The 57,671-nt window shown below is 29.8% G+C and carries 57 protein-coding genes and 1 tRNA gene (1 of these 58 running past the window's edge); 37 read left to right on the forward strand and 21 right to left on the reverse strand.

Annotated features, from left to right (window positions below):
• The first annotated feature begins 7 nt into the window (after positions 1–7).
• Positions 8–2,038: an NAD-dependent DNA ligase LigA gene (ligA, locus tag ACTT9R_RS00005; RefSeq protein WP_440926312.1), complete on the forward strand. Its 2,031-nt coding sequence runs from the start codon at positions 8–10 to the stop codon at positions 2,036–2,038.
• Here the strand turns inward: ligA and ACTT9R_RS00010 are convergent.
• Together ACTT9R_RS00010 and ACTT9R_RS00015 are read right to left on the reverse strand one after the other, a co-directional pair.
• On the reverse strand, positions 2,021–3,715 hold the full coding sequence (locus ACTT9R_RS00010; protein WP_440926036.1) for a M24 family metallopeptidase: 1,695 nt from the start codon (positions 3,713–3,715) through the stop codon (positions 2,021–2,023). The genes ligA and ACTT9R_RS00010 overlap by 18 nt on opposite strands.
• A complete protein-coding gene (locus ACTT9R_RS00015; protein ID WP_440926037.1) occupies positions 3,712–5,748 on the reverse strand; it encodes an ATP-dependent helicase in 2,037 nt (678 codons plus the stop codon). Before ACTT9R_RS00015 ends, ACTT9R_RS00010 begins: the two co-directional genes overlap by 4 nt.
• 34 nt (positions 5,749–5,782) lie before the next feature.
• Between ACTT9R_RS00015 and ACTT9R_RS00020 the strand changes: the two genes are divergently transcribed.
• The gene (locus ACTT9R_RS00020; RefSeq protein ID WP_440926038.1) at positions 5,783–7,273 is read left to right on the forward strand and encodes a hypothetical protein; all 1,491 of its coding nucleotides are present in this window, start codon (positions 5,783–5,785) and stop codon (positions 7,271–7,273) included.
• Here ACTT9R_RS00020 and fumC read toward each other — a convergent pair.
• Positions 7,261–8,649, reverse strand: a complete 1,389-nt coding sequence (fumC, locus tag ACTT9R_RS00025; RefSeq protein WP_440926039.1) for a class II fumarate hydratase — start codon at positions 8,647–8,649, stop codon at positions 7,261–7,263. The genes ACTT9R_RS00020 and fumC overlap by 13 nt on opposite strands.
• A gap of 66 nt (positions 8,650–8,715) precedes the next feature.
• Between fumC and ACTT9R_RS00030 the strand changes: the two genes are divergently transcribed.
• The gene (locus ACTT9R_RS00030; protein WP_440926040.1) at positions 8,716–9,087 is read left to right on the forward strand and encodes a phosphoribosyl-ATP diphosphatase; all 372 of its coding nucleotides are present in this window, start codon (positions 8,716–8,718) and stop codon (positions 9,085–9,087) included.
• On the opposite strand, the gene nadC is transcribed toward ACTT9R_RS00030, so the two are convergent.
• Together nadC and nadA are read right to left on the reverse strand one after the other, a co-directional pair.
• On the reverse strand, positions 9,084–9,917 hold the full coding sequence (gene nadC, locus ACTT9R_RS00035; protein WP_440926041.1) for a carboxylating nicotinate-nucleotide diphosphorylase: 834 nt from the start codon (positions 9,915–9,917) through the stop codon (positions 9,084–9,086). The two genes, ACTT9R_RS00030 and nadC, sit on opposite strands and share 4 nt — an antisense overlap.
• A 4-nt stretch (positions 9,918–9,921) precedes the next feature.
• Positions 9,922–10,911, reverse strand: a complete 990-nt coding sequence (gene nadA, locus ACTT9R_RS00040; RefSeq protein ID WP_440926042.1) for a quinolinate synthase NadA — start codon at positions 10,909–10,911, stop codon at positions 9,922–9,924.
• A 55-nt stretch (positions 10,912–10,966) separates the two neighbouring features.
• Here nadA and ACTT9R_RS00045 point away from each other — a divergent pair.
• Positions 10,967–11,052: transfer RNA gene (locus tag ACTT9R_RS00045), tRNA-Leu, on the forward strand.
• A gap of 193 nt (positions 11,053–11,245) precedes the next feature.
• Here the strand turns inward: ACTT9R_RS00045 and ygfZ are convergent.
• The gene (gene ygfZ / locus ACTT9R_RS00050) at positions 11,246–12,136 is read right to left on the reverse strand and encodes a CAF17-like 4Fe-4S cluster assembly/insertion protein YgfZ (RefSeq protein WP_440926043.1); all 891 of its coding nucleotides are present in this window, start codon (positions 12,134–12,136) and stop codon (positions 11,246–11,248) included.
• A gap of 43 nt (positions 12,137–12,179) precedes the next feature.
• Here ygfZ and ACTT9R_RS00055 point away from each other — a divergent pair, with 43 nt between their 5' ends.
• Positions 12,180–13,487: a dihydroorotase gene (locus ACTT9R_RS00055; protein ID WP_440926044.1), complete on the forward strand. Its 1,308-nt coding sequence runs from the start codon at positions 12,180–12,182 to the stop codon at positions 13,485–13,487.
• On the opposite strand, the gene ACTT9R_RS00060 is transcribed toward ACTT9R_RS00055, so the two are convergent.
• Both ACTT9R_RS00060 and ACTT9R_RS00065 read right to left on the reverse strand, forming a co-directional pair.
• A complete protein-coding gene (locus ACTT9R_RS00060; RefSeq protein ID WP_440926045.1) occupies positions 13,480–13,812 on the reverse strand; it encodes a DMT family transporter in 333 nt (110 codons plus the stop codon). The genes ACTT9R_RS00055 and ACTT9R_RS00060 overlap by 8 nt on opposite strands.
• Positions 13,805–15,706, reverse strand: a complete 1,902-nt coding sequence (locus ACTT9R_RS00065) for a propionyl-CoA synthetase (RefSeq protein ID WP_440926046.1) — start codon at positions 15,704–15,706, stop codon at positions 13,805–13,807. Before ACTT9R_RS00065 ends, ACTT9R_RS00060 begins: the two co-directional genes overlap by 8 nt.
• A 245-nt stretch (positions 15,707–15,951) precedes the next feature.
• Between ACTT9R_RS00065 and ACTT9R_RS00070 the strand changes: the two genes are divergently transcribed.
• From ACTT9R_RS00070 to ACTT9R_RS00090, 5 genes are all read left to right on the forward strand, one after another.
• Complete coding sequence (locus tag ACTT9R_RS00070; protein ID WP_440908626.1) at positions 15,952–16,692, forward strand: bacteriorhodopsin-like; 741 nt, start codon at positions 15,952–15,954, stop codon at positions 16,690–16,692.
• A 70-nt stretch (positions 16,693–16,762) separates the two neighbouring features.
• Entirely contained in the window at positions 16,763–17,794 is a 1,032-nt protein-coding gene (locus ACTT9R_RS00075) for a fatty acid desaturase (protein WP_440926047.1), read from the forward strand.
• A gap of 61 nt (positions 17,795–17,855) precedes the next feature.
• Complete coding sequence (locus tag ACTT9R_RS00080; protein WP_440926048.1) at positions 17,856–18,176, forward strand: 2Fe-2S iron-sulfur cluster-binding protein; 321 nt, start codon at positions 17,856–17,858, stop codon at positions 18,174–18,176.
• Complete coding sequence (locus ACTT9R_RS00085) at positions 18,177–19,193, forward strand: NAD(P)/FAD-dependent oxidoreductase (RefSeq protein ID WP_440926049.1); 1,017 nt, start codon at positions 18,177–18,179, stop codon at positions 19,191–19,193. It begins immediately after the preceding gene.
• Positions 19,190–19,816, forward strand: coding sequence for a glutathione S-transferase family protein (locus ACTT9R_RS00090; RefSeq protein WP_440926050.1), 627 nt, complete (start codon positions 19,190–19,192; stop codon positions 19,814–19,816). The genes ACTT9R_RS00085 and ACTT9R_RS00090 overlap by 4 nt, the downstream gene beginning before the upstream one ends.
• Positions 19,817–20,030: 214 nt before the next feature.
• On the opposite strand, the gene ACTT9R_RS00095 is transcribed toward ACTT9R_RS00090, so the two are convergent.
• Positions 20,031–20,546: a TraR/DksA family transcriptional regulator gene (locus ACTT9R_RS00095; protein WP_440926051.1), complete on the reverse strand. Its 516-nt coding sequence runs from the start codon at positions 20,544–20,546 to the stop codon at positions 20,031–20,033.
• A gap of 78 nt (positions 20,547–20,624) precedes the next feature.
• Between ACTT9R_RS00095 and ACTT9R_RS00100 the strand changes: the two genes are divergently transcribed.
• From ACTT9R_RS00100 to ACTT9R_RS00115, 4 genes are read left to right on the forward strand one after another with little or no spacing between them, the layout of a single operon-like run.
• Complete coding sequence (locus ACTT9R_RS00100; RefSeq protein WP_440926052.1) at positions 20,625–21,947, forward strand: glycosyltransferase family 39 protein; 1,323 nt, start codon at positions 20,625–20,627, stop codon at positions 21,945–21,947.
• Positions 21,948–22,817: a glycosyltransferase gene (locus ACTT9R_RS00105; protein ID WP_440926053.1), complete on the forward strand. Its 870-nt coding sequence runs from the start codon at positions 21,948–21,950 to the stop codon at positions 22,815–22,817. It abuts the gene before it with no gap.
• Positions 22,818–22,820: 3 nt separating this feature from the next.
• Positions 22,821–24,254, forward strand: a complete 1,434-nt coding sequence (locus ACTT9R_RS00110; RefSeq protein ID WP_440926054.1) for a DUF1800 family protein — start codon at positions 22,821–22,823, stop codon at positions 24,252–24,254.
• Positions 24,251–25,402 (forward strand): DUF1501 domain-containing protein, encoded by a 1,152-nt coding sequence (locus ACTT9R_RS00115; RefSeq protein WP_440926055.1) that lies wholly within the window; start codon positions 24,251–24,253, stop codon positions 25,400–25,402. The genes ACTT9R_RS00110 and ACTT9R_RS00115 overlap by 4 nt, the downstream gene beginning before the upstream one ends.
• On the opposite strand, the gene ACTT9R_RS00120 is transcribed toward ACTT9R_RS00115, so the two are convergent.
• On the reverse strand, positions 25,399–25,620 hold the full coding sequence (locus tag ACTT9R_RS00120) for a hypothetical protein (RefSeq protein WP_440926056.1): 222 nt from the start codon (positions 25,618–25,620) through the stop codon (positions 25,399–25,401). The two genes, ACTT9R_RS00115 and ACTT9R_RS00120, sit on opposite strands and share 4 nt — an antisense overlap.
• An 86-nt stretch (positions 25,621–25,706) precedes the next feature.
• Here ACTT9R_RS00120 and ACTT9R_RS00125 point away from each other — a divergent pair, with 86 nt between their 5' ends.
• Genes ACTT9R_RS00125 through ureG form a run of 7 tightly spaced genes read left to right on the forward strand, consistent with a single transcriptional unit; the run spans position 25,707 to position 30,539 of the window.
• On the forward strand, positions 25,707–26,516 hold the full coding sequence (locus ACTT9R_RS00125) for an urease accessory protein UreD (protein ID WP_440926057.1): 810 nt from the start codon (positions 25,707–25,709) through the stop codon (positions 26,514–26,516).
• Complete coding sequence (locus tag ACTT9R_RS00130; RefSeq protein ID WP_440908215.1) at positions 26,517–26,819, forward strand: urease subunit gamma; 303 nt, start codon at positions 26,517–26,519, stop codon at positions 26,817–26,819.
• Positions 26,820–26,826: 7 nt separating this feature from the next.
• Positions 26,827–27,132, forward strand: a complete 306-nt coding sequence (locus ACTT9R_RS00135) for an urease subunit beta (protein ID WP_440926058.1) — start codon at positions 26,827–26,829, stop codon at positions 27,130–27,132.
• Complete coding sequence (gene ureC, locus ACTT9R_RS00140; RefSeq protein ID WP_440926313.1) at positions 27,129–28,838, forward strand: urease subunit alpha; 1,710 nt, start codon at positions 27,129–27,131, stop codon at positions 28,836–28,838. Before ACTT9R_RS00135 ends, ureC begins: the two co-directional genes overlap by 4 nt.
• A gap of 3 nt (positions 28,839–28,841) precedes the next feature.
• On the forward strand, positions 28,842–29,285 hold the full coding sequence (locus tag ACTT9R_RS00145) for an urease accessory protein UreE (protein ID WP_440926059.1): 444 nt from the start codon (positions 28,842–28,844) through the stop codon (positions 29,283–29,285).
• Entirely contained in the window at positions 29,251–29,931 is a 681-nt protein-coding gene (locus ACTT9R_RS00150; protein WP_440926060.1) for an urease accessory protein UreF, read from the forward strand. Before ACTT9R_RS00145 ends, ACTT9R_RS00150 begins: the two co-directional genes overlap by 35 nt.
• A complete protein-coding gene (ureG, locus tag ACTT9R_RS00155) occupies positions 29,928–30,539 on the forward strand; it encodes an urease accessory protein UreG (RefSeq protein ID WP_440926061.1) in 612 nt (203 codons plus the stop codon). Before ACTT9R_RS00150 ends, ureG begins: the two co-directional genes overlap by 4 nt.
• 9 nt (positions 30,540–30,548) lie before the next feature.
• On the opposite strand, the gene ACTT9R_RS00160 is transcribed toward ureG, so the two are convergent.
• Both ACTT9R_RS00160 and ACTT9R_RS00165 read right to left on the reverse strand, forming a co-directional pair.
• On the reverse strand, positions 30,549–31,826 hold the full coding sequence (locus ACTT9R_RS00160) for a Y-family DNA polymerase (RefSeq protein ID WP_440926062.1): 1,278 nt from the start codon (positions 31,824–31,826) through the stop codon (positions 30,549–30,551).
• Entirely contained in the window at positions 31,804–32,199 is a 396-nt protein-coding gene (locus ACTT9R_RS00165) for a LexA family protein (protein ID WP_034390305.1), read from the reverse strand. The genes ACTT9R_RS00160 and ACTT9R_RS00165 overlap by 23 nt, the downstream gene beginning before the upstream one ends.
• 187 nt (positions 32,200–32,386) lie before the next feature.
• Between ACTT9R_RS00165 and ACTT9R_RS00170 the strand changes: the two genes are divergently transcribed.
• The 6 genes from ACTT9R_RS00170 to alaS all read left to right on the forward strand — a co-directional run bounded on the left by ACTT9R_RS00170 (position 32,387) and on the right by alaS (position 39,397).
• On the forward strand, positions 32,387–32,770 hold the full coding sequence (locus ACTT9R_RS00170) for a VOC family protein (RefSeq protein ID WP_440926063.1): 384 nt from the start codon (positions 32,387–32,389) through the stop codon (positions 32,768–32,770).
• Positions 32,771–32,782: 12 nt separating this feature from the next.
• On the forward strand, positions 32,783–33,148 hold the full coding sequence (locus tag ACTT9R_RS00175; protein WP_440926064.1) for a GFA family protein: 366 nt from the start codon (positions 32,783–32,785) through the stop codon (positions 33,146–33,148).
• Positions 33,114–34,085: a uridine kinase gene (locus tag ACTT9R_RS00180; RefSeq protein WP_440926065.1), complete on the forward strand. Its 972-nt coding sequence runs from the start codon at positions 33,114–33,116 to the stop codon at positions 34,083–34,085. The genes ACTT9R_RS00175 and ACTT9R_RS00180 overlap by 35 nt, the downstream gene beginning before the upstream one ends.
• Entirely contained in the window at positions 34,082–35,374 is a 1,293-nt protein-coding gene (locus tag ACTT9R_RS00185) for a TolC family outer membrane protein (RefSeq protein WP_440926066.1), read from the forward strand. The genes ACTT9R_RS00180 and ACTT9R_RS00185 overlap by 4 nt, the downstream gene beginning before the upstream one ends.
• A gap of 107 nt (positions 35,375–35,481) precedes the next feature.
• Positions 35,482–36,636, forward strand: coding sequence for a recombinase RecA (gene recA, locus ACTT9R_RS00190; protein ID WP_440926067.1), 1,155 nt, complete (start codon positions 35,482–35,484; stop codon positions 36,634–36,636).
• Between the two features lie 94 nt (positions 36,637–36,730).
• Positions 36,731–39,397 carry an alanine--tRNA ligase gene (alaS, locus tag ACTT9R_RS00195; RefSeq protein WP_440926068.1) on the forward strand — a complete coding sequence of 889 codons (2,667 nt, stop codon included), beginning with the start codon at positions 36,731–36,733 and terminating at the stop codon, positions 39,395–39,397.
• Here alaS and ACTT9R_RS00200 read toward each other — a convergent pair.
• Positions 39,389–40,603: an NADP-dependent isocitrate dehydrogenase gene (locus ACTT9R_RS00200; RefSeq protein WP_440926069.1), complete on the reverse strand. Its 1,215-nt coding sequence runs from the start codon at positions 40,601–40,603 to the stop codon at positions 39,389–39,391. The genes alaS and ACTT9R_RS00200 overlap by 9 nt on opposite strands.
• Before the next feature lie 76 nt (positions 40,604–40,679).
• Between ACTT9R_RS00200 and ACTT9R_RS00205 the strand changes: the two genes are divergently transcribed.
• Genes ACTT9R_RS00205 through panB form a run of 9 tightly spaced genes read left to right on the forward strand, consistent with a single transcriptional unit; the run spans position 40,680 to position 47,986 of the window.
• The gene (locus tag ACTT9R_RS00205) at positions 40,680–41,327 is read left to right on the forward strand and encodes a phosphatidylserine decarboxylase (RefSeq protein ID WP_440926070.1); all 648 of its coding nucleotides are present in this window, start codon (positions 40,680–40,682) and stop codon (positions 41,325–41,327) included.
• Positions 41,328–41,330: 3 nt separating this feature from the next.
• Entirely contained in the window at positions 41,331–42,134 is an 804-nt protein-coding gene (gene pssA, locus ACTT9R_RS00210; protein WP_440926071.1) for a CDP-diacylglycerol--serine O-phosphatidyltransferase, read from the forward strand.
• Positions 42,134–43,045 (forward strand): glycosyltransferase, encoded by a 912-nt coding sequence (locus ACTT9R_RS00215; RefSeq protein WP_440926072.1) that lies wholly within the window; start codon positions 42,134–42,136, stop codon positions 43,043–43,045. Before pssA ends, ACTT9R_RS00215 begins: the two co-directional genes overlap by 1 nt.
• Positions 43,046–43,657 (forward strand): RlmE family RNA methyltransferase, encoded by a 612-nt coding sequence (locus ACTT9R_RS00220; protein WP_440926073.1) that lies wholly within the window; start codon positions 43,046–43,048, stop codon positions 43,655–43,657.
• Positions 43,658–43,694: 37 nt separating this feature from the next.
• Positions 43,695–44,771, forward strand: a complete 1,077-nt coding sequence (gene guaB, locus ACTT9R_RS00225; RefSeq protein WP_440926074.1) for an IMP dehydrogenase — start codon at positions 43,695–43,697, stop codon at positions 44,769–44,771.
• Entirely contained in the window at positions 44,771–45,211 is a 441-nt protein-coding gene (locus ACTT9R_RS00230) for a tetratricopeptide repeat protein (RefSeq protein ID WP_440926075.1), read from the forward strand. Before guaB ends, ACTT9R_RS00230 begins: the two co-directional genes overlap by 1 nt.
• A complete protein-coding gene (guaA, locus tag ACTT9R_RS00235; protein ID WP_440926076.1) occupies positions 45,201–46,763 on the forward strand; it encodes a glutamine-hydrolyzing GMP synthase in 1,563 nt (520 codons plus the stop codon). The genes ACTT9R_RS00230 and guaA overlap by 11 nt, the downstream gene beginning before the upstream one ends.
• 21 nt (positions 46,764–46,784) lie before the next feature.
• On the forward strand, positions 46,785–47,204 hold the full coding sequence (locus ACTT9R_RS00240; protein WP_440926077.1) for a VOC family protein: 420 nt from the start codon (positions 46,785–46,787) through the stop codon (positions 47,202–47,204).
• Between the two features lie 11 nt (positions 47,205–47,215).
• Positions 47,216–47,986 (forward strand): 3-methyl-2-oxobutanoate hydroxymethyltransferase, encoded by a 771-nt coding sequence (gene panB / locus ACTT9R_RS00245; RefSeq protein WP_440926078.1) that lies wholly within the window; start codon positions 47,216–47,218, stop codon positions 47,984–47,986.
• 11 nt (positions 47,987–47,997) lie between these two features.
• Here the strand turns inward: panB and ACTT9R_RS00250 are convergent, their stop codons facing one another.
• The 8 genes from ACTT9R_RS00250 to ACTT9R_RS00285 form a co-directional block, all read right to left on the reverse strand.
• On the reverse strand, positions 47,998–49,479 hold the full coding sequence (locus tag ACTT9R_RS00250; RefSeq protein ID WP_440926079.1) for an aldehyde dehydrogenase: 1,482 nt from the start codon (positions 49,477–49,479) through the stop codon (positions 47,998–48,000).
• On the reverse strand, positions 49,472–50,254 hold the full coding sequence (locus ACTT9R_RS00255; protein WP_440926080.1) for an alpha/beta fold hydrolase: 783 nt from the start codon (positions 50,252–50,254) through the stop codon (positions 49,472–49,474). The genes ACTT9R_RS00250 and ACTT9R_RS00255 overlap by 8 nt, the downstream gene beginning before the upstream one ends.
• 6 nt (positions 50,255–50,260) lie before the next feature.
• On the reverse strand, positions 50,261–50,848 hold the full coding sequence (locus ACTT9R_RS00260) for an amino acid synthesis family protein (RefSeq protein ID WP_440926081.1): 588 nt from the start codon (positions 50,846–50,848) through the stop codon (positions 50,261–50,263).
• Positions 50,845–52,548: a thiamine pyrophosphate-binding protein gene (locus ACTT9R_RS00265; RefSeq protein WP_440926082.1), complete on the reverse strand. Its 1,704-nt coding sequence runs from the start codon at positions 52,546–52,548 to the stop codon at positions 50,845–50,847. The genes ACTT9R_RS00260 and ACTT9R_RS00265 overlap by 4 nt, the downstream gene beginning before the upstream one ends.
• Complete coding sequence (locus tag ACTT9R_RS00270) at positions 52,545–53,714, reverse strand: LLM class flavin-dependent oxidoreductase (protein WP_440926083.1); 1,170 nt, start codon at positions 53,712–53,714, stop codon at positions 52,545–52,547. The genes ACTT9R_RS00265 and ACTT9R_RS00270 overlap by 4 nt, the downstream gene beginning before the upstream one ends.
• A 105-nt stretch (positions 53,715–53,819) precedes the next feature.
• Positions 53,820–54,788: a 2OG-Fe(II) oxygenase family protein gene (locus tag ACTT9R_RS00275; protein WP_440926084.1), complete on the reverse strand. Its 969-nt coding sequence runs from the start codon at positions 54,786–54,788 to the stop codon at positions 53,820–53,822.
• Complete coding sequence (locus ACTT9R_RS00280; protein WP_440926085.1) at positions 54,785–55,738, reverse strand: DMT family transporter; 954 nt, start codon at positions 55,736–55,738, stop codon at positions 54,785–54,787. Before ACTT9R_RS00280 ends, ACTT9R_RS00275 begins: the two co-directional genes overlap by 4 nt.
• Positions 55,739–56,689 carry a DMT family transporter gene (locus ACTT9R_RS00285; protein ID WP_440926086.1) on the reverse strand — a complete coding sequence of 317 codons (951 nt, stop codon included), beginning with the start codon at positions 56,687–56,689 and terminating at the stop codon, positions 55,739–55,741.
• A gap of 63 nt (positions 56,690–56,752) precedes the next feature.
• Between ACTT9R_RS00285 and ACTT9R_RS00290 the strand changes: the two genes are divergently transcribed.
• Positions 56,753–57,671, forward strand: the 5' portion of a protein-coding gene (locus ACTT9R_RS00290) for an arginase family protein (RefSeq protein WP_440926087.1). 68 nt of this gene lie beyond the right edge of the window; the window shows 919 of its 987 coding nt (coding positions 1–919); it begins with the start codon at positions 56,753–56,755; the stop codon falls past the right edge of the window.

Consider the following 57,671-nt stretch of genomic DNA (forward strand, 5'->3'; position numbering starts at 1 on the left):
GATTAATATGAAAAAAAATTTGATCAAAAATGAATACAATAAAAAACTAAAATTATATCAGTATTATAATAAAAAGTATTTTGATGAGAATTTGTCTGAAATACCAGACTCAGATTATGATAAATTAAAAAAAGACATAATTGAATTTGAAAAAAAATATGATTTTTTAAAAAAAAATAACTCTCCATTATCGCAAGTAGGATATAAACCATCAAAAAATTTTAAAAAAGTTTTGCACAGAGTTCCAATGCTTTCTTTAGGAAATGCTTTTACAGAAAATGATCTTGTAAACTTTGAAAAAAAAATAAAAAATTTTCTTTCTCTGGAGGTGAGCTCTATTATTAGCTATTCTGCAGAACCCAAGATAGATGGCATCTCTGCATCTTTAACTTATATAAATGGTAAATTCACAAAAGGATTATCTAGAGGAGATGGTAAAGAGGGAGAAGATATAACATTAAACCTTTCGACTGTAAAAGATATTCCTAAATTTATTAATTCAAAAGAATTTCCTCAAGAAATCGATATTAGAGGTGAAGTATTTATACAAAATAGTGATTTTCAAAAACTTAAAGATAAATTTGCAAATCCAAGAAATGCTGCCTCAGGATCTCTAAGACAAAAAAATCCAGAACAAACCAAAAAAATACCTTTAAAATTTATTGCTTATACATTTGGATATGAAAAGGGTTTAACAGTTAATAATCAATTTGATTTTTTAAAAAAATTAACCGAATGGGGATTTAAAACAAACCCATTAAATGTTTTAAATTCAGGTATAAAAAATTTAATGAAAAATTATCAAGAAATAGAAAAAAAAAGAGCCGATATAGATTTTGATATAGATGGAATAGTTTACAAAGTTAATGAGTTTACAATGCAAAAAAGATTGGGAAATGTTGCTAACGCTCCTAGATGGGCCATAGCTCACAAATTTTCATCTAATAAAGCTATTTCTCAAATTTTAGATATAGAGATTCAGGTTGGAAGAACTGGTGCCTTAACGCCAGTTGCGAAGATAAAGCCAATTAATATTGGTGGAGTTATAGTTTCAAACGCAACATTACATAACGAAGATGAAATCAACCGAAAAGATATTAGAGTAGGCGATACGGCTGTTATAGAGAGAGCAGGAGATGTCATACCGCACATACTATCTGTAGATATAAATAAAAGATTAAAAAATTCTAAAAAATTTATTTTTCCACGAAATTGTCCTTCATGTGGATCAAAAACAATTAAAGAGTTTAACAAAATTACAAAAAAAGTCGATGCAGTTAGGAGATGTTCTAGCGAAGGTTATTATTGTGATAAAATATCAATTGAAAAATTAAAACATTTTGTATCAAAAGAGGCTTTTAATATTGATGGTTTTGGAAAAAAAATAGTCGAAAATTTTTGGAAATTAAAATTTATAAAATTCCCTCAAGATATATTTAAATTAGATTATTCAAAAATTGAAAATCTAGATGGTTGGGGTCAATTATCTGTTAAAAATTTGATGTATTCCATTAATCAAAAAAAGAATATTTCTTTAGAGAAATTAATTTACTCGTTAGGAATTAGACATATAGGATTAGAGAATGCAAAGTTGTTATCAAAACATTTTACATCATTTTCAAAATTTAAAAATTTATCTATTCAAAATGATTATGAAGATTTGTTAAATATTGATGGCATCGGCGAAACACAAATAAACTCTATCAAAAGTTTTTTTTCAAATAAAACTAATAAAAGAGTTTTGAATGAATTAGAAAAAGTTTTAGTTGTTAAAAATACAATTCAAAATTCTGATGAGGGTTTATTAAAAAATAAAACTTTTTTAGTTACAGGAAAATTAAATGGAATTAGTAGAGCAGAATTAAAATCTATGATTGAAGAAAATTCTGGCAAAACAGTTAGCAGTGTGTCAAAGAAATTAAATTATTTAATAATTGGGGACAAGCCAACTAAAAAAAAAATAGACAATGCTAAACAACTAAAAATAAATGTTATAGATCAAGCTGAATTTATGAGAATGCTAAATAAAACTAGCTAACCACTTTTTCTCATTTGGATTTAAATATTTTGATATCTTTGAATAAACTTCTAAATGATATTTAAATAAATAGTTTTTTTCAGTAACTGTTAATAAATCAAAATTGATTAAATCTTTTTCTATAGGCGCCATAGTAAAATTTTGGAATAATAATTTTTTATTTACTTTTTTTACATAAACTAAATTTTCAATCCTAATTCCATATTCATTAGTTTTATAATATCCGGGCTCATTACTTAAAATCATGCCCTCTCTTATTTTTACTGTATTTATTTTTGTAATTGATTGAGGTCCCTCATGAACATTAAGAAAATAACCAACACCATGTCCTGTACCATGGGCGTAATCTAAGTTAATTTCATTTAAAAATTTTCTTGCTCTTTTATCAATTTTTTTTCCGATATTGTCTTTACTTACATCAGTTGTAGCTACAGCAATATGACCTTTTAAAACTTTAGTGAAAATATTTTTAATTTTTTGTTTTTGTTTTGAAAAACAAATTGTTCTTGTAACATCTGTTGTACCATATTTATATTGCCCACCAGAATCACAAAGTAAAAGATCTCTTTTATTTATAGTTCTGCAATTTCCTTGTTTAGCACGATAATGAACTATAGCGCCATTTTTGCCAGAGCCTGTAATTGTATCAAAACTAGGATACAGAAAGTTCTTATTTAATTTTCTAAAATTTTCTAATTTCTTAGCAGCTTCTACTTCTGTAATTTTTCTTTTATTAATTTTTTTTATCCAAAATAAAAATTTTGTTAATGCTACTCCGTCAGAAATATGAGCATTAGTCATATTCTCAATTTCAGTTTTATTTTTAACTGCCTTTAAAAGATAAGTAGGATCTTCTCTATTTATAATTTTAAATTTTGATTTAATTAAATTTTCAAAATATATTGAGCAAGATTTACCGTCTACAATAAAATTTTTTCCTTTAAGTGCTAATATTTGTTTTGATAAATAATTTACATTTAAAAATTCGTTTTTTTTTATAACTTTTTTTTTTAATAATTTTTTACATTTTTTAAGATCAGTTATTAATAATATTTTTTTTGACTTACTTATTATTAATCTTGAGTTAGGTACAGGACTATTTGGGCTATCACCACCCCTTATATTTAAAATCCATGCAACGTTTTCGGGTGCACTAATAAAAATATAATCAGATTTATTTTTTTTTAAATATTTAGATATTTTATTTAATTTAGAATTTACACTTTCCCCAACAACTTTTTTGTCTAGAGAAAAAAATGGTATAGTTTTGCTTTCTTTTTGTTTTTTAATCTCATCAATCAGATTTTTTTCAATATGTTTTATTTTATTATATTTTAAAAAATAATTTTTTATTTGAATATTGGTAAATAGCTTTGGATCTATACCAAGTCTAAGATTTTTAAATAAACTACAATTTATTAATTTTTCAAAACTATAAATTTTAAAATTTTTTCCGCTTTCAATCCTACTCTGAATTGTGTATCTTCCGTCAGTAAATAAATAATTTTTATTTTTAAGAATAATTGCTAACCCAGCTGATCCACTAAAATTTGAAATAACTTCTAATCGATTTAATTTTGAATATTCTGTGAAAAAATCATCATTTTTTGGAATTACGTAACCGTCAATTTCATATTTTTTAAATTTACTTCTTAAAATTTTTATATAATTTCTCATTTAATTCTCTTTTGATATCTTATCCATCCAGGGCTTCTTGTGCCTTCTTCAATTTCTAAATCCTGATTGAATTCAAAATCATTATCATTGTTAGTTTCCTCATCAAAGTAAGAATTTTTTTCTAAATGTTTTTCAGGTAATTCATCAATAAATCTTGAAGCCATACTATCAATCCAGTCTCCTTGATAAAATCTATTCATTGAAAAGGAAATTATAGCTTTTTTCTTTGCTCTTGTAATTCCTACATATGCTAAACGTCTTTCTTCCTCTAGGCCATTTTGACCTTTTTCTTCGATAGATTTTTGGTGTGGAAACAATCCTTCCTCCCATCCAGGTAAAAATACGACATCAAACTCTAAACCTTTTGCTGCGTGCATAGTCATCATGTTAATTTTTTCGCCGTCCCATTCCTGATCTACAGACGTTGCTAAAGAAACGTGTTCTAAAAAACTTTCTAAATTGTCAAATTCTTTCATTGCACTTAATAACTCTTTAATATTTTCTAATCTATTTTCATTATCCAAATCTTTTTTATTTTTAAGCATTGCTGAATATCCTGATTCATCCAAAACAATTTGTAATAATTTTATATGACTTGATTTTTTTACAATTAAATCGTTTCTCCACTTCATCAAAGAATTAATAAATAAACTAAGACCAATTTTAGCTTTCGGTTTAATCAAATTTTTTTCAAGCATTTTTATTGATGCTCTTTCTAAATTTAAATTATTTTCCTTAGCAAACTCATGAATATTTTTTAAAGTACTATCACCTATCGATCTCTTAGGGTTATTCACTATCCTTTCAAAAGCCAAGTCATCTTTTTCCTGATGTATTAATCTTAAATATGCAACACAATCTTTAATTTCAGCTCTTTCGTAAAATTTTGTACCACCTAATATTCTGTAAGGCATACCAATTTTAAGAAATCTTTCCTCAAATTCACGCGTTTGAAAAATGGCCCGAACTAAAATTGCAATGTTATTATACGAAAATTTTTTTTTTATTTTTTTTTCAATTTCATCAGAAATCCCAATTGCTTCATCCTTACCATTTTTAAAACAGTTTAATTGTACTGGATCACCCTCTTCCATTGTAGTAATCAATGTTTTTCCAACTCTATTTTGATTATTAGAAATAAGGTCTGAAGCTACTGATAAAATATTTTGAGAAGATCTATAATTTTGCTCTAATCTTATTACTTTTGTATGCTTATAAACTTGATCAAATTCTAAAAAATTTTTTATTTCTGCACCCCTCCAACTATAAATCGATTGATCATCATCCCCTACACAGCAAATATTTTTATTTTTTTCTGAAAGGAGATTAAGCCATTTACTCTGAATAAAATTTGTATCTTGATATTCATCGACAAGAATATATTTAAAATTTTTCGAATATAATTCTCTAATATCTGTATTAAATTCTAAAATTTTAACAGCATGCAAGATAAGATCTCCAAAGTCACAAGAGTTGAGGTCAGTTAATTTTTGTTGATAAGTTTTATAAAGTGGAAGAATTGTTTTTTCATAAAGATCTTTTTTATTTATTACTACTTCATCAGGATAAAATCCTTTATTTTTCCAACGATCAATTATTGCTAATATAAACCTTGGAGATAATTGTTTAATGTCAATATTTTCAGCCTTACAAATATTTTTAATAAGTCTAATCTGATCATCTGAGTCAATAATAGTAAAATTGGAATTAAGATTTGCAGCAGATGCATGTTTTCGCAATAATTTCGCACAAATGGAATGAAATGTGCCTAGCCATGAAAGTCCGACTGCGGTAGAGCCAAGTATTTTACTGACTCTATTTTGCATCTCTTTGGCAGCTTTATTTGTAAATGTTACTGCCAAGATTTGATTTGGAAATGCCTTTTTTTCTTTAATAATATTAGCAATTCTTGAAGTTAAAACTTTTGTTTTTCCAGATCCGGCCCCAGCAACAATCAAAAGTGGGCCATCTAGATGTAGAACAGCTTCTTTTTGGGCATCATTTAAATTTTCTAAATAATCTTTGTTTATCATTTAAAATAATCCTTTATAAGATTTCTTAATTGTTATGAGTAAAACAAATTTTTTTGTAAAACATTTAAAAAACATTAATAATTTTATTAATAATCTTTTAGAAAAAAATTTAAACAAGTTAAATTCTAAAAATTTAAGTTATTTATTTAAAAATAATAAAATAATTTTAACTTTTGTCGCACTTTTTGTTATTTTTGTATCTTATTTATTATTACCTACTTTTTTCAATCAAACTGATATTTCAAAAAAATTAAAAAATGAGCTTCAAATCAAATATGATTTAAATTTTAAATTTTCTCAAGATATAAAATATAACTTTTTTCCAAGACCTCATTTCACAACTACAGACTCTAAAATTTTTGATAATAAAAAAAAATTTGCTGAAATTAGTAAATTAAAAATTTTCACATCATTTGATAATCTTTTTTCAATAAATGATATTGAAATAAGAGATATGGTTTTAGAAGACGCAAATTTTAATCTTAATACAAAAAATTATAATTTCTTTATAGAGCTATTAAATAGAGATTTCCAAGATGGAAATATAATAATTAATAATAGCAATGTTTTTTTTAAACATATAGAGGATGAAGTTTTGTTTATAACCAAAATTTTTAAGATGAAATATTATTTTGATTCAAATGAATTAAAAAATATTTTCTATTCAGAAAATGAAATATTTAATATTCCTTTTTCAGTAGAATCTTTTTTTAGTGAAGATAACAAGAAAAATTTATCTACGATTAATCTGGATTTAATGAACCTTAATATTGAAAATGAATTGATCTTTGAGAATAATAAAAAAATTGGAAAATCAAAGGTTAATTTCAATAAAATTAAAAGACTTGTAGATTATAAAATTGAAAAAAGTTCATTTGATTTTCATATATTCGACAAAATTGATCAACCAGATGTTACCTATAAAGGCAAATTCAATTTCAAACCTTTTTACGCAAATTTAGAGGGTAATTCAGATGAAATAAATTTAAATTATCTATTTAGTTCTAATGCAATTGTGGCTCAACTTCTGAAAACAGAAATATTTAATAATAAAAATATTGATTTTAAATTCAATATTAACGCAGATAGTATTTATAAAAATTCTAACTTTAAAAATATTGAATTAAATTTAAAAATCCAAGATGGTTTAATCGATACAGATAGGACAAAATTCGAATGGAGAGATATTGCAGATTTTGAATTAATAGAAAGTTTAATTTTTGTTAGAAATGGAGAACTAGTCTTGGATGGCAAGCTTAAGATAAAAATTAAAGAATTTAATAAGTTGTATAAATTTCTTCTAACACCAAAAAATAATAGGAGCAAAATTAATCAAATTGATTTAAATTTTACTTATAATTTTGACCAAAAAATAGCCGAGTTAAAAGATATTAAAATTGACAATAAAATTAATAATAATGTTAATAAAATTCTAAGTAATGTAATTTTAAAAAAAGATGATTTACAAAATAAAATTTATTTTAAAAACTTATTAAACCAAGCAATTAAGAGCTATGCTGGGTAAATCATCTTTTTAGGATCAACAATTTTATTGTAGTCTTTTTCGGTTATTAGTCCTGTCTTTAAAGTTTCATGCTTTAAAGTTGTATTATTTTTAAGTGCAGTTTTTGCAATTTTTGCAGCATTATCATATCCAATATGTGGAGCTAGTGCAGTAACAAGCATTAACGAATTATCAAGATGCTCCTGTATTTTCTTTTTGTTAGCTTTTATTCCTTTAACACAATAAAGAGCAAAATTCTTTGTGCTGTCAGCAATCAAGTCGATTGACTGTAAGATGTTATGAGCAATTAAAGGCTTAAAAACGTTAAGTTCAAAATGACCGTGAGATCCTGCCATAGTTATTCCATTATGATTTCCAATCACTTTGACACAAACCATTGTTACAGCTTCACATTGTGTTGGATTAACTTTCCCTGGCATTATAGATGAGCCTGGTTCATTTTCAGGTAAGATTAATTCTCCGTATCCAGCTCTTGGGCCAGAACCTAAGAAACGAATATCATTAGATATTTTCATTAAAGCTACCGCGCAGGTATTAAGAGCACCAGAAAAATTAACAATTGCATCATGAGCAGCAAGCTCAGCAAATTTATTTGGAGCTGGTTTAAATTTAATTTTAGTAAATTTAGCAATCTCTTTAACAATTTTTTTGTCAAAATTTTTCTTTGAATTTATTCCGGTGCCAACAGCAGTACCACCTTGAGCAAGAAATAATATTTCTTTTAATGCATATTCTATTCTTTCAATGCTTTTTTTAACTTGAAAATGATATCCTGAAAACTCCTGTCCGAGAGATAGTGGCGTAGCATCTTGCAAATGGGTTCTTCCAATTTTAACTATGTTTTTAAATTCACTAGATTTTCTTTTTAGTTCCTTTTCTAAGCTTTTTAAGCTTGGTAGCATTTTGGAAATAGTCTCTTTAGCTACCGAGATATGCATTGCGGTTGGGAAAACATCATTTGTAGATTGAGATTTGTTTACATGATCATTTGGATGAACAGGTTTTTTTGTACCTTTTCTTCCACCTAAAATTTCTATTGCTCTGTTAGCGATGACCTCATTTACATTCATATTTGTTTGTGTTCCAGAACCTGTTTGCCAGACTTTTAAAGGAAAGTTTTCATCCAATTTACCTTTAATCACTTCATCCGATGCTTTGATTATTGCTTTAGAAATTTTACCATCAATCAATTTATCTTTTGCATGCACTATTGCAGCTGATCTTTTTATAATTGCTATAGATTTAATGATTGAAATATTAACTAAAATTTTACCTATATTAAAATATTTGTTGGATCTTTGAGTAGATGCACCCCAGTACTTATCATTTGGGACATTTATACTTCCAATACTGTCAAATTCTTTTCTTAATTTCATTGATAAATTTTAAGTAACAAATAATTATTAACATACAATAAATTTTTAAAAACATACAGGAGCATTATGTCGAATTTTAGCAAAGTAGGCACTTTCATGAAAACTTTTGGTCAAGAGGTTAAAACCAAACCTTCATTTAGTAATGATAAAATAAATAAATTAAGGTTAGACCTAATTAAAGAGGAACTAGAAGAGCTTACAGAAGCAATGAATAACAAGGATTTATTAGAAGTAGCTGATGCGCTAACAGATATATTATATGTTACTTATGGAGCAGGACATGCATTTGGAATTGATCTAGATAAATGTTTTGATGAAGTCCAAAATTCAAACATGAGTAAGTTAGACGAAAATGGGAAACCAATTTACAATGAGTCTGGTAAAGTCATGAAAGGTCCAAACTATTTTAAACCTAATCTTTCTAAATTCGTAAATTAGATTTCTAACTTAAAGTCAACACCAGGAGCGCTATGTGTAATACTGCCAACAGAAATTCTATTAACTCCAGTAGATGCAATAGCTTTAACAGTTTTTAAACTAACATTTCCAGAAGCTTCAGTTTCATAAAGTTTTTTAACTATTTTAACACTTTCTCTTAAATTTTTTAAATTCATGTTGTCAAGCAGAACAGTATTAAATTTTAGACCTAAAATTGATTTAAGTTGTTTGATTGTATCAACCTCAACCGTAATTTTTTTTCCTTTTTTATTTTTAATGGCTTTTAATACGATACTCTTTAAATCTGAGCTCGCGATATGGTTATCTTTAATTAAATACTCATCGCTTAAATTAAATCTATGATTTGTACCTCCACCTAATTTAACAGCATATTTTTGGATAACTCTTAAATTTGGAATTGTTTTTCTTGTGCAACAAATTTTAGTTTTTTTACCAGCTAATCTAACAAATTCATTTGTTTTAGTTGCTATTCCAGAAATGTGAGACAAAAAATTTAAAGCAACCCTTTCCGCAATTAAAATATTTTTTGCTTTTCCTTTAATTAAAGCAACTAAAGAACCTTTTTTTACTCCTGTACCATCTTTTTTCTTAACAATAAATTTTATTTTATTATCAATTAATGAGAATGCTTCTTTTGCAAACAACAATCCTCCAACAATTGCTTTTTGATTTGAAATTAATTTAACATTAACAATATTATCTTTATTAATTAAACTTGATGTAATATCTCCTGAAGGGTAAAGATCTTCATTCAATGCTAGCTTAACAGTGCTTTTGATAAATTCTTTGCTAAGTTTTATTTTTGACACTTATTTATCTGCCAATAGCTGCCATTCTCTCTACAGATATTCTAGCTTTCTCAATTGTTTCTTTGTCCATAATAATTTCACCACTCTCATTTTCCAAACAATCTAATATTTTTGGAAGTGTAATTTTTTTCATATGAGGACACATATTACACGGTTTAACAAAGTCTACATTTGGATTTTCTATTTGGATATTGTCACTCATTGAGCACTCAGTAACCATCATTACTTTTTTTGGTTGATTATCTTTTACATATTTAATCATTCCAGATGTTGATCCAGCAAAATCACTTGCTTTAATTACATCAGGAGGACATTCTGGGTGTGCAATAATTTTAATTCCTGGATTATTTTTTCTTATATCCTCTATTTCTTTTTTATTAAATTGATCGTGAACAATGCAAATTCCTTTCCAAGAAATAATTTCAACATCAGTTTGAGAAGCTACGTATTTTGCCAAATAATCATCTGGTAAAAATATCACTTTTTTTACACCAAGTGATTTAACAATTTTGACTGCATTTGCTGATGTGCAACAAACATCTGTTTCCGCTTTAACTTCTGCAGATGTATTAACATAAGATACAACGGGAACGCCTGGGTATTTTTCTTTTAATAGCCTAACATCTTTACCTGTAATAGATGATGATAAAGAACAACCAGCATCCATATCAGGAAGAATAACTTTTTTATTAGGGCTCATTAATTTTGCGGTTTCTGCCATGAAATGTACTCCAGCCATTAAAATAATATCAGCTGAAGTTTTTGAGGCTTCAATTGCTAAAGCTAAAGAGTCTGCAGAAAAATCTGCTACCCCATGATAAATTTCTGGAGTTTGATAGTTGTGAGCAAGAATTACAGCATTTTTTTCTTTTTTTAATTTATTAATTTTATGAATATACGGAGCATGAACTGACCATTCAATTTCAGGCATAACTTTAGAAATTTTTTGATAAATAGGATCTGTTGCTTTACGCACTTCTTGTGTAAATTCCATACAGATTTTTACCAATTTGAATCATGATTGTCATTCATTTATTATGGGACATATCGCGGTCGTGCTGAAATTGGTAGACAGGCACGGTTGAGGGCCGTGTGGACCTAGTCCATGAGAGTTCGAGTCTCTCCGACCGCACCAAAGTGAATTGTATATTGGAGTTTTTGATGGATAAATTACTTTCAGTAATATTTATGGTTGGGGTATTGCTTTTAGTTCTACCAAGTTTTTTACAATCAAATTCTCAATTAAAGCAATTTCTTAAAAATCTCAGTATATGGATTATTGTAGTTTTTATTATTTTAATGATTGTTTATTTATTTAAATAAGAAAATTAGTTTTTTATCCAATTAGGTTTATTGATATTTATTGAAGCATCTTTAGTTTTAAAATTTGCTTTTTCATCAAAGTCTTCGTTTAAGTATTTAATTAAAGCAAAAGGGTAGTCGCTATCAATTAAAACCTTACCTATTTCAATTTCATTATTATAAATACTTTCGCCTTCGTGTAGTTTTCCATTAATTACATTTATTGGAAACAATCTTTTTGAAAGCTTGTTCTTTAATTTAATTCGTGCTGTATTTTCTTGGCCAACATAACAGCCTTTTTTGAAATCAATTCCATTTAGTTCTTCAAAATTACATTCAATACCGAACAATTTGTCTTTTAATTTATTTAAATCCTTTGGAACTATTCCAAGACTATGACTTAATGAATAATATTCTTTAAGATTAGCATCATGAAGATCTAATTTTTTTAAAGATAAATAAAGTTTTTCTAAATTAATAATTAATCTCGCACCCAAATCCTTATTTCTTGGATCTAAAAATATTGGATCCTCTCTATATTTAATTGTGCATCCAGGTTGATCTTTTGCTCCATCAAAAGTCAAGAATTTTTCATGAGAAAATGCTGCAACAACAAATTCATTACTTAAATTTAGAATTTCAACTTTTGATCTAAGCCTATAAAGAGTTAACTGTTTGAATAACTCCTCTGCCTGTGGTTTTTCACAATCCAAAAGATATCCAGACTTATGTTTCACAATTATAAATTCATATAAAAATTTACCCTGGGGTGTAAGTAATGAACTAAAACAACTATTTACATCGCTTACTTTGTTTATGTCGTTACTAATGAGATTTTGAAGAAATTCTTTTGCATCTTCTCCATTAATATAAAGAATTGCTCTGTCATCTAAAATATAAACGTTTTTTATATTCATAATTGATTAATTGTAGAATGTAATATAATAACAATTTCTCAAAATGTTAGATCTTATAATTAAAAACGGACAATGTTACATCGATGGTGAGTTGAAAGATGTTGATGTTTCGATAAAAGACGGAAAAATTCATCAGATTGGACAAATTTCAGAAGAAGCAAAAGAGATAATTGATGCAGAAAGTCATACAGTATTACCTGGCTGCATAGACACCCAAACACATTTTAGAGAACCAGGGTCAACAGATACTGAGGATCTGCATTCAGGGAGTAGAGCAGCAATAGCAGGAGGTATTACAAGTGTATTTGAAATGCCAAATACTAATCCACCAACTTCAAATATCAAGGAATTTCAAAGAAAATTAGATCTCGCTAAAAATAGAATGTATTGTAATTATGCTTTTTATTTTGGTGCAACTGCAGATAATGCGGATGATTTGGCAAGTCTAGAGGGTTTAGAAGGTTGTTGTGGTATTAAACTTTTTGCAGGATCTTCAACAGGTAATTTATTAGTTGCTGAAGAAGATGATATAGATAAAGTTTTTCAAAATGCTTCAAAAGTAGTAGCGGTTCATTCAGAGGATGAGGCGATTTTAAAAGTAAACAAGAAACTAATAAAAGAGGGTGATGTTCATACCCATCCGGTATGGAGAAGTGTAGAATGTGCAATAGCATCAACTAGAAGAATTGTTCGAATTGCAGAAAAGCATAACAAAAAAGCTCATGTACTTCATATTACAACAAAAGAAGAAATTGATTTTCTATCACAACACAAAGGAAATATAACATTTGAGATTACTCCCCAGCATTTAACTCTTTATGCTCCAGATTGTTATGACAAGTTAGGAACTTATGCTCAGATGAATCCACCATTAAGAGATAAATCTCATTATGATAGATTATGGTATGGAGTGAGAAATAACTTTAATGATACCATTGGATCTGATCATGCTCCTCATTTAAAAGAAAATAAAGATAAGGTATATCCAAATACTCCTTCAGGGATGCCAGGAGTTCAAACTTTAATGCCTGTAATGTTAAATCATATAAATGACGGAAAATTATCTCTTAACCAATTGATGAACTTTGTTTGTGAAAATCCAGTGAAAATCTTTAAAATAAAAAATAAAGGATTCATTAAAGAAGGTTATGATGCTGACTTTACTATTGTAGATATGAATAAAACACTTGAGATTAAAAATGAAAATATAGAGAGTAAATGTAAATGGTCACCATTTAATGGATTTAAATTTAAAGGAACACCCACTCATACAATTATTGCAGGAAAAATTAAAATGCAGGATGGAAAAATTTTAGGTGATCCTGATGGAACACCCTTACAATTTAGCTAAGTTTTCCAGTAAAACTATTTACTAAAATTATACCTATCACTATTAAGAATAGTCCAATTATTGCTTGCCAAGCCAAAGTTTGTTTAAAAAATATATATCCAAGGATTGCTATAGTAAAAATTCCAAGACCGCTCCATGTTGCATACATAATAGCAATAGGAATCTTGTCTGCTACAAAAGTTAAGAGATAGAAAGCACAAAGATAAAAGAATGCAAGAGCTGCTGTTGGGATTAGTTTTGTAAAATTTTGAGTTATAGGTAACAACATTGTACCAGCAACCTCAAAAAATACTGCACCTGCAAGAAATAAATATGTTTTAACCATTGTTTAAAATTTTATGTTGAATTAAATCTTCCCTAATTTCAGTTAAAATTGCTGGATCATCTATCGTTGGTGGAATTTTATATTCAACATTATCTGCAATTTTTCTTATTGTTCCCCTTAAGATTTTTCCTGATCTTGTTTTAGGTAATCTTTTTATAACTATCACAACTTTAAATGCAGCAACTGGACCTATTTTTTCTCTAACCATCTGTACGCATTCTTTTGATATAGTGTCATTATCTTTATCAACACCAGACTTTAAAACTACTAAACCAATAGGCAATTGACCTTTTAACTTATCTGCAATCCCAAGTACTGCACATTCTGCAACTGATTGATGTTCGGATAATACTTCTTCGATGGCACCTGTAGATAATCTATGGCCAGCAACATTTATAATGTCATCTGTTCTAGACATTATCCAAATATAACCATCATCATCGATATGACCCGCATCATATGTTTGATAATATCCCTCATAATTAGACATGTAGTTTTCTTTATATCTTTTATCTGCATTCCATAATGTTGGGAATGTACCTGGAGGTAAAGGGAGTTTTACAACAATGTCTCCCATTTCGTTTGGTTTAGCTAAAGACTGGTCTGGTTTGATGATTTTTACATCATATCCAGGAACAGCTTTGCAGGCCGAACCATATTTTGTTTCCATCATTTCAATTCCTGTACAATTTGAGCTGATTGCCCAACTAGTCTCTGTCTGCCACCAATGATCAATTACTGGAACCTTAAGTAAATTCTCTGCCCACTTAATTGTATCTGGGTCAGCTCTTTCTCCAGCAAGGAATAGGCTTTCAAAACTGCTTAGATTATATTTTGAGAAAAATTTACCTTCAGGATCCTCTTTCTTTATCGCTCTGAAAGCTGTTGGAGCTGTAAAAAGTGATTTTACTTTATAATCTGAAATGATTTTCCAGAAAGCCCCTGCATCTGGAGTTCCTACAGGCTTACCTTCAAACAAGACTGTAGTGCATCCTTTAAATAAAGGAGCGTAAACAATATATGAGTGACCAACAATCCAGCCAATGTCACTTGCTGACCACCAAATATCATCTGCATCTATGTTATAGATATTTTTCATAGTCCACTTAAGAGCAACTATATGACCTCCAATGTCTCTTACTATGCCTTTAGGGGTTCCGGTTGTGCCTGATGTATATAAAATATAAGCAAACTCATTGGAGTTCATCTCAACACAGTCTGCATCTTTAGCACTAGAGACAACTTCCTCCCAGCTGACCTCATTTGGAGCATTTAATTTAACCTCATGACCAGGTCTTTGAAACAAAATCATTTTTTCAATTTTATGATTGGCTATTTTTATCGCGTCATCGACTAAAGGTTTGTACTCAACCGTTCTACCTGGTTCAAAACCACATGAGGCAGTCACTAATAACTTTGCTTTACTGTCATCAATTCTACTTGCAAGCTCATTTGAGGCAAATCCACCAAAGACAACAGAGTGAATTGCACCAATTCTTGCACATGCTAGCATGGCAATCACTGCTTCAGGGATCATTGGCATATAAATAATCACTCGATCACCTTTGTTAGCACCTAGAGCTCTCAATGCCCCTGCAAATTTTGAGACCTTCGATCTTAACTCCTCATAAGTGAACTGACTTTTGTTACCTGTAATAGGACTATCGTAGATTAAAGCTGTTTTTTTACCTCTTCCTTGATCAATATGGATGTCTAAAGCATTATAACATGTATTTGTGACCCCATCTTCGAACCATTTATAGAAAGGAGGGTTAGATTTATTTAGAATTTTTGTTGGTTTTTTAAACCAAAAGATATCTTCGGAGGCTTCCTTCCAAAATTTTTCAGGATTTTTTATAGAATGTTCGTAAATTTCATTAAACTTAGAAGACATAAAAATTTGATTCGAATTCCTTAATTTTTTTGGTTTTTAACTTATAAATTGTATTTAATTTTAAAAATTAAGTAAAATCAATGCTTATTAGTGACAATTAAGTCTTCATAAAACTAATTTAATTTGCTATTTAACCACAATCTTGGCTTAGGGAGACTTAAGTCTAGTTTATATAAACTAAAAAATAAAAACTAACGAAGAGGGAGTTTTTTATGAAAAAACTTAAATTGTTTGCTTTAGCAGCTATGGCTCTGATTGGATTTTCAGGTATAGCTATTGCAGCAGACGCAACGATGTTGATGCAAGATGACTTCGTCGGAATTTCATTCTGGGTTATCTCTATGGGGATGTTAGCAGCTACTGCTTTCTTTTTCATGGAAGCAGGTAATGTCGCATCAGGCTGGAGAACATCAGTTATTGTTGCTGGTCTAGTAACTGGTATTGCATTCATACACTACATGTACATGAGAGAAGTATGGGTTGCTACTGGAGACTCACCAACTGTTTACAGATACATTGACTGGTTAATCACTGTGCCACTACAGATGGTAGAATTCTATTTAATTCTAGCAGCTATTAACAAAGCAAACTCTGGAATGTTCTGGAGATTGTTAATTGGTTCATTAGTGATGCTAATCGGTGGATACTTAGGTGAAGCAGGATACATTAATGCTACACTAGGTTTCATCATCGGAATGGCAGGTTGGGTATACATTCTTTATGAAGTATTCTCAGGTGAAGCTGGTAAAGCTGCAGCAAAAAGTGGAAACAAGGCTCTTGTAACTGCTTTTGGTGCAATGAGAATGATCGTTACAGTAGGTTGGGCAATTTACCCATTAGGTTACGTATTTGGTTACTTAACTGGTGGTGTAGACGCTAACTCACTTAACGTCGTTTATAACTTAGCTGACTTCATTAACAAAATTGCATTCGGTCTAGTAATTTGGGCTGCTGCAACTAGTTCTGCGGGCAGAAGAGCTAAGTAATTTAGCTAAAATTTAAATTAAGGGCAGGTATAATTTTGTACTTGCCCTTTTTTTTTGCCTTTATTAAATTATGTATAATAACTATACATATTTTTTACTGATGGATGTTAAATTAGAAAAATGGCATAAATGCCAAATTGATAAAGAAGTTCTCAAAAAGCTTTCTAAGAAATCAGATATAAAAGGACTTCAACATGTTTCAGTTTTTTTTGGATTACTGTTAATAACCGGAGTTCTTGCATATCAATCTTGGGGCACATGGTGGTCAGTATTTTGGTTTTTAGTTTATGGAAATATTTATTCTTTTTCTAATCCATTATGGCATGAGACAGGTCACAAAACTGCTTTTCAATCAAAATTTTTAAACGAATTTTTTTATTACATCTCTTCTTACATGGCTAACTTTGAACCAACTAGATGGAGATACACACATTTTGTTCATCACGGAAACACCTATTCAACAGAAAATCCATTTGATCATGAAATTGAATATGGAAATGATTTAAAAGAAACGCCAAAGCGCTTAATTATAAATATAATTCCATTTTTAGATTTAGTTTTCTTTAAAAAACATATTTCGTTTGAAATCATTCAACATGCTTTAGGAATTAAAACAAAGGTTATGCAAGATAGCATTCCAGAAAATGCACAAGCAAAAGCAATTTTTATTTCAAGAATTTATGTTGCTATTTGGTTTTCAATTATTTTATGGTCTATATTAGCTTCTTCTTGGATGCCTTTATTGTATTTTGTCTTACCACAATTTTATGGAAAAACTTTACATAAACTTGTTGCATTTACTCAGCATGCAGGTTTAGCAAGAAATGTTAAAGATCATAGAGTTACATCACGTGAAATGTATTTAAATCCAATACTAAGTTTTTTATATTGGAAAATGGAATATCATTTAACTCATCATATGTTTCCAACAGTTCCGTCTTATAATTTGGATAAATTACATCATCATATTAAAGATCAATTACCAAAACCAAATGATGGATTAATTGACGCTTATAAAGAGATTATTCCTGCCTTATTGAAACAAAAAGAAGATACAAGCTATTTTATAAAAAAGGACCTACCAGAACCTCAAAATATTTAAAAAAATACTAAGTATGATTTTACTTACTTGTCCTATTTAAATAAGAAACTATATATAACGCATGGCAAAAATTACTTATCACACGCACGACAATAAAACTCACACAATCGATGTTCAAAACGGTTTAACTGTAATGGAAGGTGCTATCCAAAATGATATTCCGGGAATTGATGCTGACTGTGGAGGCGGAATGGCGTGTGCTACTTGCCATGTTTATGTCAAACAACAATGGTTAAATAAACTTCCAGCCAAAGAAGATGGTGAAGAAGATATGCTCGATATGGCGTTTGAACCAAAGAACAATAGTAGGTTGAGTTGTCAGTTAATTGTTTCTGATGAGTTAGACGGATTAGAAGTAAACATACCATCAAAACAAGGTTAGATGAATAAAACAGATGTATTAATTATAGGAGCAGGCCCAACGGGATTATTTTGCGCCCATCAACTTGGAATTATTGGATTGAGTTGTGAAATTGTGGATAATCTGGATAAAGCAGGTGGCCAATGTATCGAACTTTATCCTGATAAACCTATATATGACATTCCAGCCGTACCTGAGTGCACTGGGGAAGAGTTAACAAATAATCTTTTACAACAAATTAAACCGTTTAATGTTAAATTTCATTTAAATGAAAGAGTAGAAGAGCTTAAAAAAGATAAAAATCGATGGCATGTTAGAACTTCAGGTGGAGTAGAATTTGATGTTGCAGCCATTGTAATTGCTGGTGGTGTTGGTTCTTTTGAGCCTAGAAAGTTTCCAGTAAAGGAGTGTGAAAAATTTGAAGGAAAATCTTTATTTTACTCAATCAAAAATAAATCAATATTTAAAGATAAAACTATTTCAATATTTGGTGGGGGTGACTCAGCTTTAGATTGGGCTATTGAATTATCTAAATCTTCTAAAGTAAATTTAATTCATAGAAGAGACGGTTTTAGCGGAGCAGAAGCTAGCGTTCAAAAAGTAAAAGAACTTAATGATCAAGGAAAATTAAATTTATATACAAAATTTCAAATGACCTCAATTCTGGGAGATAAAAACATTGAATTAGTAAAAATAAAACATGATGAAGGAGAAATTAAAGATATTAAATCTGATTACGTATTAGGTTTTTTTGGTTTAATTATGCAACTTGGTCCTATTTTAGATTGGGGATTAAATATTGATAAGAAAACAGTTCAGGTAAATACTGAAAACTTTGAAACAAATATTAATGGAATATTCGCAATTGGTGATATTTGTTTTTATCCAGGTAAATTAAAATTAATTCTTTCAGGATTTCATGAAGGCGCTTTAGCCGCAAGAGGTTGTTTTAAATATGCAAAACCAGATGAGAAATTAAGATTTGAATTCACAACAACTTCCAAGGCTGCACAAGAAAGACTTGGAATTAAAAGATGATAGAACTTTTTTCTGCTAATACTCCTAACGGATGGAAAATTAGCATCATGCTTGAAGAAATTGGGTATGAATACAAAGTAACCAAAGTTGATATTGGAAAAGATGAACAATTCAAACCAGAATTTATAAAGTTAAGCCCTTTTGGAAAAATCCCTGTGATCATTGATCATGATAGCAGCAAGAGTATTTTCGAGTCAGGTGCTATATTAATGTACTTGGCAGATAAAAGTGGAAAACTTTATAATGAAAAAGATAGATTGGTTATTAATCAATGGTTAATGGCTCAAATGGGTACTGTAGGTCCTATGATTGGTCAACATCATCAGTTTCATCACTATAATCCTGGTAAAAGCGAGTTTGGTGAGGAACGATATTTTAAAATTACCAAAAGAATTTATGGGGAATTAGATGCAAGACTAAAAGTGTCTAAATTTCTTGCTGGCACTAATTATACAATTGCTGATATTGCAACCTGGCCATGGATGGCAAGACATGAATGGCATGATATTGGCTTAAAAAATTATAAAAACTTATCAAGATGGTACTCAGAAATAGCTGAGAGAGAAGCCGTTGTAAAAGGTTATGCTTTTATGGATAAGGAAGCCAAAATTCCAAAACTATAAAATTTATCCAAACAATCTGTACAAAGTACTAAGAATTCCATAACCAGAGAACTCAATAGCGACAATGATAATAATAATTAAAAGTAATTTTTTATTCATTTTAGAAATAAATATAGCAACAGCACAATCCAAAAGAAAGGATAGTAAAAATAAATATATTTTTTAGCAAAAAGAAATGATATTGAATTTTTTTTAGATGTTTTTTTTCTCATAACTAATCATCTGCATGAACTTTTTCATCTTTTTCATGCTTTTCTTGTGCAGCTATTGTATATTTTGCAACAGGTCTGGCCATTAATCTTTTTAATCCAATTGGTTCTGCCGTATCTAAACAATAACCATAAGTATCTTCTCTAATTCTTCTTAATGCTTTATCAATTTCTGATATTAATTTAATCTGACGATTAATCGCTTTCATTTCTACATTGCTATCAATATAGGAGTTTGCTTGATCCACAATATCTGCAGAAATATTATTGTCGTCCATACTACCATTGTACAAGGCTTCGTTATTAGCTTTAATCAATTCCTTTTTCCATTCTGTTAGTCTTATTCTAAAATATACTTTATGTTTTTCACACATATATTTTTCAGAATCTTTAGGAACATAATTTTTTGAAATTTTTACAGGTCCTTTAGATACAACCTTGGCTAAAGTTGGTTTTGGATTATTCGCAACTTTTGTTTTTGATTTTGATACTTTTTTCTTTGCTTTAGCAGTCTTTGGCATAGCTTAATTTTAATCGCTCGCAGTATATTCAGCAAATTAGGGGTGTCAAGCAAGCTTAATTGATATAAATATTTATAAATGACCATTAATAACAAAAATATTGATAATGTTTTTTATATTTTTGTTACAGCTCATCTAATTTTTTGGACGTTGATTCCATCACTCACAAATCACAATTTACCACTGGATACTATCGAAGCGTTAGCTTGGGGAAGTAATTTAGATTGGGGTTTCAATAAACATCCACCAATGAGTGCTTTTGTTCTAGAAATATTTTTTCAAATTTTTGGATCACAAGATTGGATATATTATTTGTTAAGTCAAATCTTTGTAATTATTTCTTTTTATTATGTTTTAAAATTTTCAAATGAAATATTTAACAATAAATTATTAGGTTTAATTTCTGTTTTATTAATTGAAGCAATTTACTTTTATAACTTCACTACACCAGAATTTAATGTAAATGTTTGCCAATTACCTTTTTGGTCTATAACAGTTTATTATTCCTGGAAAATATATAACAGCAAAGAAATAAAGTTTTTAGATTGTTTTTTAGTAGGTCTATTTGCTGCTTTTGGTTTTTTATCAAAATATCTATTTCTTTATCTTCTAGTTTCTATTGATCTATTATTTATTTATTTAATATTTTTAACAAAAGAGAGAAAATTTGATTTTAAATATCTTATTACACTTGAGGTTTTCTTTGTGGTTTTAGTTCCACATTTAATTTGGTTAAATAACAATGAATTTATCACAATTACTTACGGATTAGCCAGAACTGGCTTAGAACAATCTAGCTTTATAGATCATATTAAATTTCCAATAATCTTTTTGTTAAAACAAGTAGGAATATTAATTCCCTTTTTAATATTATCCTGGTTATTAGTTAAAAAAATTAAATTAAATTTAAAGCTTGAAGATAAAAAATTACTATTTTTATTAGCAATTAACATTTTGCCAATTGTTTTAATGTTTTTAACATCATTGGTTACTGGATCAAAAATAAGAACCATGTGGATGACACCATTCTATTTATTTTTTGGTACATTAACTGTTTATTTGTTTCAAGCTCAAATTAATCTTAAGAAGTTAAAACCATTCATGGTTGGATTTATTTTCTTCTTTTTTTTATCACCTGTGCTTTACGCTTATGTTTCGATTTCAAAAGACGATAAAAGAACTGATTATCCAGGCAAAGAAATCGCAGTTAAAACACAATATGCCTGGGATCAACAATTTAATTCAAAAATTAATGTTGTTTTAGGTGATGAGTGGAGTGCTGGAAACTTATCTTATCATTTAAAATCTAGACCAGTTTGGGACGGTTTTGTTGAAAGAGAAAAACTCGATCAATTGAAAGATTACATGTGCCTTGATAACGTTTGTGTAGGGTCAAGATAGATGAAATATGTAATTTTAATTCCAATTTATAACGACAGAGAGTCTTTAAAGTTATTGGTAGAAAATATTAATTCTCAAATAAAAAATATAAATCACGATGTATCTTTAGTTGTTATAAATGATTCATCATCCCAACAAATAATTGATACTTATACTAATTTAGAAAGTATTAGCTCTTTTGAAATAATAAATATGAAAGAAAATAGAGGTCATACAAGATGTATTGCTTCAGGCTTAAAATATATCTTTGAAAAGAAAGAATTTGATTTTGTAATTCCTATGGATGGTGACGGTGAAGATAGACCAGAAGAGATTAAAAATTTTATTCAACTTTCAGAACAATCAGGCGAAAAATCAATTATTGGTGAAAGAGTAAAAAGATCTGAGGGTGTAATTTTTAAAGTTTGTTATCAATTCCATAAATTTTTAACTTTAGCATTTACAGGAAAATCAATTAAATTTGGCAACTTTACTTGTTTGTCAAAATCAACTGTAAAGAAACTGTTAGATGAAAAGGCTACCTGGAATAGTTTTTCTGGCTCATTAAAAAAAATAGAAAAACATTTAATTTCTATTCCATCCATAAGAGGCAAAAGATATTTTGGACCATCTCAAATGAGCTTCTTTAATTTGTTAAAACATTCACTTTCAATAATTAGTGTATTTAGAAAAACTGTTCTTATTCGGTCAGCTTTATTTATAATTTTTTATATTTTACTTATCAAAAGTTATGCATCAGTAATTACATCGTTGCCCTTAGTTTTCTTGTTAATAATGATTTATTCAATTTCCAGTTTAGCTTTAAGAGAAAATATTGAAGAATTTAATAATTGTTTAACAAATATTCACGATATTGATAAAATTAAATAAAATATGAAAAACTTTTTTAGAAAAGTCGCATATGGAATTGGACCAAATGAAGATATTCCTTCGGATCCATTAAATTGGGCACTCGATCAAGTCGATGAAATTCCAGACTTTTCGTGGAAAGGAAAAATATACTCTGAAAAAGAACTTAGAAAACATTATAGAGATTGGGTTTATGGCGATAGAAAAGTTTTACGAAAAAAATATAAAGACAATAAAACTCTTTATAAAACACACAAAGATATTTTAAGACACAAGACTGGTCAAAAATTTTGGGAGTCTCTAGAAATATCAATCAGACATAATGAAGGTATCAATAGTAACCATCCTGTATTAGCTAAACTTTGGATGTTTTGGGGGAATTTTTTTGCAATTAGCGAAAAAGATTTTTTAGCAAATTATTCAACAGGTGCATATCAAAGAGAAATTATTCGACCAAATTTAAATCAATCATTTGAAAAAATGGTTTATGATGTAACGACTTCTTGGGCAATGATCCATCACTTAGATAATAGCGAAAGTGCAGGACCAAAGAGTGTTACTGCTGGTGAAGAGTGGAGACGTAGAAAAAAAGAACCTGCAACAATTAACGAAAATCACGGAAGAGAGCTATTAGAATTACATACAGTTTCACCTAAAGCTGGATACACTCAAGAAGATGTTATTCAATTAGCATATATTATGACAGGTTGGCAACATAGATGGAGCAAACAAAATTTAGAAACAGGGAATGTTTGGTTTAATTCTGAGTATCATCAAAGAGGAAAAAAAACCGTTTTAGGGAAAGAATATAAGAGAGGAAAAAAAGCTTTAGCAGCTGTGATCAAGGATCTGGTAAATCATCCAAATTGCAGAGATTTTGTTGCTGAGAGACTTTGTAGATATTTAATTACTGATGAACCTACAAAAGACATGAAACAACCTATTATTGATGCTTTCAAAAAATCTGATGGACATTTACCAGAGATACACAAAGCAGCAATAAAGGTGGCATTTGATTACAACGATAAATTTAAAAAATTTCAAACACCAGAAAATTGGTTTATTCAAGTTGCTAAATTGGGAGATTTAGAGTGGCCTCCTTCACCTCAAACAATGGATTCTTTTGAATTAGGAGTTAAACCAACAAAAAAACAAAGATCCCCTGAGAGATTATTAAGAAATATAGGTCAACATCCTTATAGAGCAAAACAACCTAATGGTTGGTCTGATCATTCTGATGATTGGATTTCTCCAGAGTTACTAATAAGAAGACTTGTTTATGCAAAATTAAGTCATTCATTTTCGAAAATGCAAAATAATAATGAGATGTATTATCAAAATATAGTTGAAAAAAACTTTGATAATCCCGATAAAATAATGAAATATTTAAATCAAAAAAGTAGAATTGTTGAAAAACAAACTTTACTTTTTAATCACCCAGAGTTTTTAAGATCATGAAAATAACAAGAAGAGATTTTTTAAAGACCACAGCGCTTACATCATTATATTTTGCAGGGTTTGGCGGACAAACTTATGCAAGTTCAAGAAAAAAGAAAAATTTAGTAATTATAATGCTTCGTGGAGGAATGGATGGTTTATGTGCTATTCCTATTAAAGGTGATAAAAACTTTGAAAAGTTAAGAAGCAAAATTAATCTTGATCGAACCTTAAAATTAACTTCAGATTTTGATTTACATCCAGCACTAAAAACATTTAAAAATCTTTGGGATCAAAATCAAAGTGCAGCAGTCCATGCAACAAATATTCCTTACACTGGTAGGTCACACTTTGATGGGCAAAACTTAATGGAGTCTGGAGGTAAAATACCTTATCAAGAAAAAACAGGTTGGCTTGGAAGAGGAATGAAAATTGCTGGATTAACAGGAAATGGATTAGCATTAGCTTTACCAATGCCTTTATTGATTAGAGGTGTTCCAATGAACAATAATTATTTTCCTGTTGGATATAAATTGCCATATCCACAAACTCTTAAAATGATTCAGGATGCATATAAAGAGTATGATGAACAATTATTGAGTGAGAATTTAGAGATAATACAAACTAGAGAATTTAGTAATACAGCAAGTGATCATAGTTGGGTTCTTGCATCGAATGCTGCCAATGAACTTTCAAAACCTGATGGACCAAGTGTGGCTGTTTTTGAAGTTGATGGATTTGATACACATGCAGCGCAAGGTGCAACTGATGGAGCTCATGCTGATTGTCTTCGAGATTGTGATAACATTTTTAGATCTCTTAAATCCTCAATGACTGAGGAAGCTTTTGATAATACTTTAATTTTAACATTAACAGAGTTTGGAAGAACAATTAAGCAGAATAGTAGCAATGGAACAGAGCATGGTTACGGTTCAGCTATCTTAATGGCAGGTGGATTAGTTAAAAAAGCACAAGTTCATACTGATTGGCCAGGCTTAAAGAAAAAAGAGTTATTTGAAGGAAGAGATTTAAATTCTACTATAGATTCAAGAGCAATTTATGCTTCCGCAATGTCTACAGTATTTGATGTAGATTTCAAAAAAATTTCCAAAGAAGTTTTCTGGGGAGAAAATTTACAAAATTTATCTGACAAACTTTTTAAAGTTTAGCAGCAACCGCAACTTTTTTTAGCAGCTTTTGGTTGGTTATCAGCTTTTGCAACTTCTAATTCTTTTTGTACGTCTTCAATAGCTTTTTGTTTCTTTGAAATCTTATCTTCAAAGTAATCATAAAGAGAAGCAAAACCTAATTTAGAGGCTCTTTTTTCCTCATAATCTCTTCGCCCTTTAAGGTTTTCTATTATTTTGACTATTTCTTGGTTTTGCATGCTTCCTTTTTATTAAAAAAGGCAAATAATTCAAGCTGTAAAAATTGGCAAATTATAAACAGGTTTTTTTGTGCTAGGATAAGATAATGAATATTAGTCAAAAGAAACTAGAAAAATCTAAGGGCAGATTAGAAATAAAAATAAAAGATCAAAACTTACAAAAACTTTATCAACAAGGATCTTTAAAAGCTTTAATGCCTGATTTTCATGAAAATTTAAAACAATTAATGCTTATCAATACTGCTGGTGGAATTACTAGTGGAGATGAATATGATTACGAAGTTGAGATTGATAGTTCGAAACTCTGTATCTCAACTCAAGCAGCAGAAAAAATTTATAGTGGTTTTGGTAATCCAGCTAATTTAGAAATAAACTTAAATTTATTAAATAATTCTAGTCTATTTTGGTTACCTAAAGAATTAATTTTATTTAATAATTGTAATTTAAAAAGAAAAATTAATTTTAATTTATCAAAAAATTCAAATTTACTTCTTTGCGAAAATATTATTTTTGGACGAACTTCTATGAGGGAGGAGTTTGAAAAGGGATATTTTTCAGATTTTTGGAATATTAATGTTGATAATAAATTAATTCATTCTGAAGCAATAAATACAGTTTTATTTGAGAAAAAATATTTGAATAGTTTTTCGACATTAAATAAAAATTCTGCAGTTGCAACAATTATTATTGTAGGAAATAAGTTTTTGAATAACGTAAATAATCTATCTGAAACTTTAACTAACAATGAATATACAACTTCAAATTATTCTCAATGGGATAATAAATTGATCGTAAGACTTTTATCTAAAGATAGTTATAAACTTAAATTTGCAATTGATAAAATTTTGTCTTATTTTTTTGAAGGTTCGAAGATACCAAAAATATGGAATATATAAATGAAACTTACTCCTAGAGAAAAAGATAAACTTTTAATAAGCCTTGCAGCGATTGTCGCTAAAAATAGATTATCAAAAGGTATAAAATTGAATTATCCAGAGGCTATCGCTTTAATAACAGATTTTGTTGTAGAGGGAGCTAGGGAGGGCAAAAGTGTTGCAGAACTAATGGAGGCAGGAGCTCATGTAATTAAAAAAAAGGATTGTATGGAAGGCATTCCAGATATGGTGAAGGAAGTTCAAGTGGAAGCTACTTTCCCTGATGGAACTAAATTAGTAACAGTGCACAAACCTATTAGATGATAATATTATGAAGCCAGGTGAAGTAATTACAAAAAACGAGCATATAGAATTAAATAAAGACACCAAAGTTATTAAGATAAAAATTTCTAATTCCGGAGATAGACCTGTGCAAGTTGGTAGCCATTATCATTTTTTTGAATCTAACGAGCATTTAGTTTTTGATCGAAAATTAGCATATGGAAAGAGATTAAATATCCCCTCAGGAACCGCTGTAAGATTTGAGCCAGGTCAATCTAAAGATGTTGAGCTTATAGAAATAAATGGATTAAAAAAAATATACGGGTTCAATAAGAAAGTTATGGGGAAATTATAATGGTTAAAATTTCTAGAGCAGCTTATGCAGATATGTATGGGCCAACCACAGGTGATAAAGTAAGGCTAGCAGATACTGAATTATTTATTGAAGTTGAAAACGATCTAACCACTTATGGTGAAGAAGTTAAGTTTGGTGGTGGAAAAGTAATAAGAGATGGGATGGGCCAATCTCAAATTAGCAGAGAAAAAGGAGCTGCAGATACAGTTATAACTAATGCTTTAATTGTTGATGTGAATGGAATTTATAAAGCTGATGTTGGTTTAAAGGATGGAAAAATATTCGAAATTGGTAAAGCTGGAAATCCAGACACTCAATCTGAAGTAAATATTATTATTGGTCCAGGAACAGAGATAATTGCAGGTGAAGGAAAAATTTTAACAGCAGGGGGTTTTGATAGTCATATTCATTATATATGCCCCCAACAAATTGATGATGCTTTGCACTCAGGTATCACGACCATGCTTGGAGGAGGTACTGGACCTGCTCATGGTACGCTTGCAACAACGTGTACACCGGGACCATGGCATATACAAAGAATGATCCAATCTGCTGATGGTTTTTCTATGAATTTAGCTTTTGCTGGGAAAGGAAATTCTTCATTACCAGAAGGTCTTGAGGAACAAATTCTAGCCGGAGCCTCAGCACTCAAACTACATGAGGATTGGGGAACCACTCCCGGAGCAATTGATAATTGTTTAAATATTGCTGACAAAAATGATGTACAAGTAATGATTCATACCGATACTTTAAATGAAAGTGGATTTGTAGAAAATACAATAAAAGCAATAAACAAAAGAACTATTCATGCTTTTCATACAGAGGGTGCTGGCGGCGGACATGCACCAGATATAATTAAAGTTTGTGGAGAAGAGTATGTTATTCCTTCTTCAACAAACCCGACCAGGCCATACACAGTTAATACAATAGAAGAACATTTAGATATGCTTATGGTTTGTCATCATCTTGATAAATCGATTCCAGAGGATGTAGCATTTGCTGAAAGTAGAATAAGAAGAGAAACAATTGCAGCAGAAGATATTCTTCATGACATGGGAGCCTTTTCAATTATTGCATCAGATAGTCAGGCAATGGGAAGAGTAGGAGAAGTTATCATTAGAACTTGGCAAACTGCGCATAAAATGAAAGTTCAAAGAGGAAGTTTGCCAGAGGAAAAAGGGGATAATGATAATTTTAGAGTTAAGAGATATTTAGCAAAATACACAATCAATCCTGCAATTGCTCATGGAATTTCAAAACATATTGGCAGTATTGAAAAAAATAAACGTGCAGATTTAGTTTTATGGGATCCAGCATTTTTTGGTGCCAAACCAGAGATGATATTGATAGGAGGAAGTATAGCTTGTGCGCAGATGGGAGACCCAAATGCATCAATTCCAACCCCTCAGCCAATATACACTAGACCAATGTTTTCATCATTTGGGACGTCGTTAGAAAAATCCTCGGTAATTTTCACAAGTAAACTAGCTCTTGAAAAGAATTCTTTAAAAGGTGCAAGTATAAGAAAAGACTTGTTACCTGTAGAAAATACAAGATCTATTTCTAAAAAAGATATGATTTTAAATAACAAGTGTCCAAAAATCGAGGTTAATCCCGAGACTTATGAAGTAAAAGCTGATGGTGAAATAATTACTTGTGAACCAGCCAAAGAACTTCCTTTGGCACAAAGATATTTTATGTTTTAGCTTATGGATAATTGTTTTTTAATAGTTAATAAAATAGCCAAAAATAAAGCAAGAGATCACATATCTTTATCTTATGATGAGAGATTTTTAAGAAGAAAAAAACTTGTTTCAGATAATGGTTTTGAATTTTTAGTCAATTTACCAGAGACAAAATCACTTTCAGAAAATCAAGCGTTTAGGCTTCAAAGTGGAAACTTGATTTTAATAAAAAACAAAAAAGAAAGTTTACTTGAAATAAAAGGTAAAAATTTAATGCAACTTATATGGCATATTGGAAATAGGCATATGCCATGTCAAATTGAAAAAGATAGAATTTTTATTCAACATGATGAAGTAATAAAAAAAATGATATTAAAATTAGGAGGAAAGGTTAAGAAAGTTTTAAGACCTTTTAAACCAGAGGGAGGAGCATATGGAATTGGTAGAACCCATAGTCATAAACACTAAATTAAAAAATAAAAAAGATTTGAAAGAGTCTTTGCAAATTCTTCAAACTTGGTTTTCACCTTCATTTCCTGTTGGAAGTTTTTCATATTCTCATGGTTTAGAGGCAATGATTAATGATAATTTTATTAAGTCAAAAGAAGATATTCTGGATTATTTAAAATGTATCTTAAAATATGGAACAGGTAAAAATGATATAATTTTAATGAAATATACCTATCAGGGAGAAGAGTTAAATGAACTAGCCTTATCTCTTTGTCCATCCAAAGAAAGAAAAATAGAGTCTATTGAAATGGGTAATGCTTTTAGAAAAGTGTTAGCTGATAGTTGGGATTTTAAAATTCTTGAAAATACTGCTTATCCAATTGCAGTTGCTAAAGCAGCTAAACATTTTGATATACCACTTAACTTAACAATATTATCTTATCTACAATCCTTTGTATCAAATCTAATAAATGTTTGCATTAAACATATACCAATTGGGCAAAAAATTGGACAGGACTGTATAATTAAAACTTACGAATTAATAAGAGAAATAGAAAAAGAAAATCAAAATTTAAATTTAGAAGACTTAGGTGGAATTTGTTTTAATAGTGATATTTATAGTATCAAGCATGAAAATTTGAAAACGCGAATTTATAAGACATGAAAAATATAAATGGACCATTAAAAGTTGGAATAGGTGGACCCGTTGGTGCAGGGAAGACAAGTTTAACAGCTGAATTGTGTAAATTTTTATCAAAGAAAATTTCTATGGCTGTAATATCAAACGATATTTATACAAAAGAGGATGCAGAATTTTTAATGAAAGTTCAAGCTTTACCTCTTGAGAGAATCAAAGGAGTTGAAACAGGAGGATGTCCACATACAGCAATCCGTGAAGATGCTTCAATTAATATGCTTGCTGTAGAAAACATGAAAAAAAAATTTCCTGATCTTGATTTGATTTTAATCGAGTCAGGTGGAGATAATTTAGCAGCAACCTTTAGTCCAGAATTAGTAGATTTATCTATTTATGTTATTGATGTTGGTATGGGTGGAGATATCCCAAGAAAAGGTGGTCCTGCTATCCAAAAGTCAGACTTGTTAATTATTAACAAAACAGATTTAGCTCCTCATGTAGAAGTCAATCTCGAAACCATGAAAGAAGACGTAAAAAAGGCCCGAAATGGCTTACCTTATGTTTTTTGCCAGATGAAAAAACAAATTGGTGTTGAAGATGTTGCTAAATTCTTATTTTCATCAGGTGGACTATAGAGTTTTTTATTATGCTCTAATTGTTGGCAAACAATAGAAATCAGCTGTATCAATCTTAGAAGAATACTGTCTTCGCATATTCCATTTTTTATGAATCCCAGCACTTGCAACACTCAAGGTAGATCTTCCGTATCGATGATTAGTATTATCAATTGATCGCATTAAGCTATTTATCTTTTCATCCTTTTCAGAAGTAAATAAATTTGTTTTGTCACTTGCATTAGATAAACCCGTTAGCATTACACCTGCTTTTTGATAACGGTAACCATTTTTAAAAATACTTTCAAGTATTGAAACTGCTGTCTTAACTGTTTCAATACTATTATTTGTTGCAATTGGAAAATCAATAGTCTTTGCATTTGAATAATATCCAAAGTTTCTTTGAAAGGGACTAGTCCTAACAAATACAGTAATTGCTTTTGCAACTAATGACTCTGATCTAATTTTTTCAGAGGCATTTAAGCAATAATTTGCAACTGCTTCTTTTAATTCTTGAAATGTTTCAATTCTTTTTCCAAATGATCTTGAAACTACACAGCTCTTTCTTTTAGTAGTCGTAGTCTCTAATCCAATACAAGAAATTCCTCTAAGCTCCATTGCAGTTCTTGAACTTAAAACATTTGAAGATTTTTTGATCCAGGTATTAGATTTATTCTTAAGTTGTTTAGCATTATAAATTCCATGCTTTTGATAAAACTTAGTTAATTGTCTACCAACTCCCCAGACATCATTAATTTCAACTTTTTCTAAAATAGGATCTAGATTTTCTATTCCAATTAAACTTGTTACCCCTGATTGTTTTTTCTTAGCAATATGGTTTGCAACTTTACTTAAAGTTTTTGTATTAGCTATTCCAATACTGGTTGGAATACCTGTCCATTGTAAAACTGTTTCTCTAATTTCTTTTCCAACTTTTTCTACTTCAGTATCAGGAAAGTTTGATAAATCTAAAAATGCTTCATCAATGGAGTAAACTTCTATTTCTGAATTAAATCTTTTAAGAGTTCGCATCACTCTTCTTGATAAATCTCCATATAAAGAATAATTAGATGAAAAAACTTCAACTTTATTTTTAAGAATAATATCTTTTGCTTTAAAGTAAGGTTCTCCCATTTTAATACCTAAAGCTTTTGCTTCATTTGATCTTGAAATGATACAACCATCATTATTAGATAGAACTACAACAGGTTTTCTTCTTATTTTGGGGTTAAATAATCGCTCACATGAGACATAAAAAGAATTACAATCAATTAATGCTATTTTTTTAGTACGTAGAATGGATGACATAAGTAACAACCCCCCAAATAAAAATATCTTGTTCTTCGTTAATTAAAATTCTGTCAGAAAATTCCTTAGATCCAGAAGTTAAAAATTTTTTATCTCTTTCTTGAACTAAAGTTTTAACTACAAGTTCATCATGAACATTTGCAATCACTGTTGAAAAGTTTTTTGGTTTTAAACTTTTATCAACCACTAATAAATCTCCATCATTAATTCCAACATCGACCATGGATTTACCTTGAACTCTGATGATGAAAGTTGCTGGAACATTTCTTATTAAATGCATGTTCAGATCAATATCTTCTTCGATATAATCTGTAGCGGGGGAAGGAAAACCAGCGCCTGCTTTATGTAGATAATAAGGGATTGTTAGTTTCATGTTCTTGTTTTGTTCTAATTTATAGACTATTTATACAATACACTCAAGAGGTTGTATTTTGAGTCTGTAACTGAATCAAAAGTGAATCAAAACGTGAACATCCAAACTACATTTTGTATGCTTGTGGATAACTTCAACCACTAGTAGTTTAAGTTGGTTATTAAGTTATATAAATTTTAATTTGATTATGAGTATTTTAGATTTTGTAATGGTTGGTTCTAATGATTATAAAAAATCAAGCGAGCTGTATGATGCAGCATTTGAACCATTAAATTTAAAAAAAATTCTAACTACAGAAAAATATATTGGTTATGCTCATTCAAGTGATCCAGAGAAAGTAATATTTTATATAACCAATCCAGTTAATGGTAAACCAGCAACTATGGGTAATGGATCACAAGTAACACTTTTAGCAGAGTCAAAAGAGGCAGTAGAAAAATTTTATGAGATTGCAATATCAAAAGGAGCAACAGATGAGGGGGCACCTGGTGTTAGAAAAGATGGAAATTATTATGGATATATTCGTGACTTAGATGGAAATAAGATTGCAGCAAAAAGTGTTTTAAAATAAAAAAGGAGATATATGAAATTAAATTGTCATTGTGGAGCTGTTGAAGCAGAAATTAATGCTACAGTAAATGAATTAGCAAAAATTGTAAGATGCAATTGTTCTATTTGTAAAAGAAAAAATGCAACTATGGGTATGGTAAAGAATGAAGACTTTAAAGTTACTAAAGGACAAGATAAATTAAAACTTTATCAGTACCATACTAAAGTTGCTAACCATTACTTCTGTACTGAATGTGGAATTTATACCCATCATAATCCAAGAAGTGCACCCGCTATGACTGGATTTAATATGGGATGTGTAGACGAGGTTAAAGTAGAAGATTTAAAAGAAGTAGCTTTCTTTGATGGTCTTAACCATCCAATGGATCAAGAAAAATAAAAATCCAATGAAATTATTTGAAGAGTGTTTTAAGAAAGTTAAAAAAGATTGTTTTAAATTTATTAAATCACAAGAAACCTCTACTGAAAAGTTTGGTAATAAAGAAGGGATGATTAAGAATTTTTTAATCCCAATATGTTTTTGGATTGCAAAAAAAGCAGATTACAAAAAACCCTACTTTGTTGGGTTAGCTGGAGGACAAGGAACAGGCAAAACAACTATTAGCTCCATAATAAAGATAATATTGGAAAAGTATTTTAAATTGAAAGTATTCAAGATCTCTATTGATGATTTTTATAAAACTAGAAAAGAAAGAATAGCTTTATCAAAAAAAGTACACCCAATGTTACTAACAAGAGGAGTTCCTGGGACTCATGATATCAATATGATGTTAGATTTCTTTAAAAAATCAAAAAGTAAAAAATTCAAAAAATTAAAATTACCAAATTTTAATAAGGCAATTGATGACAGATTTCCAAAAAATAAATGGAACAAAATCAATAAAAGACCAGATGTTATTATTTTTGAAGGATGGTGTGTTGGAGCAAGAGCAGAAACGAACAAGACATTAAAAAAATCTATTAATTCTATGGAAAAAGCAAATGATCATAAACTTGTTTGGAGAAAATATGTTAATCAACAATTAAAAACTAAATATAAAAAGCTATATTCACAGTTAAATTGTATGATTTACTTAAAAGCAAAAAACTTTAGTTTATTGCAAAAGTGGAGATTAAAGCAGGAACATAAACTATGGTTAAAAACAAAGAAGAAGGGAGGTCATAAGATAATGAGTAAAGGGGATGTAATTAACTTTATGCAAACCTATCAAAGAATTACTCAAAATATGTTTAAAGATATGCCTAAATTTGCCTCTATAATTTTAAATTTAAACAGTAACCACCAAATTAAAACTACTATATATAAATCGAAATGAATAAAATATTTATAATAGTAATCACATCAACATTATATTTCAGTAATGCTTTGGCAGTTACGCTTCATGACGCACTAAATCAAACTTATCAAAATAATATTCAATTAAACGCTGAAAGAGAAAATATTAAAGCATCCGAGGAAGACGTAAATATTGCAAAATCTGATTATAAACCATCATTAACATTAAGTGGATCAAAAAGCATTGAGGATACAAATAAGTTAACAAATCAAAGCGGTGGTAACGCAACCATAAGCGATGTAGATCCATTCTCAACTTCAATTAAATTAGAACAAACTATTCTAGATTATGGAAGGGATCTTACACTTGAAAAAAATATCACTGCTTTAGATTTAGCTCAAGCAAAATTAGTTAAAAAAGAACAGGATATTCTTCATAAAGCTATCGATGCTTTTACAAATTTAATTTTGGCTAGAGAAACTCTGGATATTAATGCAAAAAATTTAAATCTTTTAATCAGACAAGTTGAAAATGATCAAATTAGAAGAGATAGAGGGCAAATTACAAATACTGACTTAGCACAATCTGAATCATCACTTGCAGGAGCTCAAGCTCAATTTGCAAAAGCCAAAAGTGACTTATTAATTAGTAAGCTTAATTATGAGAATATAATTGGAAAAATAAGTGATCCAAATCAGTTACAAAAAAATGCTAATGCAATTGTTTCTTTACCGTCAACTTTAGATGAAGCATTAAATCTTTCGAAACAAAATAATCCAGATATTTTAATTGCAAAATTAGACTTTGAAAAATCTGAAAAAGATTTAGCAATTTCAGAATCCGATTTAAAACCTACAGCGTCATTATCATTACAAAGAACTTATTCAGATGATTTAAGTTCTACTATAGATGAAAAAGAACAAGATGTATTAAAAGCTACTCTTAGCTGGCCATTTTATTCTGGTGGAAAAAAACGATCAAAAATTAATAAAAATTCAAATCTAAAAATTAGAAAAAGATTACTTTTAGATGACGCAATCAGGACAAATGAAACTAATGTTGCAAGTGCGTGGTCAAGTTTGCAATCTTCAGAAAGTTTTTTGAAATCTGTAAAAGTTCAAGTAAGTACTGCTGAAATAGCTAATGAAGGAATTGCAGCAGAGTACGAAAGAGGATCAAGAACAACACTTGATGTTATTCAATCAAATTCGTTATTGCTTTCGGCTCAAATTTCTTTAGCAAGTTCTGAGAAAAATTATCTAATGGCTCAATACAATCTGCTTAAAGCAGTAGGACTTCTTAACAGTCAGTATCTAAAACTTAAGTAAATATTTGATTTTTTCGGGTTAAAAATAAATATATTGCTAAAGAGAACAAAATGTGTACATTTATTTTATGATTCGAGTGTTAAAAAATTTAAAAAAAGAGGCAAAAAATGACGAAAAATAACCTAAAAGTAGTTAAATCTACTAAAGATCAAGAAATGGATGTTAAAGAAAAGAACAAAGCGTTAGACGCTGCAATAGCTCAAATTACAGATAATTTTGGAAAAGGCTCAGTAATGAAGCTTGGAGAAAAAAGAGCTATGGATATTGAATCTGTTTCAACAGGCTCTTTAAGTCTTGATTTAGCTTTAGGTATAGGTGGATTACCAAAAGGAAGAATTGTTGAAGTTTATGGACCAGAGTCATCTGGAAAAACAACATTAGCATTACAAGTTGTTGCTGAAGCTCAAAAAGCTGGAGGCATTTGTGCATTTGTTGATGCAGAGCATGCATTAGATCCAGTTTATGCAAAAAAATTAGGAGTAAATACAGAAGAACTTTTAATTTCACAACCAGACACCGGTGAACAAGCATTAGAAATCGCTGATACACTAGTAAAATCAGGCTCTATTTCAGTAATTGTAATTGACTCTGTTGCAGCCTTAACTCCAAAAGCTGAAATTGAAGGTGAGATGGGAGATCATCATGTTGGTCTTCAATCAAGATTAATGAGTCAGGCGTTAAGAAAATTAACAGGCTCAATATCAAATACAAATACAATGATGATTTTCATTAACCAAATCAGAATGAAAATTGGAGTGATGTTTGGAAGTCCAGAAACTACATCAGGCGGTAATGCACTTAAGTTTTATTCATCTGTAAGAATGGATATTAGAAGAATTGGTGCAATCAAAGATAAAGATGAAATTATTGGTAACTCTACAAGAGTGAAGGTAGTTAAGAATAAAGTAGCACCACCATTTAAAGTTGTTGAGTTTGACTTGATGTATGGAAGAGGAATTAGCAAGATGGGTGAATTAGTCGATCTTGGTTCAAAAGCAGATATCATTGAAAAATCAGGTGCTTGGTATGCTTACAAGGGTGAGAAAATTGGTCAAGGTAGAGAAAATGCTAAGACTTATCTAGCTCAAAATCCTAAAGTTGCTGCAGAAATTGAAATGGCAATCAGAGAAAAAGCAGGTGTGATTTCTAAGAAAATAGAAGGAAATCCAATCGATCCTGAAAAATTAGAGAAAGAAAAGAAAGTAGCTGAAAAAGAAGAGGCTGATAAAGCAGAAGTTACTCCTCCATCTAAAAAGAATTAATAGGTCATCTTTATTAATAAAAGGCGCTTAATTTAAGCGCCTTTTTTCCCTTCAGTATCTAGACATAGATTAAAAAAGCTGTATTTTAAAAAATATGGCAGACAAAACACTCAATGAAATAAGAAATACTTTTTTAAAATATTTTGAAAAGAACGATCACAAGATTGTGGAGTCTAGTAATTTGGTTCCCAATAATGATCCTACATTGATGTTTGCTAATTCTGGGATGGTTCAGTTTAAAAATGTTTTTACAGGATTAGAAAAAAGAGATTACGTTAGAGCTACCACTTCACAAAAATGTGTAAGGGCAGGTGGTAAGCATAATGATTTAGAAAATGTTGGTTACACACCAAGGCACCACACTTTCTTTGAGATGTTAGGAAATTTTTCTTTTGGTGATTATTTTAAAGAGCAAGCAATTCATTATGCATGGGATTTAATAACCAAAGATTTTGGAATAGATAAAAACAGGCTGTACGTAACAGTATTCCACGAGGATGATGAGGCCTTCAATTTTTGGAAGAAAATAGCGGGTTTTAGCGATGATAGAATAATTAGAATTGCTACATCAGATAATTTTTGGTCTATGGGTGAGACAGGTCCATGTGGCCCTTGTTCTGAAATCTTTTTTGATCACGGAGATCATTTACCAGGAGGTTTACCTGGTTCTAAAGATGAGGATGGAGATAGATTTATTGAAATTTGGAACTTAGTCTTTATGCAATTCGAACAAGTTACTAAAGATAAAAGAATTAATCTTCCAAAACCATCTGTTGATACAGGAATGGGACTTGAGAGAATAGCTGCTTTATTGCAAGGTTCACATGATAATTATGAAACAGATCATTTTAAAAAAATAATTGGTGCCGCATCTGAAATTACAAAAGTTAAATCGGACAAATCTAATCTAGCAAGTTTTAGAGTAATAGCTGATCACTTAAGAGCAAGCTCGTTTTTAATTGCTGAAGGAGTTTTGCCATCAAACGAAGGAAGAGGATATGTTCTTAGAAGAATTATGAGAAGAGGGATGAGACATTCTCATTTACTGGGATCTAAAGAACCTGTTTTTTATAATTTGTTTGATACTCTTAAAAATGAAATGTCTGGAAACTACCTTGAGTTAGTTAGAGCTGAATCTTTAATTAAAGAAACTTTAAAAATGGAAGAAGAAAAATTTTTAGTTCTTCTAGATCGAGGAATAAAAATTTTAAATGACGAAATATCTAAAATAGATAAAGTTTTGCCAGGCGAGGTAGCTTTCAAATTATATGACACCTATGGTTTCCCGTTGGATCTTACCGAAGATATTTTAAGAAATAAATCTATGTCAATCAATACTGAAAAGTTTCAATCTTTAATGAAGGAAAGTAGAGAACTTGCTAAAAAAAATTGGAAAGGTTCTGGTGATGCAGCTGTTGAAGATATTTGGTTTGGAATAAAAGATAAATTAGAAGCAACTGAATTCTTAGGATATGAAACTAACCAAGCTGAAGGTATCGTCTTATCTCTTTTAAAAGATAATAAAGAAGTTGATCAATTAAAAGAAAATGATGAAGGAATGATTATAGTAAATCAAACCCCTTTCTATGGTGAGTCTGGTGGGCAAGTTGGTGATACTGGTGAAATAGTATCAAATGATTTTAAATTTGAAGTAACCGATGTTCAAAAAAAACTTGGAGATTTATTTGTGCACTATGGAAAGGTTAAGAGTGGATCCATAAAATTACAGGAAAGTGTAGAGTTAAAAATTGATGTAGAAAGAAGAGATAATACACGTGCGTATCACTCTGCAACCCATTTATTGCACGAGTCTTTAAGAAGAGTTCTTGGTACTCATGTAACTCAAAAGGGATCTTTGGTAGAGCCAAGTAGATTGCGATTTGATTTCAGCCATATGAAGCCAATTTTGAATGAGGAAATCGATAAAATAGAGGGGTTTGTAAACAAAATGGTTTCTAAAAAATCTGATGTAAAAACTAGATTAATGACACCTGATGAGGCAGTTGAAAATGGTGCATTAGCATTATTCGGTGAAAAATACGGAGATGAAGTAAGGGTTCTCTCTATGGGAGACGAGGATGGAAAATATTTTTCAACAGAATTGTGTGGTGGAACACACGTAAAAAATACTGGTGATATTGGTAAATTTAAGATCGTAAGCCAATCATCAATTGCTGCAGGCGTTAGAAGAATTGAGGCTTTAAGAGATAAGCAATTAGTAGAATATTTAAAAAATAAAGAGAAATTATCAAACCTATCCGCAGAAAAAGATGAGGAAACAATTAAAGATATAAGTCAGCAAATTATTAAATTGGGTGGAAAACCAAGTTTAGAAGAAACTGACCAAAAAACTTTAATAAAAAATTTAACTAAACAATTAGAGACTATCTCAGTAAATGCAATTTTAGAGGATAAATCTAAAAATATTATTAAAGATGAAGAAATTAATGAAGTTAAGTTAAGATTTCAAAAAATTGATGGATTACCTCCAAAAGAATTAAGAAAACTCGTAGACAAAGGTAAAAAAGATTTAGGAGAAGGTATTGTAGTTGTGTTTGCAAATAAAGATGACAAGGTTGGATTAGCTGTTGGAGTAACTGATAATTTAACTAACAAGTTTGATGCAGTTCAATTTGTTAAAGTTGGATCTGAAATAATTGGTGGTAAAGGCGGCGGAGGAAGAAAAGACTTTGCTCAAGCTGGTGGACAGGATCAGTCAAAAATTGAGGAAGCTTTTGAAAAGCTTAAGACTTTAGTTTAATTTCTTTTTTAAATTACCGTCAATTTCATCTAAAAACTGATTTGTAGTTAAGAATTTACTATTTGGACCAACAAGAATTGCTAAATCTTTAGTCATTGATCCACTTTCAACGCATTCAATACAAACTATTTCTAAGGTTTGAGCAAATTTGATTAGTTCATCATTGCCATCTAATTTACCTCTGTGAGCTAATCCTCTAGTCCAAGCAAAAATTGATGCGATAGGGTTTGTTGAAGTTTCTTTTCCTTGTTGATGCATTCTGTAGTGTCTAGTTACTGTACCGTGTGCAGCTTCTGCTTCCATTACTTTTCCATCTGGAGTTAACAATGTACTTGTCATCAACCCTAAAGACCCATAACCTTGTGCCATAGTATCTGATTGCACATCTCCATCATAATTTTTGCAAGCCCAAATATATTTTCCACTCCACTTCATTGCACATGCAACCATGTCATCAATTAACCTGTGCTCATAAGTCAAATTATTTTTTTCAAATTCACTCTTATATTCTCTCTCAAAAATTTCTTGGAAAATATCTTTAAATCTTCCATCGTATTGCTTTAGAATTGTATTTTTTGTAGACATGTAAACAGGCCATTTTTTAATTAACCCATAACTGAAACAAGATCTTGCAAAGTCTTCAATAGACTTATCTAAATTGTACATTGATAAAGCCACACCAGGACCAGTAAAATTAAACACTTCATATTTAATTTCATCTTTTCCATCTTCTGATGTCCACTTCACTTCCATTTTTCCTTTTCCAGGAACTTTAAAATCTGTTGCTCTATATTGATCACCAAATGCATGTCTTCCAATAATCACTGGATCAGTCCAAGAGGGAACAAGTTTTGGAATATTTTTACAAATAATTGGTTCTCTAAATACTGTTCCTCCAATTATATTTCTTATAGTTCCGTTTGGAGATCTCCACATTTTTTTTAAATCAAATTCTTCTACTCTCGCTTCATCAGGGGTAATCGTTGCACATTTTATTCCAACACCAATTTTTTTAATGGCGTTCGCAGAGTCGATCGTAATCTGATCATCTGTATTATCTCTACTTTTCATACCTAAATCGTAATATTCAATACCAAGATCTAAATAAGGGAGGATTAATTTATTTTTGATGAACTCCCATATAATACGTGTCATTTCATCGCCATCCAGCTCGACAACTGGGTTTTTTACCTTGATTTTGCTCATTAAATAAAAATTATCTTATTAATTGAATTTGATCATTTTATATACATATTAATCGAAAATTAGCAAATAGAAGAATATGTTTAGTAAGATATTTCCAAAGATTCACACTGAAGGTTACAAGTTTATAGTTATAGCTGTATTCATAGCTATCATTTTTCTAATTATTAATAATTTTTTAGGATTAATAGGAATATTACTGACTGTTTGGGTTTATTATTTTTTTAGAGATCCAGAAAGAACAATTATAGGAGATGATAGTTACCTAGTAAGCCCTGCAGATGGAGAAGTTATTAAAGTTGAAGAGGTAGATGGTCCAAAAGAACTTGGACTAGAAAATAAAAAATTTAAAAAAATAAGTATTTTTATGAACGTCTTTGACTGTCATGTGAATAGAACGCCATGTTCAGGTATTGTTGAAGATATTTTGTACAAACCAGGAAAATTTTTAAATGCATCTTTAGATAAAGCAAGCGAAGACAATGAAAGGAATTATTATAAAATTAAAGACAAACATGGGAATGATATTGTAGTCGTTCAAATTGCAGGATTGGTTGCAAGAAGAATAGTTTGTGAAACAAATAAAAATCAGGAATTAAATCAAGGTGATAGAATTGGCATGATTAGATTTGGAAGCAGAGCGGATGTCTATTACGAAAACTATGAACCACTTGTTAAAGTAGGTCAAACTGCAATTTCTGGAGAAACGTTACTAGCAAAAAAATAATAAATGGAACAACCAAAGAATAATTTTAAATTAGTTGCAGACAAAAAGAATGCAAGAATGCTTCTTCCAAACATGCTTACATTGATTGGGGTTTGTATAGGTCTAACTTCAATTAGATTTGCATTAAGTGGAGAGTTTCATTTAGCGATCATTGCTATAATATTTGCTGCTTTAATAGATGGTTTAGACGGAAGAATTGCAAGATTAATAAAAGGAACCTCAAAGGTTGGTAAGGAATTAGACTCACTCACTGACATGATAAGTTTTGGTGTTGCGCCAGCATTTATAATGTATTTTTGGAAACTAAATACTTTTGGTAGGTTTGGTTGGCTATTATGTTTGGTATATGTGATTTGTGTAGCTTTAAGACTTGCAAGATTTAATATTAGTTCTAATCAAGAACCTTCTTGGAAAGATAATTTCTTTGAAGGGGTTCCATCACCTGCTGGTGGCATATTAGTTTTAACACCTTTAATTATAAGTTTAAGTGGATTTGATTATATAAAAATTAATTACGAAATAATCGTTCCAGTTTTTTTTATAGGAACATCATTTTTATTAATAAGTAAATTTCCAACCTATTCTTTTAAAAAAATAGTGATCCAAAGAAAAGCAACAATTTTTTTATTATTTACAATTGTTCTATTTTTTGGACTTTTATTAATTTATACATTTAATGTTATTGCTATAAGCAGCATAATTTACTTAAGCTTGATACCAATTAGCTTTTTTCACTATCAAAAAATGAAAAAAATTCATGAAAATGACAAAATTCAAGATGAAGATGATCTTGAAGACGTACTTTAATGAAAAAAAATGTCATTGTATCTTTAGCTGACGCAAACTATTTTCCTTTATTAAACGAACTAGTAGATTCAATAAAAAGTTTTAATGAAAGCAAGAATGTTGCAATTTGTATTTTAGATGCAGGATTAACCGATGACCAAAAGGAAATTTTACTTAAAAAGGTTGATGAAATTAAATCTGCCGAGTGGGATATTGAAGTTCCTGGATATAAAGTTAAAGGTAAAGAGTGGTTAAAAAGCCAGGTATCTAGAGCATTTCTACCTAAATATTTTCCTGATTATGAAAAGTATTTATGGATTGATTGTGATGCATGGGTAAATGATTGGGAGTGTATAGAGCTTTATTTTAAAGCTTGTGATAATGGGAAATTAGGTATTACTCAAACTATAGGACCTGGATATAAAATTACTTCAAGAGTAAATTGGTTATTTGGTAAACTTGCTATAATCAAATCACAAAATTTCAAACATGCAGTGAAATCAAATATTGGTTATGATAAAGCTAGGAAGTTAGCTTTTGCTCCTCATATTAACATAGGTGTATTTTCATTAGAAAATACTTCTCCAGGGTGGGCTTCATGGCAGAAGAATTTATCTCAAGCGTTAAAAGCTGGAAATATTTTTGGGAGTGAAGGACTTGCAATTAATATGTCTGTTTATATCGATGATTTAGAAACAGAGTTTTTACCATTAAATTGCAATTGGATTACAAGCAACCTTTTACCAAAATTTGATGAGGACAATGATACTTTTGTTGAACCATTTCTTCCAAATTATAAAATTGGAATTATGCACTTAGCTGCGGGGATTTGGAAAGATGGTAAAGACATGAGAATTGATAAAAGTATAAAAATTGAAATTAAAACTTTACAAGATAAAAAAATACTTAAAAGTTTAAGATATAGTAATTAATTGAAAAAAAATAAAATCTCTAAAAACTGGGTAAATAAGCAGCGTAGAGATATCTATGTTAGACAATCTAAAGTTGATGGTTATAGAGCAAGATCAGCTTATAAATTAATGGAAATTGATGAAAAATTTAAAATCTTTAAAGGAGGTTTGTCAGTTATTGATATTGGTGCTGCTCCTGGCTCCTGGTCACAATATGCCATGAAAACAGCCAAGAGTGGTAAGTTAATATCTATAGATCTTAAAAAAATGGAACCCATAGGTAATAGTATTCAAATTCAAGGAGATTTTACTGAAGAAAAAACTCAAGAAGAAATCAAGAAAAACATCAATGGCAAAGTAGATGTTGTAATGTCTGATATGGCTGTAGATACAACTGGAATTAAAAATATTGATTCAATTCAAACTGGAGAGCTATGTAAAGAAGCTATCCACTTTGCTAAAGATCTTATGAAAGAAAATGCATATTTTATCTCAAAAATTTTTATGGGTGGTACATTTAACGAAATCGTCGCAGAGGGAAAAAAATATTTTAAAGAAGTTAAGGTTTTTAAACCAAAATCTAGCAGAAAAGATTCAAAAGAAAGTTTCATAGTTTGTAGAAAGATTCGATAGAGACTTTTAATTTAAAAGGAATCATATATAAAAGATTATGGTTCCTATAAAAGAAGCACTTACCTTTGACGATGTTACATTAGCTCCAAAGTATTCAGAAATATTACCCTCTGATGCAGACACAAGTGTGTCTTTAACAAAGTATTTAAAACTTAAAATTCCTCTTTTATCATCTGCAATGGATACTGTAACAGAAAGTAGAATGGCAATAGCTATAGCTAAAGCTGGGGGTATTGGAGTAATTCACAGAAACCTTGATATTAAAAAACAACTATCAGAAATCAAAAAAGTAAAAAAAGAAAAACTAATTGTTGGAGCGGCTGTAGGTGCATCAGCTAGTGAATTTATTAGAGCTAAAGAAATAATTAAAGAAGGTGTAGATTTAATCGTAGTAGACACAGCGCACGGTCATACAAAAAAAGTTTCTGAAATAATAAAATATATTAAAAAAAATAAATCTAAAAAAATTGCGTTGTGTGCAGGCAATATTGCAACACCAGAAGCTGCAAAATTCCTAATAAAATTAGGAGTAGATATAATTAAAATAGGTATAGGGCCAGGTTCTATTTGCACTACAAGATTAGTTGCTGGAATAGGGGTTCCTCAACTAAGCGCAATTTTAACTGTAAGAACTGGTTTAAAGAATAAAAATGTTAAAATAATTTCAGATGGGGGAATAAAATATTCTGGAGATTTGGCTAAAGCATTTGCGGCAGGTGCAGATGCTGTAATGATTGGTTCATTATTTGCAGGTACTAATGAAACTCCAGGAAAATTAATTAAAAAAAATGGACAACTTTTCAAAAGTTTTAGAGGAATGGGTTCTGTAGGTGCTATGAATAAAGGATCAGCTGATAGATACTTTCAAAAAAAACAAAAAGATTCTTCAAAATATGTACCTGAAGGAGTTGAAGGTTTTGTAAAATATAAAGGAGATGTTGGGAGTATTATTTATAAATTAATTGGTGGATTGAAATCTTCCATGGGTTATCTTGGGTCAAAAACAATCATTAAATTAAGAAATAAACCACAATTTGTAAAAATTACAAAAGCTGGATTTTATGAAAGTATGGTTCATAATGTAGATGTGGTAAAAAACGATAGTAAATATTAATGAGAAAATTTTTTAAATTAATAGGATTAATACTTTTAACTGTTTCTTTTAACAATACGTCTTTTAGTAAAGAAAATTTTTTTAATGAAGCTTTAAAGTTGTTTAAAAAAGAAAAATATGAAGATGCGCGTTTTTTATTTGAAAGAAATATAGTTTTTAATCCAAAAGACGCAAAGTCTTATTTATATTTAGCAAAAATTTATAACCAAGAAGAAAATCAAAGAAAAGAAGAATACAATTTAGAAACAACACTTTTAATTGAGCCAGATAATGAGGACGCTTTATTAATGTTAATGAAAATTGCATTAGAAAAATCGAATTATGAAAAAGTCAAAGATCTTTCTGATAAATTTGTGAAAGTTTGTAAAAATTTATGTGATGAAAACAAAGATATTCAAGAGTCATTAAAAAATATTGAACCTGAAAATAATGAGTCTTGATCAAAACCTTAATAAAATCTTAATAATAGATTTTGGTTCTCAATTTACTCAATTAATTGCAAGAAGAGTAAGAGAATTAGGTGTGTTTTCAGAAATAGTTAGTCACAAAAAAATAAAACTAAAAGACATAAATCACAGTATTAAAGGAATTGTATTATCTGGTGGTCCATTAAATGTTTATCAAATAAATAAATATTCATTTGATAAAAAAATTATACAGCTTGATGTACCTGTTCTTGGAATATGTTTTGGGCATCAAATTTTGTCAAAACTTAATGGTGGAAGAGTAAAACAATCAAAACATAGAGAATTTGGTCTAGCTAATGTTTATAAAAAAAATAACAGTCCTTTAACAACAAATTTTTTTGGAAATAAAAAATCCAAACAAGTTTGGATGAGTCATGCTGATCAAGTTTCAAAACTTCCTAAGAATTTTAAAGTTGTTGCATCAAGCACGAATTCAAAATTTGCTATTGTTGAAAATAAAATAAGAAAATTTTATGGAGTGCAATTTCATCCAGAGGTGACTCACACAGAAAACGGAAAAAAATTAATAAGTAATTTTATTTTTTTAATTTGTAAAATAAAACGAAATTGGTCCTCTAAAGATCAAAAAAATCAGCTCATTAGAGATGTTCGAAAACTAGTTGGAAATAATAAAGTTATTTGTGCATTGTCAGGAGGAGTGGATAGCAGTGTAGTCGCTCAATTGTTAAATAAAGCTATTGGAAAAAAACTTTATTGTATTTTTGTAAACACTGGTCTTTTAAGAAAAAATGAGGAAGTACAAGTAGTTCAAACTTTTAAGAAGCGTTTAAAAATGAATTTAATTTATGTAAATGCTGAAAAAGAATTTTTAAAAAAATTAAAAAATGTTTCTGATCCAGAGAAAAAAAGAAAAATAATTGGTAATTTATTTATTAAAATATTTGAGCGATATGCTAAGAAAATTAAAAATGTTAAATTTTTAGCACAGGGAACTCTTTATCCCGATTTAATTGAGAGTAAGTCTGTTACTGGCAGCCAAACTTCAAAAATAAAATCTCATCACAATGTTGGTGGTTTGCCCAAAAAAATGAATTTAAAATTAGTAGAACCGCTAAAGTTCTTATTTAAAGATGAAGTAAGAAAATTAGGATTGGCATTAAATTTAAGTAAAGAAATTATTTCAAGACATCCATTCCCAGGACCTGGGTTAGCCATTAGAATGCCTGGGATAATTACAAATGACAAAATTAAAATTTTAAAGGAAGCAGATTATTATTTTATCCAAGCTTTAAAAGATCATGGTCTTTATCATAAAATTTGGCAAGCCTATGCAGCTTTGCTCCCAGTTAAAACTGTTGGAGTCATGGGAGACAATCGTACTTACGAATATTTGTGTTTGTTAAGAGCAATTACCTCTGAAGATGGTATGACAGCAGATTATTATGAATTTAATAAGAGTTTTATGCAAAACATATCTAATAAAATTGTAAATAGTATAAGAGGAATAAATAGGGTTGTATATGATGTTACATCAAAGCCACCAAGTACTATTGAATTAGAATAATTTTTAACTATAAGTATTAATATGAAATATTTACATACAATGATTAGAATTAGTGATGTTGATGCATCTCTTAAATTTTTTTGTGAGGGTCTTGGACTTAAAGAAACAAGAAGGAAAGATAGTGAAAAAGGAAGATACACTTTAATTTTTCTTGCTCCACCAAATGATGAAAAGACAGAAATTGAATTAACATACAACTGGGATGGCGACGAGCTAGGTGAGGGTTCAAGAAATTTTGGCCATTTAGCTTACAGAGTAGATAATATTTATGAAACTTGCCAAAAGTTAAAAGACATGGGTTATACAATTAATAGACCTCCAAGAGACGGGCATATGGCTTTTGTTAGATCGCCAGATAAAATTTCAATTGAATTACTTCAAGATGGATATTTAGATCCCCAAGAACCTTGGGCTTCTATGGAGAATACTGGTACTTGGTAATATCCATTCAAATGGATAAAATAAAGAAATTAATCGCAAAAAAAAACAAAAGTAAAATTGTTAGCTTAACAGCTTACTCTAAAAATATAGCATCAATCTTAGATAACTATTGTGATATTGTTCTTGTTGGAGACTCTCTTGGTTCCGTTTTATATAATTATAAATCTACTCGACAGGTAACTTTGGATATGATGATTGAACATTCAAAGAGTGTAAGAATGGGGGTTAAGAAAGCTTTAATGGTTGTCGATATGCCTCACAATACTTACAGAAATCCAAAAGAAGCACTTAAAAATGCAAAAAAAATAATATCAAAGACTAAATGTGATGCTGTTAAATTAGAAGGTGGAAAAAAAATTTATAACTCTATCCAAACTTTAATAAAAAATAAAATTCCTGTAATGGGTCATTTAGGATTACTTCCTCAGTCAGATAAGACATTCAAATTCAAAGGTAAGAAAAAATCTGAAAGAGAAAAAATTTTGAAAGATGCAAAATTATTAGAAAAGGCAGGAGTATTTTCAATTGTGTTAGAATGTGTTGAAACATCATTGGCCAAGTACGTAACCAAACAAATTAATATTCCAACTATTGGAATAGGAGCTTCAAATAACTGTGATGGACAAATATTAGTTTTTGATGATCTTATTGGACTTAACCCTATTAATGCTAGATTTGTAAAAAAATATGCAAATATTCATAATCAAATTAAAAAAGCTGTATCAAATTATTCAAAAGAGGTTAGAAGAGCGCAATTTCCGTCAAAAAAATATTCTTATTAATTAAAATAAATTTATCTTATTGAAAAAGGATCAAGCGTAGGCTCGTCTGAAGTGTAAAACCAAGTTGTTTTTACTCTGGTGTAATCTTTAATAGAGTCTAGACCTGCTTCTTTGCCATAGCCACTGTCTTTAATTCCTCCAAATGGAGCTGAAGGTGAAATTAATCTATAAGTATTCACAAAAGTAATTCCTGCTCTTATTGCTTTAGAAACTCTCATTCCTCTCGCAAGATTGCTAGTGTATACACCTGATGATAATCCATATTGATTATCATTCATTTTTTCAATTACTTCTTCTTCAGTATCAAATTTCATTACTGATAATACAGGTCCAAACAATTCATTTTCTGCTACTGGCAGATTGTGATTATCACATTCTATAATTGTAGGAGGAAAGTAATATCCTTTATTCGAAAAAGAATTTCTTTCACCACCACACTTAATTTTTCCACCTTGATTAATTGTATCTTTAATATTTTTTTCTATTACCTCTAATTGTTTAAAATTACTTAAAGGACCCATCTCAGTTTCTGGATCCATTGGTGCTCCAATTTTGATTTTTGATGCACGTTCTGAAAGTTTATCTAAAAATTCATTGTAAATTCCCTTTTGCAAGTAAAGTCTTGATCCTGCTATACAACTTTGACCACTTGCTCCAAATATTCCGGCTGTAATCCCATTTATTGCATTTTCTTGTTCAGCATCATCAAACACTGCAACAGGACTTTTCCCACCTAGCTCTAAACTTACCTCTGATAAATTTTCTGCTGAGTTTCTAATTATATGTCTCGCTGTTTCAGGACCACCAGTAAAAGCAACTTTTTCAACTAAGTTATGAGTAGTTAAACTTTTACCGCAAGGATCTCCAAATCCTGTAATTACATTCACCACACCTTTAGGGATACCAGTTTTTTCAATTAATTTTGCAAATTCAAACAGAACAGCAGGAGCAAGTTCAGAGGATTTAATTACAACTGTGTTACCCATTGCAAGCGCTGGTGCTACTTTAGTAGCAGTTAAAAACATTTGTGAATTCCAAGGAATTATTGCAGCTATAACACCTATAGGTATTCTTGTTGTTATTGCTTGAACATTTGGTTTATCTATTGGCAAAACTGTTCCTTCAACTTTATCTGCTAAACCGGCGTAATAGTCGTAGTATTCAGCTATATAAACAGCTTGCTTTTTTGTTTCTCTATAAAGTTTTCCAGTATCAATCGTTTCTATTTCTCCTAGCATTTCTGCATTCTCTCTCAATTGATTTCCAATAGCTCTTAAATATTTAGCTCTTTCTCTGGGAAGTAGCTTGGGCCATTCACCCTCAAATGCTTTTTGAGCAGCTTTAACTGCATTATCAACATCTTTTGCACTAGCTTCAGGAACAACTGCCCAAGGCTCATTGTGTTCTGGATTTAGAGTTTCAAATGTTTTTTTACTTTCAGAGTCAACCCACTCACCATTAATAAACATTTTATATTGTTTAAGTTTACTCATTTGATCCAATAAAATTTTTGATTGTTAAATTTACATCATCAGCACACTCAATACCACAAAGATGTTTTCCATCTTTAATGATCTTTAATTGACTTTTAGAGATTAAAGCATTCAATTCTTGAGACATTTTTACTGTTGAGCCAATATCATATTCACCTGTAATAACGAGTGTATTAGCTGTAATTTTATTAAAATCTTCATCATTTTTATGATTAACGAAGAGCTCGTAAACTTTTAAAAAATTATTCATATTATTTGCAGATAAAATTGAACTGATTTTCTCATATATTTTTGGATTATTTTCTAAATACTTATCAGTAAACCATCTCTTTAAAGCTTGCTTTGATAGTTTTAATTCTTGTTTTGCTTGCTCAAACCTTTGATTAACAATTTTTTGTTGTTCCTCAGTTCTTTTATAAATAGAACATAGCAGAGTTAGTGTATGTAAACGTTCATTATGTTTAGTTGCAAAATTTCGTGCAATTAAAGACCCTATAGAAAAACCTACAAGATGTATTTTTTTTATATTAAGATGGTCCATTAATTCAATAAGTTGGTCAGAAAAATCATCAAAACTTATTTCCTTATTTTCTAATGAAGTTTTTCCATGACCTAAAATGTCGTAGGCAAGAGTTGAATGATAATTAAAAAATTCAAGCTGAGGCTGCCATATTTCGTGAGTAAGACCTACACCATGCACAAATACTATTGGAACATCTTGATTCTTTTTATTGAATAAGTAATAAGTTCCTGAGGCAGTAGTTCCCGTCGTCATCAAGAATTATTTTGGCTCAATACCCATTTCTTTCATGTCTTGATATCTGTCACCAGTTCTTGCATGTGCTCTACCACTTGATGCCCCACCAATCGCTATAACCACCTCATCATCGAAGGGCGCATCATGAATAGTAAATTCATGAGTTAGGTAATATGGTCTCAATCCAGAATCTGTTTTATGCATCATAGGAATTGCAATTTTTGATCCAGCAGGTCCTCTTGTATTTGTAAAACTTAAATAGGAAGTTCCACCAACAGCATCTCTAAATTTATTACCAAACCTTAAAGTGTGAATAAAAGCTGAAGCATGTTCTATTTCACCGTTCAGTCCAACTACACCTGCTTTGCCATATGCTAATATTTTTTCAGGTGATCCTATTTCTTTAATCAATTCTGGAACAAGTAAATCACCTAACTTTGGCGCAAGATCTAAAATAGTTGGTCTAAGATCTTCAACAAAACCTTGACCATGCCATGGATTTTTAAACACTGCTGCTACTGATACCATTAAAACCGGTTCTTTCGCTTCTTTACCACCTTCAATAAAAGTTTTGTCTATAAATTTTGTAAATTTTCTTAATTCTAATTTCATTTTTTTATTCTATGTTTGAAACTATCTCTTCTAAAACTGTATAATGCTTTTGGATCTACATCAACATCTATCACAGATGGCTTATTAGATTTAATTGCTACTCTTACAGCTTCGCTAATCTCAGAAATTTTTTTAACTTTAAAACCTTTTGCACCATAAAGTTCCGCAACTTTATCAAAGGATGGACTGGTAATATCCGCACCTAAATATCTTTTTCCAAAAAAATCTTTTTGATAAGCTTTTTCAGCACCCCAACTTTTATTGTTCATTACAATAGTTGTCGTATTAATTCCATATTCAACAGCAGTGCTCAATTCAGATATTGTCATGCCAAAACCTCCGTCACCCATAAGACTAACAACGCTTTTTTCAGGCTTAGCAACTTTCACTCCAAGTCCACATGCAAAAGAAAAACCAACTAAACCAAAATCCAATGGAGTAAATAATGAAGGAGGATCATAATATTCTAAAGCATCTGTAGCCTGCAAGCATAACGTTCCAGCATCTAGAGTAATCGCTGAGTTTCTTGGTAGCACTTTTCTTAATTGTTTAAATAGCCCTTTTGGCTGTATAGGAAAATTTGGACCCAAATTTTCTTTATTTCTATTTATCAAATATTCTTTTCTCTCTTTTAAATAAGAGTTAGTCCAATCTTTAACATTTATTTTAATCTTCTCTTTTTTAATCTCTTCATAGAGTTGTTTAGTTGCAGTTGCAGCATCCGCATGTATCCTTACTTTTACGGCAAAATATTTTCCAAGCATTGTTTTTTCTAGTTCAATTTGAATTATCTTTGCTTGTTTATTTATATTTTCATATGAGTAAAAAGTTGAATTAAACCCCAAACGTGTTCCAATTGCTAAAATGACATCTGCATTCTTAACTAATCTTGATGCTACAGGATTTCCTCTAGGACCCATTTGCCCCGCATTTAATTTATGACCAAATGGAATTGCGTCTCCATGACCTGCTGCTGTAACAATAGGTAAATTGCATAGCTCAGCTAATTTTATTACCTCTTTATATTTAGAATTATACTTTATTCCAGCACCAACAATAATTACCGAACATTTTGAGGATCCAATTAATCTTGCAGCTTTTTTGATATTTTCCTTATTTCCTTTTTTTTTACTCTCATTTGTGAACGATGGTTTTTTAGTATTAATATTATAGGAGTTTGATGCTGCTAATATATTTCTTGGTAAATTTACACAAACAGGTCCTTTTCTAGGTTTCATTGCTAAATTAAAAGCATCACTCATAACTTTTGGTATTATTTTTGAATTTTTTATAGTCCAAGTTTTTTTTGTAATAGGTGTAAACAAAGACTGTTGATCTAAACCTTGAAATGCATCTTCCATTTTATCTTTAGTTGAATACGAACCTGCAATTGCAACAACTGGAGAAAAGGCTGCTTTTGCTTGAGCAACTCCTGTAACTAAATTAGTAGCACCTGGTCCGTTTTGCCCTGCAATAATTACCCCAGGTTTATTCGAGACTCTTGCATAACCATCAGCCATATGTGTGCCAGTTCTTTCATCTCTGACGCCAATAAATTTTATATTTTTTTCATGATAGAGAGCATCAAAAATTTCCATTGTTGCTGAACCAATAAGTCCAAAAACATGTTTTACTCTCTCTTTTTTTAATGATTGAACAGCAGCTTGTCCGCCGCTAATTCTTTTTCGTTTTTTATTCACGAAACTTTTTTTACTTCAGTATCAAAATCATCTTGGAAGTGAGGCATAACTTTCTCTGTGAAAAGTTTTATACTTTTCATACAATCTTTATGCTTTACACCTGGAAAATTAGACCAAACTTGTAAATTTTGTAAATTCAGTTCAGATTTTAATTCATGAATTTTATCAATCACATATTCTGGTGTTCCAAATAACATGTTTCTTTTATGCAAAAATTCATAATTTAATAAATCTAATTTCCCTTTTGTCTCTGGTAATTCTTCACCTGGGTCCATATGGTTTCCTAAACCTCTCCAATGGCAAACCCATCTCATATAATTTACCATATGTTCACCAGCCTTCTCTTTTGCTTCTTCCATCGTATCTGCAACGAACATATCTCTTACAAGCGAAACACCTTCGCCAAGTGGTATATTTTTCTTTGTTACCTCTGATCTTTTATTTTTATAAGCTTCAAATTTTGGTTTCAAAGCTTTTACAGTCGGTATCCACATAATAACATTGATATTATTTTCAGCAGCCCACTCAATCGATCTAATTCCATCAACTACTTGATGAATTGGAGGATGTGGCTGTTGATAAGGCTGCGGAACAACACTAATTTTTTTCATAGTACTGTCTTCCATATTCATAAATTCTTCACTAGGAGGACTCATATCATGCTGCCAGACATAATTTGGCGAAGGATAAGTATAAAATTCTCCTTGATGACTGAAAAATTTTTCACTCCATGCTTTTTTTAATACTTCTAAAGTTTCAGCAAATAATCTGAAATTTTTAGCCTGATCTTTTAAATCAGCCTCTTTGTTTAAATTTATTGCTTCTCTACCATAGATTCCTCTTGCTACACCTACCTCAACTCTTCCTTTTGAAAGTTGGTCTAATGTTGCAATATCTTCTGCTAATCTTATTGGATTATGGAAAGTAATAACGTTTGCAGCCTGACCTATTCTAATATTTTTCGTTCTAGCAGCTGCATCTGCACCCATCATCAATGGATTAGTACAAGTTTCCATTCCTTCATGATTGAAGTGATGCTCTGTAAACCAAATTGAATTCCATTTATTTTGATCACAGTATTCTGTGATTTCTTTAGTTTCATCTAACAACTGATGGTAAGGTTTGTGTGTCCAGTTTGTGGTATTACAAAAATAACCAAATTTCATAAAGCCTCCTTTAAAAGTTAATTTAAAGACGACCGATCCCACTTTCGTAAATCTATGAATTTATCGACGAGTTATGTATCGCTTTATTTTTAAACTTTATAATTACTAACGCTGATATTCAATAAATTTCTTTAAAGATTTATTAAGAAATTTCTCATAAATTTCACCATTATTTTTGAATTTACCTCCATTTAAAAATGATTGGTTCATTTTGAAATCATAGGAAGGTTCAAAGAAAAAAGGAACAGATAGTCTCTTACTTTTATTCCATAAAACTCTGTGATTTGTTGCTTTAAATTTACCTTTGCTTAGAAACTCTAATGCTCTTCCCGTATTTACTACTAAAGCATTTTTGTTGAATGGTACATCATACCATTTTTTGTTTATTCTATTTTGTACCTGCAATCCACCTTTTCTATCTTGATAGAGAACTGTAAATATTCCACTATCAACATGCGTTTCACACCCAAGAGCAACCCCATCTTGTTTTGATATTTCCACTGGTTTTGTTTGGTTAGGGTAATAATTAAATCTTAATGTACTTAATGTTTTTAATCTTGAAAAAGCTTTACCAGAAATATCAGGATTTTTTTTATTAAGTTTTATTACACTTTTAAACAATGTCTCACTCAATCTATAAAGGTTATCAAAATATTTATTTAAAATGCTTATTGAGCTTTTATTTAAACATTTCCCTAGATTAAGATGCTCTATGTATTGTTTGTTTAGATTTGAAGAATATTTTTTAGTTACCTTTAAATCACCTATATCTAAACCTTCTTTTCCATTTACATCATTAGGAAAATATCCTCTGTATAGATTTTTATTTTTTTTATTCCATTTTTTTGGTGATAATTTCCTCTTTTTGCTATCTGGTAAATTAAAAAATTTATTGCCAACTCCACATGTTTTTTTAATTACATTTAAATTAATTCCATGACCTGTAATTTGAAAAAAACCAACTTTTACACAAGCTTTTTCAATTTTTTTAATTGTTTTAAATGCTCTCTGAGTTTCAAAATTATTTTTAATAAGTGAGGATATATTGATGGTTGGTATATATGTTTTAGTCATCTTATTACTGGTGTTTCTGTTGCAATATATTGATCTCTAGCTTTTTCTCTAAAGTAAATATAAATTCCAGCAGCTATTATACACGCTACTCCAAAAAATGTTCTACCTGATGGAATTTCATTAAATAAAAAATATCCAGGAATCATAGACATTATAATTAATGAATATTCAAACAGAGAAACTACAGAAGGTGAAGCAACAATGTATGCTGAAAATATGCAAAGAAAAGCAATGGAGGCAACAAAACCAAAAAATAAGATAAATTTCCAAGTATATTCAATATTTGAAAACCATTCTCTAAAAATAAACTGCGTAGTCGGATCAAAGTCTGATTTATTTAATTGTCCATTTCCCATGAACAAATAAATCAGACCACATAAAATTAGGGCTATTAAATAAAAATAAAATAATTGAGTATTCACATCATCTTTATCTGAAGTATATTTAGTTATGGTCATTGATGCAGCATAAAAAAATGCACATAATACTGGAAGCAAACTTTTGTATTCAAAGTCAGAAAAGTTTGGGTCTAATACAATAAAAACTCCTATGAAACCAAATACAATTGCTGACCATCTTCTTATTCCAATAAATTCTTTCAAAAAAAATTTAGCAAAAATAGATACAAAAAAAGGACAAGAAAAAAATAAGGCATTTGCAGTTGCTAGTGGCATGTAAGTAAGAGAAATAAAGAAAGCTGAAAACGCTAAAAAGTGAAGAACCACTCTAATAATTGTCCAAACAGGATAGTAAGTTTTTAGTGAAACTTTCTGTTTTCTAAATTTTATGTAACTAAAAAGTAAAATAGCTGCAATGAAATATCTTCCAAAAAAAATTTCATAAAGAGAGGCTTTCTCAAAAATATATTTAATTAAAGAGTCCTGCATCGCAAATAAGGACATTGCAATGATTATTAAAATAATACCTTTAGAATTATTATCTTTTGTCATTTATCTAAGAGGTTTTTCTGTAGCTAAAGATTGGTTTTGTACTTTCTCACGCATAAAAATATAAACACCACTTGATACGATAATTAAAATTCCAATCACTGTATTTAATGAGGGTATTTCATCAAAATATAACCATCCTACAAGCGGTGACCAAAATAATATTGAATATTCGAAAGGTGAAACAACAGCTGGAGAAGCAATACTGTAAGCAGTAAATAAAAAAAGAAATGCAAGAGTTGCAGTTACTCCAGTTGCAGTCATTAATAGAATATTAGAGTTAAAATCAACAAACCATTCCCTGAATATAAATTGAGAAGCTGGATGATCCGAGACGTTATATTTACCATCACCAATTATAAAATAAAAAATTATACTTATAATTATTGCGCCAATATAAAATGTAAATGTTTGTGTATAAACACTATCCTTATCAGATGTTTTTTTTATTATTATCATAGATAATGAGTAACAAAGCGCACATAAAATAGGTAATAAGCTTAAATAGTTAAAATTACTAAAATCAGGATTTAATGTTACATAAACTCCAATAAATCCCACAACTACAGCAGACCATCTTCTCAATCCTATTTCTTCTTTTAAAAAAAAATGAGCGAATATTGTAATTAAAAATGGAGTAACAAAAAATAAAGCTGTTGCAGTACCAAGTGGTAATACAGTCAAAGAAACATAAAAAGAACTAAAACCAAAGAAAAAAAGAATTACTCTGGTAAAAGTTAAAAGAGGATATTGGCTTTTAAATACTATTGGTTTTTTTGTAATTATTAAAAATAATAAAATAAGCACAAAACTTACTACAGTTCTTATTAGGTAAATTTCATAAAGAGAAACAAAATTATAAATATGCTTCATAATTCCGTCCTGGACAGAAAAAACCATCATGGCTATCAATATGAAGACTATTCCTTTAGGATTATTGTTTTGAGTGCTCATTTACGCTCTATATCAAAAAAGAATATGTTTTTAAATTTATTAAATTTGTGTCATATTTAATTTATGATTTCAGAAGAAGATAAAATAATGATGGAAACCCTTTATTGGTGGGGTATTCCAACTTTATTTAGATGCAAAAATGATCCAGACCCTAAAAATTGTGATATTGCATTAGTCGGTGTTCCTCATAGCACAGGAAATGGTACCACTGAAAGAGATCAACACTTAGGTCCAAGAGCAGTTAGAAATATTTCTGCAATGCTTAGACGATCTCACTTTGATTACAAAATTGATCCTTGGAAGGAAAATAAAATTCACGACTTGGGAGATGTTCCATTTCCTGAAGCTAATGATAATGAAAAATGTATAGAAAGAATTTCAGCTTTTTATGATTATATAGAGCAAGCAGAAAAACCAGTTGTTTCAATTGGAGGAGATCACTCAGTAACAGGAGGAATTGTTCAAAGTTTAGCAAAAAAAAATTCAAAATTAACTAAAGGAAAAAAAATTACATTTCTTCATTTTGATGCCCACACAGATTGTTTTGAAAAATTAGATCATTTTTTAGGTGCAAAAAAATCAGCAGCACATTGGGCTTCTTATTTAGTCAAACAAGGAAATGTTGATCCACACACAAGTACTCAGATAGGTATAAGAGGAAATCCAAGAACATTAGATTGGTTACAAGCAAGTTATGATATTGGTTATCAAGTTATAACAATGGATGAATATAGAGAATGGGGCCATGAAAAATGTGTAAAAATGATTTTAGATAGATTAGGAGACAATCCAATTTATGTTACATTTGATTTAGACTGTTTAGATCCAACAGTTGCACCAGGGGTAGCAAATATTGAACCTGCATATAAAGGATTTAATATGGATGAGGCAAGAAAACTTATTCAATGTTTAAAAGGAAAAAATGTAATTGGTGGAGATGTAGCTTGTTTAATGCCAACAAAAGATAGTCCAAATCAAATCA

The sequence above is a fragment of the Candidatus Pelagibacter sp. genome (assembly GCF_052049835.1).
GTDB lineage: Bacteria > Pseudomonadota > Alphaproteobacteria > Pelagibacterales > Pelagibacteraceae > Pelagibacter.

Excerpts from the sequence above, each read along its gene's own strand:
- ligA (WP_440926312.1), top strand. The coding sequence starts at position 8 with ATGAAAAAAAATTTGATCAAAAATGAATACAATAAAAAACTAAAATTA.
- ACTT9R_RS00010 (WP_440926036.1), bottom strand. The coding sequence starts at position 3,715 with ATGAGAAATTATATAAAAATTTTAAGAAGTAAATTTAAAAAATATGAA.
- ACTT9R_RS00015 (WP_440926037.1), bottom strand. The coding sequence starts at position 5,748 with ATGATAAACAAAGATTATTTAGAAAATTTAAATGATGCCCAAAAAGAA.
- ACTT9R_RS00020 (WP_440926038.1), top strand. The coding sequence starts at position 5,783 with ATGAGTAAAACAAATTTTTTTGTAAAACATTTAAAAAACATTAATAAT.
- fumC (WP_440926039.1), bottom strand. The coding sequence starts at position 8,649 with ATGAAATTAAGAAAAGAATTTGACAGTATTGGAAGTATAAATGTCCCA.
- ACTT9R_RS00030 (WP_440926040.1), top strand. The coding sequence starts at position 8,716 with ATGTCGAATTTTAGCAAAGTAGGCACTTTCATGAAAACTTTTGGTCAA.
- nadA (WP_440926042.1), bottom strand. The coding sequence starts at position 10,911 with ATGGAATTTACACAAGAAGTGCGTAAAGCAACAGATCCTATTTATCAA.
- ygfZ (WP_440926043.1), bottom strand. The coding sequence starts at position 12,136 with ATGAATATAAAAAACGTTTATATTTTAGATGACAGAGCAATTCTTTAT.
- ACTT9R_RS00055 (WP_440926044.1), top strand. The coding sequence starts at position 12,180 with ATGTTAGATCTTATAATTAAAAACGGACAATGTTACATCGATGGTGAG.
- ACTT9R_RS00060 (WP_440926045.1), bottom strand. The coding sequence starts at position 13,812 with ATGGTTAAAACATATTTATTTCTTGCAGGTGCAGTATTTTTTGAGGTT.
- ACTT9R_RS00065 (WP_440926046.1), bottom strand. The coding sequence starts at position 15,706 with ATGTCTTCTAAGTTTAATGAAATTTACGAACATTCTATAAAAAATCCT.
- ACTT9R_RS00070 (WP_440908626.1), top strand. The coding sequence starts at position 15,952 with ATGGCTCTGATTGGATTTTCAGGTATAGCTATTGCAGCAGACGCAACG.
- ACTT9R_RS00075 (WP_440926047.1), top strand. The coding sequence starts at position 16,763 with ATGTATAATAACTATACATATTTTTTACTGATGGATGTTAAATTAGAA.
- ACTT9R_RS00080 (WP_440926048.1), top strand. The coding sequence starts at position 17,856 with ATGGCAAAAATTACTTATCACACGCACGACAATAAAACTCACACAATC.
- ACTT9R_RS00085 (WP_440926049.1), top strand. The coding sequence starts at position 18,177 with ATGAATAAAACAGATGTATTAATTATAGGAGCAGGCCCAACGGGATTA.
- ACTT9R_RS00090 (WP_440926050.1), top strand. The coding sequence starts at position 19,190 with ATGATAGAACTTTTTTCTGCTAATACTCCTAACGGATGGAAAATTAGC.
- ACTT9R_RS00095 (WP_440926051.1), bottom strand. The coding sequence starts at position 20,546 with ATGCCAAAGACTGCTAAAGCAAAGAAAAAAGTATCAAAATCAAAAACA.
- ACTT9R_RS00100 (WP_440926052.1), top strand. The coding sequence starts at position 20,625 with ATGACCATTAATAACAAAAATATTGATAATGTTTTTTATATTTTTGTT.
- ACTT9R_RS00105 (WP_440926053.1), top strand. The coding sequence starts at position 21,948 with ATGAAATATGTAATTTTAATTCCAATTTATAACGACAGAGAGTCTTTA.
- ACTT9R_RS00110 (WP_440926054.1), top strand. The coding sequence starts at position 22,821 with ATGAAAAACTTTTTTAGAAAAGTCGCATATGGAATTGGACCAAATGAA.
- ACTT9R_RS00115 (WP_440926055.1), top strand. The coding sequence starts at position 24,251 with ATGAAAATAACAAGAAGAGATTTTTTAAAGACCACAGCGCTTACATCA.
- ACTT9R_RS00120 (WP_440926056.1), bottom strand. The coding sequence starts at position 25,620 with ATGCAAAACCAAGAAATAGTCAAAATAATAGAAAACCTTAAAGGGCGA.
- ACTT9R_RS00125 (WP_440926057.1), top strand. The coding sequence starts at position 25,707 with ATGAATATTAGTCAAAAGAAACTAGAAAAATCTAAGGGCAGATTAGAA.
- ACTT9R_RS00130 (WP_440908215.1), top strand. The coding sequence starts at position 26,517 with ATGAAACTTACTCCTAGAGAAAAAGATAAACTTTTAATAAGCCTTGCA.
- ACTT9R_RS00135 (WP_440926058.1), top strand. The coding sequence starts at position 26,827 with ATGAAGCCAGGTGAAGTAATTACAAAAAACGAGCATATAGAATTAAAT.
- ACTT9R_RS00145 (WP_440926059.1), top strand. The coding sequence starts at position 28,842 with ATGGATAATTGTTTTTTAATAGTTAATAAAATAGCCAAAAATAAAGCA.
- ACTT9R_RS00150 (WP_440926060.1), top strand. The coding sequence starts at position 29,251 with ATGGAATTGGTAGAACCCATAGTCATAAACACTAAATTAAAAAATAAA.
- ureG (WP_440926061.1), top strand. The coding sequence starts at position 29,928 with ATGAAAAATATAAATGGACCATTAAAAGTTGGAATAGGTGGACCCGTT.
- ACTT9R_RS00160 (WP_440926062.1), bottom strand. The coding sequence starts at position 31,826 with ATGTCATCCATTCTACGTACTAAAAAAATAGCATTAATTGATTGTAAT.
- ACTT9R_RS00165 (WP_034390305.1), bottom strand. The coding sequence starts at position 32,199 with ATGAAACTAACAATCCCTTATTATCTACATAAAGCAGGCGCTGGTTTT.
- ACTT9R_RS00170 (WP_440926063.1), top strand. The coding sequence starts at position 32,387 with ATGAGTATTTTAGATTTTGTAATGGTTGGTTCTAATGATTATAAAAAA.
- ACTT9R_RS00175 (WP_440926064.1), top strand. The coding sequence starts at position 32,783 with ATGAAATTAAATTGTCATTGTGGAGCTGTTGAAGCAGAAATTAATGCT.
- ACTT9R_RS00180 (WP_440926065.1), top strand. The coding sequence starts at position 33,114 with ATGGTCTTAACCATCCAATGGATCAAGAAAAATAAAAATCCAATGAAA.
- ACTT9R_RS00185 (WP_440926066.1), top strand. The coding sequence starts at position 34,082 with ATGAATAAAATATTTATAATAGTAATCACATCAACATTATATTTCAGT.
- recA (WP_440926067.1), top strand. The coding sequence starts at position 35,482 with ATGACGAAAAATAACCTAAAAGTAGTTAAATCTACTAAAGATCAAGAA.
- alaS (WP_440926068.1), top strand. The coding sequence starts at position 36,731 with ATGGCAGACAAAACACTCAATGAAATAAGAAATACTTTTTTAAAATAT.
- ACTT9R_RS00200 (WP_440926069.1), bottom strand. The coding sequence starts at position 40,603 with ATGAGCAAAATCAAGGTAAAAAACCCAGTTGTCGAGCTGGATGGCGAT.
- ACTT9R_RS00205 (WP_440926070.1), top strand. The coding sequence starts at position 40,680 with ATGTTTAGTAAGATATTTCCAAAGATTCACACTGAAGGTTACAAGTTT.
- pssA (WP_440926071.1), top strand. The coding sequence starts at position 41,331 with ATGGAACAACCAAAGAATAATTTTAAATTAGTTGCAGACAAAAAGAAT.
- ACTT9R_RS00215 (WP_440926072.1), top strand. The coding sequence starts at position 42,134 with ATGAAAAAAAATGTCATTGTATCTTTAGCTGACGCAAACTATTTTCCT.
- guaB (WP_440926074.1), top strand. The coding sequence starts at position 43,695 with ATGGTTCCTATAAAAGAAGCACTTACCTTTGACGATGTTACATTAGCT.
- ACTT9R_RS00230 (WP_440926075.1), top strand. The coding sequence starts at position 44,771 with ATGAGAAAATTTTTTAAATTAATAGGATTAATACTTTTAACTGTTTCT.
- guaA (WP_440926076.1), top strand. The coding sequence starts at position 45,201 with ATGAGTCTTGATCAAAACCTTAATAAAATCTTAATAATAGATTTTGGT.
- ACTT9R_RS00240 (WP_440926077.1), top strand. The coding sequence starts at position 46,785 with ATGAAATATTTACATACAATGATTAGAATTAGTGATGTTGATGCATCT.
- panB (WP_440926078.1), top strand. The coding sequence starts at position 47,216 with ATGGATAAAATAAAGAAATTAATCGCAAAAAAAAACAAAAGTAAAATT.
- ACTT9R_RS00250 (WP_440926079.1), bottom strand. The coding sequence starts at position 49,479 with ATGAGTAAACTTAAACAATATAAAATGTTTATTAATGGTGAGTGGGTT.
- ACTT9R_RS00255 (WP_440926080.1), bottom strand. The coding sequence starts at position 50,254 with ATGACGACGGGAACTACTGCCTCAGGAACTTATTACTTATTCAATAAA.
- ACTT9R_RS00260 (WP_440926081.1), bottom strand. The coding sequence starts at position 50,848 with ATGAAATTAGAATTAAGAAAATTTACAAAATTTATAGACAAAACTTTT.
- ACTT9R_RS00270 (WP_440926083.1), bottom strand. The coding sequence starts at position 53,714 with ATGAAATTTGGTTATTTTTGTAATACCACAAACTGGACACACAAACCT.
- ACTT9R_RS00275 (WP_440926084.1), bottom strand. The coding sequence starts at position 54,788 with ATGACTAAAACATATATACCAACCATCAATATATCCTCACTTATTAAA.
- ACTT9R_RS00280 (WP_440926085.1), bottom strand. The coding sequence starts at position 55,738 with ATGACAAAAGATAATAATTCTAAAGGTATTATTTTAATAATCATTGCA.
- ACTT9R_RS00285 (WP_440926086.1), bottom strand. The coding sequence starts at position 56,689 with ATGAGCACTCAAAACAATAATCCTAAAGGAATAGTCTTCATATTGATA.